We start from the raw sequence: 57,671 nt of genomic DNA, 5'->3' as shown, positions 1-57,671 counted from the left end.
AAGATAACCTGTGGACGATCTCGTTTTTTGGCGCGTTCTTTTCGGCGCTATTTGTCGCCCCGTTCGCCATAGAGCATTGGCGTGGACTGCAAGTCCCACACCTTGCCCAGTTTGGGGCTGCGGCGGCATTCTCCAGCATGGGCATAGGTTTAAGCGCCATTGCCTACCGCATGACATCACCTGCCCTCCTTGCCCCCTTCGGTTATTCGGGGCTGATCTGGTCGATTACGGTCACCTGGCTGTTCTGGGGCATTCATCCCAGTCTCAATGCCATTCTCGGCACGTTCATTATTCTAGGCAGCGTCACATTGACCATCAAAACCAGCCGCATCGATCCACAACCCAATCCGCAGAACTGTATCAAGGGATCCACAAATGACGACCCCAATCCTCGTCGATATGAATAGAGCAACCGGCATCAGCACCGTCACATTCAACCGCCCTGAAAAATACAACGCTATCGATGAGGCGATGGCAGCGGCCTTTCATGAGGCCGTGCAAGCCATAGCATCGGACAAGGGCATACGTTGCGTCGTTCTCAAAGGCGCGGGCAAAGCGTTTATGGCAGGTGGAGATGTCGCGGCTTTTGCAGCCGACCCTGATCGGGCTGATCTTGTCTTGCAGCGCATATTGCGCCACATGCACCCAGCTTTGTTAATCCTGCAGCAATTGCCAGTGCCTGTCATCGCGGCAATACACGGACCGGCAGCTGGCGCCGGATTGAGCATGGTTCTATCGGCAGACTATGCCATCTGCAGTCAATCAGCAGAGTTCATTCTTGCTTATGATCGACTGGCGACGGTGCCCGATTGTGGCGGCAGCTGGTATCTTCGGCAAAAGCTGGGGCCGCGTGCTGCTTTTGCCCTTATGCTCAAGGGTGGCAAACTCAATGCCAGTCAGGCCAAAGCAGTTGGGATCGTCAACGACGTGGTTGAGGATAGCAGTTACCAGGAACAGCTTTCTGCCCTGATACAAAAAATTGCCTCTGGCCCAACACGAGCCTTTGGACTGTTCAAGCAATTGCTGGCCGCGGATCTTTCGTTGGCGGCTCAACTTGAGGCAGAAAAGGCAGCCTTCATGGAAGCCACTTATACGCATGATTTCCGGGCTGCCATCCACAACTTCCCGAACAAGCAACCGGTTCAATTTCTCGGATACTGAAACGAGATCGTGTCCGACGGGAACCGTTGTATTCAACGTCACCCTGCAAAACCTAACAATTACCAGAGAGGGAAATATCGTGCTCCAATCCGACCAGAACACCAATTACATCGTAAAGACTGACATTTATATCGATGGCGCTTGGGTCGAACCTTTCGGAACCGACACCATTGCCGTCGTCAACCCCGCCAATGAGCAGCCTTATGCAACCATTTCGGCAGGCTCAACTCAGGATGTTGATCGAGCGGTCACAGCTGCCCGTAGGGCATTCTCTTCCTGGAGCGAAACCCCGGTTGAGGAGCGCGCCCGCTTCTTGCGCAAGATCGCAGAAATATATGAGGCGCGTCTCGAAGATATGGCCAAAACCATTTCGCTTGAAATGGGTGCGCCTATCACCATGGCCCGCGATCAACAGGCCGCTGCAGGCTTGTATCACCTCAACGCTTTCATCCAGGCGCTGGAAAACTTCGAGTTTGAAGAAAAACGAACAGATAATTCCGGCGAGATCATTGTGCGTGAACCAATCGGCGTCTGCGGTCTGATTACCCCATGGAATTGGCCGATGAACCAGATCGCTTTGAAAGTTATTCCAGCGATCGCGGTCGGATGCACGGTAGTTTTGAAACCCTCCGAAATAGCGCCCATGTCTGCAATGCTCTTTGCCGAATTTCTCCATGAAGCAGGGCTTCCAAAAGGCGTATTCAACCTGGTCAATGGCGAAGGTTTGGTCGTGGGCGAAGCCATGTCACGCCACGCGGACATCGACATGATGTCATTCACCGGCTCGACCCGTGCGGGCACTGCTGTCGCGCGCGGCGCGGCAGATACAGTCAAACGTGTCTCACTTGAGCTCGGAGGCAAATCCCCCAATTTGATTTTCGCGGACAGCGACATTGAAAGCGCGGTAGAGCGCGCCATTGCGGAGTGCTTCAACAATACCGGTCAATCCTGCAATGCCCCCACCCGGTTGCTGGTCGAGAACTCGGTTTACGATCAGGTCGTGCGGCTCGCCGCTCGTGCCGCTGATCAGATGCTGGTCGGTGATCCAGCTCTTGAAGGAGATCATATCGGCCCGCTATCATCGAAAGTGCATTTTGACAAAGTTCAAGGTCTGATCCAAACAGGCATTGATGAGGGTGCACGTCTGGTTGCAGGTGGCCTCGGTCATCCGAAGGGATTTAACGCCGGCAACTTCGTCCGCCCGACCATATTTGCGGATGTACGGAACGATATGACGATTGCGCGTGAAGAGATATTTGGTCCCGTGTTGGTCATCATTCCGTTTGACGATGAACAGGAGGCCATCGCTATCGCGAATGATACACCATACGGTTTATCCGCTTATGTCCAAACCGGATCTGTTGAGCGCGCCAAACGCCTTGGGCGGAAGCTCCGCGCAGGCATGGTGCAGATCAACGGCTCATCGCTTGGTTCCGGCAGCCCGTTCGGCGGATACAAGCAATCCGGCAATGGCCGTGAAGGTGGAAAATGGGGGCTGGAAGACTTTACGGAAGTTAAGGTAATCTCCGGCTAAAGGCACGCGAAAAACGCCAAGCGCGGCGAGTTCAATCTATGTTGGAAATTAATCCACTCGACTGACATCATGAAGCCAACTGATTGATGATAGTGCGTTCTCGCCGCGCTCCAAATTTTTGAACAAAAGCTGAACTGTTTATTTTACCGTCATAAGTGTTGAGCAGCCCTGCCCACTTGACGATGTTTCGCGGCAATGATCGCGCGAATTTTTACGTCCGCCCACAGCGGCCCGTGATCAGGGTATCCAATTTTTTGCACCGCGCATCTGCAGTTGCTTCCAGAAAGGGTGGCAGTATCGCTTTGCGCTTTTCATTCCGCTCCCTGTGAAAAGATTTTGAGAAATTATCGGCATTAAAGACTCATTATTGCATTACAAAAATTATCCGCTATCATATTTCAATCGAAGTAATCGCATAACAATTAAATGGGAAAATGACAGTGCCAGTGATTGCGGAACTGATCGAGCTAATCGGTACTGAGGCGGTAATCGTCGACGCTGCCGAAATGGTGCATGCCACCGAAGACTGGCGCGGTCGATATAGTGGCAAGGCGCTTTGCGTTGCGCGTCCGGCGAATACGGAACAGGTTGCGGCCATCGTCGCCTGCTGTAATCGCCACGACGTTCCCGTATTGCCGCAGGGCGGCAATACGGGTCTGGTCGGCGGGTCCGTACCGGCAAAGGATGGCCCGGCACCGGTAATCATCAGCCTGGAACGCATGCGCCGCATCCGCAATGTCGACCCCGTCAATAATACGATGGAAGTCGATGCAGGCTGCGTGCTCGCCAATATCCATACCGCCGCAACCGACGCCGGACGCTACTATCCGGTCAGCCTTGGAGCGGAAGGCTCGTGCCAGATCGGCGGCACCATCGCCACCAATGCGGGTGGCACGTCGGTTCTGCGTTATGGCAATACCCGCGAAAACATTCTCGGGCTGGAGGCCGTCTTGCCAGATGGTTCGGTCTGGTCCGATCTCAAGGCCCTGCGCAAGAACAATTCGGGCTACGATCTGAAGCATCTCTTCATCGGTTCCGAAGGCACGCTCGGAATCATCACCGCCGCCGTATTGAAATTGCATCCGCAACCCATCCGCCATGTGGTGGCATGGGCCGGGCTGCCAAGCGCCCATTCCGCCGTCAAGCTTCTGACCACCGTGCAGGAACGCTACGGCGCCAAGCTTTCCGGCTATGAACTGATGAACCGCCTCCAGCTCGATCTGGTGGTGGCAAACGTTCCGCAGCGCCGTTCGCCGGTCGATACGGAACATGATTGGCATTTGCTGATCGAACTGTCCGACAGTGGCGGCGAAGACGATCTCGACGCTGCGCTGGAAAACCTGCTGGGACAGGCTTTCGAGGATGGCCTTATCGAAAATGCCGTGATCGCCAGCAGCGAGTCCCAGCGCGCCGCGATGTGGGAAGTGCGCCATAGCGTTTCGGAAGCCAATAAGAAGGCGGGCGTCGGCCTGACTACCGACTGCGCCGTACCGGTGGCCGCGACCGCCGAATTCATCGACCGCGCCAGCGCCGCCGTGCTTGATCTCGCAGCCGATGCGTCACTCGTCATTGTGGGGCATCTCGGCGACGGCAATGTCCATTTCATTCCGTTCTTTACCTTCGACGACTGGAAGGCGCTGGAAGACCGCGACGCGCTCGCAGCCAATATCCGCCATGCCGTCAACGACGCATCCTTTGCGCTGGGCGGCACATTCAGCGCCGAACATGGCGTCGGACAGGTCTCGCTCAAGGAAATGGACCGTTACAAGACAACCACCGATCTGGCGCTGATGCGGGCTGTGAAGTCCGCCATCGATCCAAAAGGATTGTTCAACCCTGGCCGTCTCATACCGGCAGCACGGGCGGAGCATTGAAATCGAAAGCATTTCCAGCAGAAGCGTGAAGCGGCTTTGCGTCGGATAATGCGAAAAAACAATGAGTTAGAGCCGACCGTTGGTTGGTTCAGCATTTTTGAAAGGGAACGAACATGATAATCAAGAATACCACCTGGTCACGCCGCCAGTTTCTGAAAACCACCGCAGCAGGTGCAGTCGCTCTGGCCGCCCCTGCGATCTGGACGCCGTCGCAGGCCCAGAACAAGCGCATCGTCGTGCGCGATGACGGTGGCATCTACACCAAGGCTTACGGTGCCGTTTTCTACCGTCCGTTCCAGGAAGCAACCGGCATCGAAGTCGTGGGTGTTCAGGCCAATGCGGAGCCAACCGCGCAGATCCGTTCAATGGTCGATGCCGGGTCCTACACCTGGGACATGGCGAAGATCAGCGAACCGGCCATCCTCATGCTCACTGCGGGAGACAAGAAGTATCTCGAAAAGCATGGTCTCGAAAGCGAAGCCGTCATCGCCAGCCTGCCGAAGCAGTATCTGTCGGAATACGGCGTAGGCAACAATGTTTACACCACCGTTCTTGCCTATCGTACTGATGCTTTCGAAGGACGCGAAGCGCCCAAATCCTGGGCCGACTTCTTCAATCTGGAAAAGATTGAAGGCCGTCGCGCGCTGCGCAAGCACCCGTTCGACACCATCGAACAGGCCCTGATGGCTGACGGCGTGGCCAATGCGGATGTCTATCCTTGCGATCTCGACCGCGCCTTCAAGTCGCTCGACCGCATCAAGAAGGACGTTTCGGTATTCTGGACCAGCGGAGCGCAGGTCGAGCAGATGCTGATCTCCGGCGAAGTGGACATGATCCCGACTTGGGTTTCGCGTGCGCAGTCGGCGCAGTCGGGCGGCGCTCCGGTCGAAATCGTCTGGGACCAGAACATCTGGGGCCTCGACAACTGGGCTATCCTCGCCGGAACGCCGAATGCCGACGCCTGCCGCGAATTCATCAAATTCGCTTCCGACCCGAAGCGTCAGGCGCAGCTGGTTGAATATTTCGCCGCTGGCGTTACCCAGCCGGAAGCCTTCGACATCATCGATCCGAAAGTCGCGCAAAACTGCCCGACCTTCCCGGATCACATCAAGAACGGCGTCAAGATCAATGCCCAGTATTGGTATGACAATCAGGACAAGGCCATCGAACGCTATAATAGCTGGCTCCTGAGCTAACCGGAGCAGCAGGCCCGGCATCAGCCGGGCCTGTCACTTCGAGCAGATACGATGTTCGTTCAAACAAAAATTTAGAGCGCCGATCCGGTTCAAGCCGATCGAAACGCGCTCTGGCCCAGCGGAATTGCCATGTCTTCATCCAGCCTAACCATCCAGAAACTCGCCAAGCGCTATGGCGACTTCATCGCACTTGCCGAAACGGACCTTCTCGTCCCGGAAGGCGAGTTCCTGACCCTGCTCGGCCCATCGGGATCAGGCAAGACAACCCTTCTCAGCCTCATCGCGGGTCTTGCACGACCGGATAACGGCGCTGTTCTGATCGGCAACGAGGACGTGACCTACAGCGCACCGCATCTGCGCGACATCGGCGTGGTTTTCCAAAACTACGCCCTGTTTCCGCATATGACTATTCTGGAGAACATCGCCTTTCCGCTGAAGATGCGCAAAGTGGCTGCAGAAGAGGCCCGCAAGCGCGCCACCGAAGCGCTGGAAATGATCCGCCTGCCGCATATTGCGCAGCGTTATCCGAAGGAATTGTCCGGCGGCCAGCAGCAGCGCGTGGCTCTTGCCCGCTGCATGGTCTACCGCCCGTCGATCATTCTCATGGACGAACCGCTCGGCGCGCTCGACAAGAAGCTGCGCGAACATATGCAGCTTGAAATCAAGCGCATTCACCGCGAACTCGGCGCGACCATCGTTTATGTCACGCATGATCAGGAAGAAGCGATGACCATGTCGGATCGCATCTGCCTGATGAATTCCGGCAAGATCGAACAGCTCGGCACCCCTGCCGATCTCTATTTCCGCCCCCGGACACTGTTCGTCGCCGACTTCCTCGGTGAATCGAACCTGCTGCCCGCCAAGGTCGAGAAGATCGACGGTGATGAAGCTATCGTCCGCATCGGCACCAAGGCCGTCGAGGCGCGCGCGCTCAGCAACGGGTCGATTGCGCCATCCGATTCCCTCCACATCATGATCCGACCGCAGAACCTTTCCGTGGCGCTTGCCGACGAAACCAACGCTTCGGCGCTGCGTGCCACCGTGACCGATGTGATGGTGACGGGCAGCCTGACCAAGATCTATATGCGCGGCGAAGATGAAACCCTGCCGGAACTGGTTGCGGCTTTCCCGACCCGCATTTCCGGTCGCGCCTTCCAGATCGGCGACGTGCTTGCACTTTCGTGGCACGGCACCGATGCGGTCACCATTGCCGGTAACGGGAAGGCCTGACTATGAGCGCGCTTCCGACCCGTACCAGCAAACCGCCAAGGCCGCTGTGGATCAAGCATTCGCTGATGATCGCACCGCTGATCGTGCTCCTGCTGGCCTTTCTCGTCTATCCTGTCGGCAAACTGCTGTCGCTGAGCTTTGTCGGCCCGGATGGCTTCTCGCTCGCCGCCTACCAGCAGCTTTTCGCCTCCAGCCTCTATCTCAACGTCCTGTGGATCACGCTCAAGATTTCGCTGGCGACGACCGCACTTTCGGTCGTGCTCGGCTATCCCGTGGCCTATCTCATCTCCACCGCAGGTCCGAAAGCCAAGAGTTGGCTGATCTTCCTTGTGCTCCTGTCCTTCTGGACCAGCTTTCTGGTGCGTGCTTTCGCCTGGGTGGTGATTCTCGGTCGTAACGGCGCCATCAATCAGTTCCTGCTGGCGATTGGCGTCATCGACCGTCCGGCCAACCTGATCTACAGCCTCGGCGCAGTTCTGGTCGGCATGGTGCATGCCATGCTTCCGCTTGCCGTCATGACCATGCTGTCGGTCATGGAAAATATCGACCGCAACCTGCCGCGCGCCGCCTCCACGCTTGGAGCGCGTCCGGGTTCGGCCTTCTGGACGGTCTATTTTCCGCTATCCATGCCCGGTGTGGCGGCTGCCGCCATCATGGTATTCGTCACCTCCATCGGCTTCTTCATCGTGCCGGCGCTGCTGGGCGGGCGTTTTGAGACCATGATTACCCAGCTCATCATCGATCAGGTGCAGCAGACGCTGAACTGGGGTCTGGCCGGTGCGATTTCGGTGCTGCTTCTCGTGGTCGTGCTGGCGGTCTTCGTCATCTATGACCGGATTTTCGGCTTCGAAAGCCTGACCGGCGAAACCTCGGCAACCAATGTGAACCGCGACACCGCCGCGCGTCGCGCCGGTGCAAAGTTTCTCGCCGTCATTGGCGATATCAGCGACAGACTGATCGCGCTCTTTCCCAGCAGCCGCAAAAGCTCCGATGCGGAAACCTCGCCGAAGCTTTTGAGCGGCTTCGTCTGGGGTCTGCTCATCCTGATCAGCCTTCCAGCCATCATGATGATCCCGATCTCGTTCAGCGCCGCTGGACTGAACTGGCCGCCGTCCGGCTTCACCATGCAATGGTATGAGCAGATGTGGAACACGCCCGTCTGGTCACAAGCCCTGTGGCGTTCGCTGGTCGTGGCGTTGGGCGCAGGCATCCTGTCGATGCTGATCGGCATTCCCGCTGCCTTCCTGCTGGCCCGCGCCAATATTCGCGGCAAGGCGGCTATCCTCGCCTTCGTGCTGTCGCCCATCGTCGCGCCGCGTATCATCATCGCTGTCGGCCTGTTCTATGTCTTCGCAGAACTCGGGCTGGTCGGCACATCCCTCGGCCTCATCATCGGTCATACGGTGGTGTGTGTACCTTACGTGGTCATGACCATGGTGGCCGTGCTGCGCAACTACGATACGCGCCTTGATCTCGCTGCCCAGAGCCTCGGCGCCAGCCCGATGAAGAGCCTTGCCTATGTCACCTTCCCGATGCTGGCGGCAGGCATGTTCTCGGCCTTCCTCTTTGCCTTCGCGACCTCCTTCGACGAACTGACCATCGCGCTGTTCTCGTCGGGCGGCCTGAATTCCACCCTGCCCAAGCAGTTCTGGGACGAAGTGACCCTTCAGGTCTCGCCGGTCATCGCTGCGGTATCGACGTGCCTCCTCGTCTTTATCTCGGTGCTGATCTTCGTGGCCGACCGTCTGCGCCAGCGCAGCATGTCCCGCTGAACCAATTATTGAATTCGCATGAAAGGACTACCCATGATCAACTCTTCCAGTCTTCGCGGCATTTTGCCTGCGCTCGTCACCCCGGTTCAAAGCGACGACACGATCGACCTGAAGGCGACCGATGCGCTGTTCGCCTGGCTGAAGCAGCAGGGCGTGGACGGTGTCGTTCCGCTTGGCGGAACGGGTGAATATGGCGCTTTGGCTCGCCGCGAGCGCAACCGCTTTGTCGAGCTTTCGGCCAAGGCGATGGAAGGAAAGGGCCCTGTCGTCGCCGGTGTGCTCGATCCCGGCTATCACGACGCCATCGCTTCGGCAAAGGACTTTGCAGCGGCTGGCGCAGACGCTCTGCTGGTGATCACGCCTTACTACACCAACCCCACGCAGGCTGGCATCCGGGACTATTTCCTTCGTTATGCGGACGAATCTCCCGTGCCGATCCTGCTCTATGAAATCCCGTATCGCACGCGCATCGCTATCGATCCGGAAGTTATTCACGAGCTGTCGCGTCACGAGCGCATCATCGGCATGAAGGCATGCAACACCGACATGTACCACTATCTGCGCGTGGTAGCGGGCATCGATGCAGCATCTTTCGCCGTACTCAGCGGTGAAGACCACCTGTTCCCGCTGCATGTTGCAGCTGGTGCAACGGGCGGCATCGTCGTGACCGCAAACCTTCTGCCGCGCGTCTGGCGCAAGATGTTTGATCTCGCCGCAGAGGGCAAGACCGCCGATGCGCTGGCGCTGCATCGCGACATGATCCCGTTGATGAATCTGGCTTTTGCCGAAACCAATCCGGGGCCGATGAAGTCGGTGATGGATTTGATCGATATCAATGCGCCGACCATGCTTGCGCCGCTGCGCCAGCCGAAGCCGGAATTGAGCGAAGCGCTGAAGAAGGAATATGCACGACTTCTGGACAAGTACGAAAGATCGCCTGTCGATCTTGCTTCTTGAGCCTTTAGTTAGGCAAATACAAAGTTGAGGTCGGGTTTCACGATCCGACCTTTCAAGCGCAGGGCTTTGCGGTCCTGCGCTTTTGCAGCACATGGAAAACGAAAGAGCCGAAATGTCGATGCAGGCGGATACAGGGAAAAAGTCGGGGGAAACGGGCCGCGAGGAAGTCGATCCCAAGCGCTCGTCCCTGTTCGTCGGATCGACCGAAAAGACATTTCAGATTCTGCAGGTCTTCGACGGGCCGCAGCGGCAGTTGCCACTTTCGGAAATCGCAAAGCTGGCGGGACTGGATCGCAGCGCCGCGCAACGTCTGGTCCACACGTTGGAGACGCTTGGATTTCTGCGGCGCGTCCACAATACCCGCAACTACGCCCTAACCTCAAAGGTTCTACAGTTCGCCTATAACTATCTTTCCGCCCACGAAGTCCTCCACAAGGCAGCCCCCTATCTGTTGGAGATCAGCCGCACGGTTGGGGAAACAGCCAACCTTCAGGAACTGGACGGGACCGAAATTGTCTATGTCGGACGCTTTCCGGGTCAGCATCTCGTCAATGTCGATATCATGGTCGGCAGTCGCCTGCCGGCGCTTTTCACGGCATCGGGCACGGTCATTCTGTCCCACCGTTCGCCGGAAGAACAGGAAGACGTCTTCGAACGCTCTGTACTGAAGTCGCTGACGCCCTATACGGTAACGGACAAAGGCCGCTTGAAAGCCCGCATTCAGGAGGCGGCTGAGAAGGGTTATGCGATCGTCGCCAACGAAACGGTTCTCGGCGACATTTCGGTTGCCGCCGCCGTGACCGACGAACGTGGTCGCGCTGTAGCCGCTGTCAACATCGCCGCACCGACCACACGCTGGTCACTTGAACGCGTCGAAGCCGAATTGGCGCATCATGTTCAAGTCGCCGCCACGTCGATCTCCATGTCGAAGTTTATTCGTTAGGACAAGACGCGTCGGCTCAACCGCCTCACGCATTGGAGGCTCATCCTCCGTTATGGAATGTAACGTCTTTCCGTCTGACATGGATTGAATTTTGCCTATCGATTAACAATATTGCTCAAAATACCGGCAAAAAGAAATAGCTTGACGGAATTGCGCTAAATTCAGTAATTTCTCAGTCAAATTGTTACTTGGCATTTGGGCCCTTCTCGGAATCTGAAAATTCCGGAGGGGTTTTTTTGTTTGGCTTTCTGCATGTCTCAAAACAACAAAATTGACATCCCTGTCGGCGTCTTGTTTTCGCACTCCGGTCCTTATCAAAAGCTGGGTTACGAGGGCTATTGCGGAGCTATGGCGGCGATCAAGGCCGTCAATGATCGTGCGCTTCCGTTCAATCTCGTGCCGCGCATCGCCGACCCAAGTGGTAACCCTGACCGTTATGCGCCGCTGAGCGAAGAACTGATCTCGCAAAAGGGTGTTAAACACATCATCGGCTGCACCACATCCTGGAGCCGCAAGGAAGTCATTCCCGTTGTCGAAAAGCGCGATACACTGCTCTGGTATCCGTGCGTCTATGAGGGATTTGAGGCCAGCGACCGCGTCGTTTATGCGGCGGCCTGCGCCAATCAGCATCTTGTGCCGCTGATCGATTTCATCGTTCCCCGCTTCGGCAATCGCGCCATATTGCTCGGTTCGAACTATATCTGGGGTTGGGAAACCAATCGCCTCGCCCGCGAAATGCTGAATGCCGCGGGTGGCGAGGTTCTCGGAGAGCGCGCCATTGCAATCGGTGACACGGATATCAACCATCTCATCCGCGAAATCGAAAGCAAGAAGCCCGACTTCATCCTCAACAATCTCATTGGTGAATCGTCCTACACGTTCCTGCGCGCCTATGCAGAACTGGGCCGCAAAAACAGCGATTTCCGCACCGATGTCAGGCCGGTTCTGAGCTGCAATCTCTATGAAAGCGAGCTGGAGCATGTCGGCGATGCCGCCGCGGGCAATTATAGCGTAAGCTGCTATTTCCGCACGCTGCCGGGCGAAACCAATCGCGCCTTTCTGGAAGCCGTCAGAAGCAACGGCTTTGACGGTAGCCTATCGGCCATCTTCGCCCAGGCCTATTCCAGCGTCCTGATGATCGCCGCCGGTATTGAGCGGGCTGGCACCGACGATGTCGAAAAAGTGCTTGCCGCCGTCCAGACGCACCCCACCAGCACGCCGCTTGGCGATGTGCTGGTCGAGCCGCGAACAAACCATATCGCCCTGCCCGCGCATATCGGACGGGCCAGACAAGATTGCAGCTTTGAAATCGTGCATGAGGCCGAGGTCGCCATTCAACCGGACCCGTTCATGGCGCGAACGCATCTGCAAACATCCGCCAATCCCGGCCACCAGCCCGGCTTTCTGAGGCTCGTCAAATGACTATGACAGACCAGGCCTTCACCGTCGCCAGTTGGGGCGCATTCGAAAACTGGACCGCGCTGATCGTTCATCGCCGTCACACCAATGTCGATGCGATTGTGCAGCAGTTGCGCCGCATCGGCGTGGACGCTGTGGAATGCTGGCCGGACCTGCCTGAGCACGCCGACATCTCCCGGTTCAACGTCGTCTTTTTCGATGTCGATATGGGACATGACGAGCAATTTCCGTGGCCACCGCAGCAGGCGCCTGTGCCCACCGTCGCCCTGATCGGCTCGGAAGCGCCGGGCCGGATCGGCTGGGCGCTCAATCAGGGTGCCGATGCGCAGCTTCTGAAGCCGATCGGCAATGCGGGCGTCTATAGCGCTCTGGTCATCGCCATGCACAACTTTCAGCGTCGCCATGCGCTGGCAACCGAAATCGGCGAACTGCGCGAAAGCCTTGCCGGGCGCGAAGCCATTGCGCAGGCCACGGCAATCCTGATGTTAGCAGACAATATCTCCGCCAGACAGGCCTATCAGAAACTGCGCCTTGCCGCGATGGCGGAGCGCGTCAGTGTCGAGGCCTTTGCCCGGCGCTTTCTGAACGAAAAGCAGACAGGGAACGATCGTGAGCGCGCTTGACACTCTTCCGGTCGGCCAGAAAAAAGCCGAACGCGGCGTTCTTGGCCGCATCATCCGCCGACCGCTCGCCGCATTCGGCCTTGTCGTCATCGTCGTCACTGTCGCAGCCGCGCTCTTTGCGCCCTGGATCGTCCCCTTCGATCCGAACGAACAGTTCTTCGACGGGCTGACGCTGGAAGGCGCGCCGCTCGCGCCCAATCTGAAATTCTGGTTCGGCACCGACCTCGTCGGGCGCGATCTTTTCTCCCGCCTGATCTATGGTGCGCAGACATCGCTGATCATCGGCGTCGTGGCCAACGGCATTGCCGTGCTCATCGGCTCAACTGTCGGTATTTGCGCCGGATATTTCCGTGGCTGGGTGGAAACCGTGCTGATGCGCTTTACCGATCTGATGATGGCCTTCCCCGCTTTGCTGCTGGCCATTGTGCTTGCGGCAATCTTCAAGCCGAGCCTCTGGATCGTCGCGATGGTGATCGCCATGGTCAACTGGGTTCAGATTGCGCGCGTGCTCTACACGGAAACCCGGTCTCTCTCCGAACGCGATTTCATCGAGGCCGAGCGTGCCATGGGTGCGGGCGCGCCCCGCATCATCCTGAAGCATATCCTGCCGCATCTCTTTTCCACGATGATCGTCTGGGCAACGCTTGGTATCGCCACCACCGTTCTTCTGGAGGCGACGCTGTCCTTCCTCGGCATTGGCGTGCAGCCGCCAACAGCCTCCTGGGGCAATATCATCTTCGAAAATCAGACCTATTTTACCAGCGCACCCTGGCTCGTCTTCATTCCGGGCGCAGCAATCCTTTTGCTGGCGCTCGCCTTCAACCTCGTCGGTGATGCCTTGCGCGATGTGCTCGACCCAACCCAGCAGGGACATCACTGATGCTCGCCTACATCGCCCGCCGCCTCATCCAGACCGTGATGATCCTGATCGGCATCAGCTTCGTGACCTTCATCCTGCTTTATCTGGTGCCCGCCGATCCAGCGCGCCAGATTGCCGGGCGCAGCGCCACCGCACAAACGGTCGAAAATATTCGTGAGCAGCTTGGCCTCAACCTGCCTTTCTATGAGCAATATCTGCGCTATCTGAAGGGGCTCGTTCAGGGCGATCTCGGACGCTCCTATCTGCAGAAAACCGAAGTGGCGTCGCTGATCTGGTCGCGCCTGCCCGCAAGCCTGCTGCTGATGGCCGGAGCAATCTTCTCGGAACTCGCCATCGGTCTGACCATGGGCGTCATTGCCGCTACCCGGCGCGGCAGCCGCACCGACAATGCCCTGATGATCTTTTCCTTCGTCGGCGTTTCGGCACCGCAATTCGTTATCGGCATTCTGATGCTCTACGTGTTTGCGGTTAAGCTCGGTTGGTTCCCGATTGGCGGTTACGGCACGTTCCATCATCTCGTCCTGCCTTCGCTGACGCTCGGCCTTCTCGGTGCGGGCTGGTATTCGCGCATGATGCGCTCCTCCCTGCTCGACGTTCTTCGCCAGGATTATATCCGCACGGCCCGCGCCAAGGGGCTGGCACGCTGGAAAATCCTGCTGCGTCACGCCATGCCCAACGCCATCCTGTCGATCATCGCGATGATCGGCATTGACATCGGCCTGTTCATGTCGGGCATTGTCGTCGTTGAAAGCGTGTTCGGCTGGCCCGGCATCGGTCAGCTTGCCTGGCAGGCAATCCAGCGTGTCGATATTCCCATCATCATGGGCGTCACGATCGTATCCGCCTTCGCCATCGTTCTCGGCAATCTACTCGCCGACCTCATCACTCCACTGATCGACCCGCGCATCAAGCTGCGGTGAAACCAAAAAAACTCCAGAGAAAGGGACACTAATGAAAAAGACTTTTCTATCCGGCATATCGGCGCTGGCGCTCGGCCTCGCCATCTCGTTCGGTGCGCAGGCCGCCGACATCAAGCAGGGTGGCTCGATGATCGTCACCTATAAGGACGACGTTTCGACGCTCGACCCCGCCATCGGCTATGACTGGCAGAACTGGTCGATGATCAAGTCGCTGTTCGACGGCCTGATGGACTACGAGCCGGGCACTACCAATCTGCGCAAGGAAATCGCGGAAGATTACACGATATCTGAAGACGGCAAGACCTTCACCTTCAAGCTGCGCAAGGGCGTGAAGTTCCACAATGGTCGCGAGCTGACCGCCGATGACGTGAAATATTCCATTGAACGTGTCGTCAATCCGAAAACCCAGAGCCCCGGCGCTGGTTTCTTCGGCTCCATCGTCGGTTTTGAAGATGCGTCAGCAGGCAAAGCGGAGACGCTCTCCGGCATCACCGTTGTCGATCCTTACACGATCAAGTTCGAACTGAGTCGCCCGGACGCGACCTTCCTGCATGTGCTGGCGCTGAATTTCGCCCACGTCGTGCCCAAGGAAGAAGTCGAGAAATACGGTGCAGATTTCGGCAAGCATCCGGTTGGTTCCGGCGCGTTCAAGATGACCGAATGGACGCTCGGCCAGCGCATCGTCTTCGAACGTTTCAAGGATTATTACAATCCGTCGCTGCCGAAGCTCGACCAGATTACCTTTGAAGTCGGTCAGGAACCGGTCGTTGCCCTTCTGCGTTTGCAGAACGGCGAAGTCGACATTCCGGGTGATGGCATTCCGCCTGCAAAATTCATCGAAGTCACCAAGGACCCGAAGTTCAAGGACCTGATTATTCAGGGCGGCCAGCTGCACACCGGCTATGTGACCATGAACGTCAAGATCAAGCCCTTCGACAATGTGAAGGTGCGTCAGGCCGTCAACATGGCCATCAACAAGGATCGTATCGTCCGTATCATCAACGGTCGCGCCGTGCCTGCCAATCAGCCGCTGCCGCCGTCTATGCCGGGCTATGCCAAGGACTATAAGGGCTATCCTTACGATCCTGAAAAGGCAAAGGCGCTGCTTGCCGAAGCCGGTGTGGCCGATGGTTTCGAAACCGAGCTGTTCGTCGCCAATACCGATCCGCAGCCGCGCATTGCGCAGGCCATCCAGCAGGATCTGGCCGCCATCGGCATCAAGGCCTCGATCAAGTCTCTGGCGCAGGCCAATGTCATCGCGGCTGGCGGCGAGCCCGAAGGCGCACCGATGATCTGGTCCGGCGGCATGGGCTGGATTGCCGACTTCCCCGATCCGTCCAACTTCTACGGCCCGATCCTGGGTTGCAGCGGCGCGGTACAGGGTGGCTGGAACTGGTCATGGTACTGCAATGCAGAGCTGGACAAGAAGGCGCAGGAAGCTGACGCCATCGTTGACCCGGCCCGCAAGCAAGAACGCGAAGCCATGTGGCGCGATATCTATCTGAAGATCATGGACGACGCGCCGTGGGCGCCGATCTTCAACGAGGAGCGCTTCTCGGTTCGCTCCGAACGTCTGGGCGGCCCCGACGCGATCTTCGTCGACCCTGTCCACATTCCGGTCAATTACGACGAGGTTTATGCAAAAGATGTGCAATAATTGCCATTACACCATTCATGGTCGGCATCATCATTTCGGCTGGGACAACTCGTTCCAGCCGGCTGAAACGGTTGCGCCCGGCTCGACCCTGAAATTCGAATGTCTGGACAGCGGTGCAGGCCACTATCATCGCGGCAGCACGGTCGCCGATGTGTCGACGATGGACTTTTCCAAGGTCAATCCCGTTACCGGCCCCATCTTCGTCGATGGCGCCAAGCCGGGCGATATCCTGAAAATCACCATTCACCAGTTTGAGCCTTCGGGCTTCGGCTGGACGGCAAATATTCCAGGCTTCGGTCTTCTTGCTGATGACTTCAAGGAGCCGGCGCTAGCATTGTGGAACTACAATCCCACAACGCTGGAACCAGCACTTTTCGGAGAGCATGCGCGCGTTCCGCTGAAACCGTTCGCCGGAACCATCGGCGTTGCACCGGCGGAAAAGGGCCTGCATTCGGTTGTGCCGCCGCGTCGCGTCGGCGGCAATCTCGACATTCGCGATCTCGCAGCCGGAACCACGCTTTATCTGCCGATCGAAGTCGAAGGCGCTTTGTTCTCCATTGGTGACACCCATGCGGCACAAGGCGACGGCGAGGTTTGCGGCACCGCCATCGAAAGCGCGATGAATGTCGCCCTGACGCTGGATCTCATCAAGGATACGCCACTGAAGATGCCCCGGTTCACCACGCCGGGGCCAGTGACGCGGCACCTCGACACCAAGGGTTACGAAGTCACCACCGGTATCGGGTCCGATCTGTGGGAAGGCGCGAAAGCTGCCCTCTCCAACATGATCGACCTTCTTTGCCAGACGCAGAACCTCAACCCCGTGGATGCCTATATGCTCTGCTCGGCCTGCGGTGATCTGCGCATCAGCGAAATCGTCGATCAGCCGAACTGGGTCGTCTCGTTCTACTTCCCGCGTTCCGTTTTCGAATAAGGCACAAGGGGGCGGTCCCTGCCGCCCTCTTCCATTACTCAGCGAGCACAAATATGAACACGTCTTCTCCGCTTCTGCAGGTAAGAGATCTGGTGACGCAGGTTGCGACACCCGACGGTGCACGCACTGTCGTCGACCGGCTTTCCTTTGATCTGCAATCCGGGGAAACCTTGTGTATTGCCGGCGAAAGCGGTTCCGGCAAATCCATGACTGTGCTCTCGCTGATGCAGCTTTTGCCCAAGTCCCTGGCGCGCGTCACCGGTGGCACCGCCATGATGAACGGTCGCGACATTCTCAAGCTCAACGAAAACCAGATGCGCAGTGTGCGCGGGCGTCATATCGGGATGATCTTTCAGGAGCCCATGACCTCGCTGAACCCGGTTCTGACCGTCGGGCGACAACTGGCTGAAGCAGTCGCCAATGAAGCTGGCCCGAAAGGCAGCCTGTCCAGTGCCGCGCTGAAACAGCGTTGCAAGGACTTGCTCGATCAGGTGCATATTTCCGATTCCAGTCGTCGTTTGCTGCAGTATCCATATGAACTTTCCGGCGGCATGCGTCAGCGCGTCATGATCGCCATGGCGCTTGCCCAGAAGCCCGAAATTCTCATCGCCGATGAGCCGACAACGGCACTCGACGTGACGGTACAGTCGCAGATACTGGCACTCATTCGCAAGCTGCAGGCAGAGAACGGCATCTCGGTCATTCTTATCACCCATGATATGGGCGTCGTCGCAGAAATGGCAGACCATGTTCTTGTGATGAACAAGGGCAGGCAGGTAGAGCAAGGTCCGCTGCGCGAGGTCTTCCATCACCCTCGTGACGAATATACGCAGCGATTGCTCGCCGCCGTGCCACGGCTTGGTGAAATGACCGGCACAGACAAGCCAAAACGTGCGCCAGCCGAACCAAAAGCCGAGCCAGCGCCCAAACCTTCTCGTCCCGTTCTTGAAGTCGAAAATCTGGTTGTCCGCTTCGACATAAAGGGCGGCATATTACAGCGTCCTGTCCGGCGCGTACATGCCGTGGAGGGCGTCTCCTTCACCGTCAATCGCGGTGAAACGCTGTCCCTGGTCGGTGAATCGGGTTGTGGCAAGTCCACGACGGGCAAGGCCCTGCTCAATCTGGTGCCATGGAGCGGCGATATCCGCATTGACGGCAAGAGCACAAAGGGCCTGAGCCGCACGGCGATGCGGCCAGTGCTTCGCGACATTCAAATGATCTTTCAGGATCCCTATGCTTCTCTTGATCCGCGCATGCGGGTTGGCGACCTTGTGGGTGAGCCGCTGACGATCCATGGTCTGGCATCCGGCAGTGAGCTGAAAGACCGGGTCGAATATCTCTTCCGTCGCGTCGGCATGTCTGCCGACCAGATGAAGCGCTATCCGCACGAATTCTCCGGCGGCCAGCGGCAGCGCATCTGCATCGCGCGCGCTTTGTCGCTTTCACCGAAGCTGATCGTAGCGGACGAAAGCGTGGCCGCTCTCGACGTCTCCATTCAAGCGCAGGTTTTGGACCTTCTGCAGGACATCCAGAACGAAACCGGCGTGTCCTATCTTTTCATCAGCCACGACATGGCGGTTGTTGAGCAGATCAGCCACCGTGTGGCGGTGATGTATGCAGGTCGCTTTGTGGAAACCGGGACACGTTCGCAGGTGTTTGAGCATCCTGCCCATGACTATACGCGTCGTCTGATGTCGGCGGTTCCCGTAGCTGATCCAGATCGCGAACGTCGATTGTTTGTCGCCAATGAGGGCGAGCTTCCAAGTCCCGTCAAGTCGCTCGATTATGTAGCGCCACATCTTGATTGCGTGGAGCTGGGCGGCGAACACTTCGTTTGGCGGGAAGTTGTGGCCTGATGTTGGGAGCGGTCAGTCAACTCTGAAATGGACCCCAATCCGAGCTGCCCCATCGTATTGATCAATTCGGCACGCAGCAATTCAGCCATCTGATCCGGCCCCTTGGCAACACCAGCTGCGGCGACGGCGTAAAGAAAAGGACGGCCAATAAAAACGAAATCGGCTCCGCGATCGAGTGCAGAAATGATATCGGTCCCTGAGCGGATACCGCCATCCATTAGCACCGGGATCTGTCGTCCCACGGCTGCGCGAATTTCCGGCAACGCAGCTAATGGCGCCGGTGCCGCTTCGAACTGCCGTCCTCCATGGCTGGAAACAATCAGTGCATCCGCCCCTGTGTCGACAATTCTTCGGGCGTCGGACGGATTCAACACACCTTTGACGATGAATGTTCCTTTCCAGCGTCGCCGCAGGTCGCCCAGAATTGTCCAGTCGAGCCTGCCCGAAGTCTGGCGGGCCATCAATCGCGCCAGCGATGTGCCGGACTGCGACCCCGATGCATAGTTCGCAAAATTAGCAACTTTCGGTGACCCCGCACGCAACGTGGCAAGACACCAGGCTGGGTGGGTCGCAAAGCTGAAAATGCTTCCAAGACTGGGACGCAAGGGCAATGTAAAACCATTCGCCAAATCCCTCAGCCTTCTGCCGGGAGCCGGTATATCAACCGTGACGACAAGTTTTTTGATACCGGCAGATTCCGCACGATCAATCAGATTGTCCACGATAGACTGATCTTCGCCCACATAGAGCTGGAACCAGGCATCCGGGTTAACCTTGGTGATATCTTCAATGGTTGTCGATGCCGCCGTCGAAAGTACGTATGGAATGCCAAGCCGATAGGCAGTCGCTGCCAAGGCTATATCCGTTTTTGGCCACACAAGATCGGCAAGCCCTATCGGTGGAATACCAAAAGGCAAAGACTGTTCCGTACCAAAAAGGCGGCAGCTCGTGTCGAATTCAGTATGACCCCGTAGAACACTCGGCACGAGTTCCACGTCATTGAATGCAGCTTCGGCCCGACGCAACGCATTCTCGCGCCCGGCACCGCCATCGATAAAATCGAACGCTATGCGAGGCAGGCGCCGTTGAGCCGCCTGACGTGTGTGTGAAACGCCGATCAAACCCATGGCGCGTCCTCAAACTTCTTCTACGAGTGACGGTCGGCGGCGGCGCCACAAAGCGATGAGTGCAGGAATGGCAATCATCGCAATCCCGGCGGTCATAACACTCCCGACGAGCCAATTTGAAAAGAAGACTGAAAGTGACCCTTGGGAGATCATCAAGGACTGACGAAAGGCGTCCTCTGCTTTCTGACCGAGCACCATGGCGAGCACAAACGGAGCGATGGGGTAGTCCAGCTTCTTGAAGAGATAACCTACCACGCCGAATATCGCCAGCAACACCATATCGAATGATGCGCTCGCCACCGTATAGGCACCAATCAAACATACAAACATGATCAGCGGTGCCACGATGGCAAAACGGACCCGTAGAATGACAGCAAAGAAGGGAACCGTTGCCAGGGCGAAGATGACACCAATGACATTGCCGAGATACATTGAGGCAATCAAACCCCAGACGAAGTCCGTATTCTGGACAAACAGCATCGGACCGGGATTGAGCCCCCAGATCAACAGCCCCCCCATCATGACGGCAGCCGTCGCTGAACCTGGAATTCCAAGTGCCAGCATCGGCAATATTGCCGAGGAACCGGCGGCATGATCGGCGGTTTCCGGCGCGATGATACCTTCTGGAATACCGGTTCCGAATTTCTTTTTGCCGGAGCGTTGCGCGACACCATAGCTCATGAAGGAAGCCGCCGTTGGCCCTCCCGGTGTTATTCCCATCCAACAGCCAATGGCGAGGGAACGCAGATATGTTGCCCAATATCGCGGCAGCGTTGCAATCGTTTTGAAAACGCGACGGATTTCAAGCTTTGATTTCACGGAATCGAATTTCAGGTCTTCCTCCATCGTCAGCAACAGCTCTCCGATGCCGAAGAGGCCTATCACGGCAACGAGGAAGCTGATCCCGCGCAGCAGTTCAGAAAAGCCATAGGTCAACCGCACTTCACCTGAAACGGTATCCATTCCGACCGATGTGAGTGCAAAACCAAGCGCAATTACTGCAGCGCTCTTCAGCATCGACCCGGAACCGAACCCGATAAAGCAGGAAAAAGCGAGAAAATAGACGGCGAAATATTCCGCCGGTGAAAAGCTGAGCGCGAAGGAAGCAATCCAGCTCGATAAAACCGTGATCAGCGCCACCCCGCACAACGCACCGATACCTGCGGAGGAAAATGCATAGGTCAATGCTTCGGTAGTCTCACCGCGCTTGGCCATGGGATGACCATCGAATGTGGTTGCCACCGAAGATGGTTCGCCGGGGATGTTGAACAAGATCGATGTGGTCGACCCACCAAACAGCGCGCCCCAGTACATACTGGTTAGCAGGATGATAGCCGAGACGGGTTCCATCGAGAATGTCAAAGGCAACAAAAGCGTCACGCCATTGGGCGCACCCAACCCCGGCAAAACGCCGACGAGAAGCCCCATCATGACGCCTGCAATCATGAGGAATATATGATAGCCGCTGATGGCGATCGAAAAGCCGTGCAGAAGATTTTCGAGGTTTTCCATCATTTCCACCTCACAATCCGAGAAGAGGTTCGATCGGCCCCGTCAATAGCGGGATACGGAACCAGAACTCAAACATCACATAGAAAAGACCAACCGCGAGAAGAGCGATCAAAAGCGCATTCAAAGTCGAAGCCTTGGCTTGAAACCGGATAGTCAAAAACAGATAGATCAGGCCCGCGCAGTAGATGCCCAGAAGATAACTGGCAACGACCAGTCCTATGATGGGCAGGAAGAACGACAGGACATCGCGTGCGCCATCGAGTGTCAGAAAAACTCTGGCTCTATAACGCTCACGCTCGAGATAGCTCGAAATCGCGATCCCCATACCGGCGAGCCCTATTCCCCATCCAAGATAGAATGGTACGTAGCCTGAGTCCGGGCCGCTGGATGTCCAGCCATAACCCAGACCGGCGGCACCGTAAGCAACGAGTACGCCTATAGCGACGAGCAGTGCTGCCACAAACATTTCGGCAGCAAAGCGCGTTAGCAATACCTTCCTGGTATCGTCCATATCGGTCTCTCCCATTTCCAGTAGACAGCGCGGCCTGAAGGCGACCGCACAAAGCTTGCCCTATTTGACAAGCCAACCTTCACGCTCAAACACCGCTCTGGCTCTCGCACTATCTTGATCGATATAAGTCTGAAGTTCAGACCCCTGTAAAAACAGATCGCCCTGCATGGTTTTCTGGAGATAGGCTTGCCATTCCGGCTTCTCGCGCACTTTCGACAGAAGATCGCGAAAATAGGCCTGTTGCTCGTTGGTTAATTTCGCTGCGGAAAAGATCGTTCGCGGAATCTCGTAGGATTGTATTTTGCTGCCCTGACTTGCACAGGTTGGAATATCTCCAAAGCCCTGCCCGTCATACACTTTGTTCGTGTCCTCAAGCTTGGCGTCTGCAAAAACGCAGATTGGCCTCACCGCACCACCAGCCCACTGTCCCACATTTTCCGACGGGTTATTGGTATTGATGTCGATATGCCCGCCGGCCAGCTGTACAGCGGCTTCACTTCCACTCTTGAAAGGAATGTAAATGAAATTGCCGCCTGCCTCTGCCGCAATCATGCGCACGAGAATCTCATCACCGTCTTTGGACTGGGTGCCACCAGACTTCAAAGGTACGGACTTATCTTTAGCGGCGTTCGCCACATCCTGATAGGTCTTGTAGGCGCTATCTTTGTTGGCCCAGAGCAGGAAAACATCTCTGGCCATGCTGGCGACTGGTGTCAGATCGTCCATCGAATAGCCGACCCTTGCCTTCATTGGCAGCAGCCACGCATTATTGTTTCCGAACAATAGCTTATAAGGATCCTTGCCACCGGTGACACCATACATGAAGGCTTCGCTTCCAGCACCGGCTGGCTTGTTCGTCACGACGACATCCACATCCGCCAAATCATACTTCTGAATTATGGACTGGATTGTGCGCGCAAACAGATCGGTTCCACCGCCCGGCCCCGCACCTGCCACGAATTCAAGATCCTGTGTCGGTTTCCATTCCGCCTGTGCGATGTTCGAAAACGACATAGCCGCGATTAATGCTAAAAATGCAGTCGAATAACGCATTCCATCCTCCCAGTGGTTTGCTTTCCATCAGTATTCCTGCTCATCCCAACAGATGAAGCAGAGGTACAATCATCCTTTTCCACGTCCCATCGACGTCGGCATTTTCAACAGTTCCGCTTTGCGTTCAGGCGACATCGAAAAGCCCAGACCCGGTGTTTCCGGCAGAGCAATCTCGCCTTGTCCCAAAGTTGTCAGTCCTTCAAAGACCCCTTTGCACAGTTCAACCGAGACGAGGTGCCATTCAACCAGACCGCCATTGGCCATGGCTGCGTGCAAATGCATATTGTGAAAAGGAAATGCTCCACCATTATCGATTGTGGTGTTAAAGGCCTGCGCCATGCCAGCAATCTTGGCCCCCATCGTATAGCCGCCACCGATACAGACATTGGGTTGCAACACGTCAACAGCCTGATGCATGAGAAGATCACGATACCGGAACAGCTGTCCCTCGTTCTGGCCAGCAGCTACCGGAATTCTAATCTTGCGGCGAAAGTCCGCCAGACTTCCAACATCGTTTCCACGCAGGGGCTCCTCGAAGAACCGAATATCGCAATCGGCAATCCGTTCTGCCAAAAGCTGCGCGTGAAATTTGTCCAGACTGCAATTGGCATCAATGAAGAGGTCGACATCGTCACCAACCGCCAGGCGCACTGCGCGAATCCGGGCTTCATCTTCGCGAATGACCGCATCAAGCGAACGACCACTATCACGACGCGCCAGCGCATGATGGCCAACGACCATTTTCAACCGTTTCTGCCCCTGCCGGGAGAGGTGAGCTGCCGCTTCCGCGAGTTCCTCCCGATCAAGCGCGGCGAAACCAAACGTTACATAGGTTTCGACCTTGCTGCGCGCACCACCCAACAGACGCCAAACCGGCATCTGCAGTTTCTTTCCCGCTATATCCCACAGTGCAATGTCGATTGCGGAGGCGACGTGACTTGCATAACCGGTTTGCCCACGAGGGCTGAGCAACCAATAAAGGCGTTCTGCCACGGCCTCACGCGACATTACAGGCATGCCGACAAGATTGGGTGCAACAAGGCTGTTGACGGCAGCGCTCACCACCTCTTCATCGGTAATCGCCGTAAAACCGTGTCCAATGGCACCGTCGGCGGTTTCAATCTCAACCACCACGGCAGACAATTCAGTCGAGCGATGAATTGCACCGATTTTCAACTCGCACGGCAGAAAGACCGGGATAGCCTCTACCCGCGCAATTGTATCGCCTGCTAAATCGCTTTTAACCAGCATATTCATGGCTTCCTCCCAAGTGCCGAGCAGTCATAATGCTCGACAACCATTCACGGCTTGACGTTGACCTCAACCAATGCCAGCCCCTTGTTCGCTGACACATGGGTGACAGCAGCCTCCAAAGCCGCCGGCAAATCTTCCGCTCGTTTAACGTGCTGTGCAAAAGCGCGACTGGCTTGTGCGACCATCGCAAAATCGGGTGTCGGTCCCAGCGAGGTCAGCGGCATGATATTGGCCTGCGCTGCATAGCCTTCCGGGTAAAGATCGGCGACCGACTGGCGCACCGCACCCCATTCGGAATTGTTTACCACCACAACCACGATCGAAAGGCCGAGGGCTTCCGCTATCTGATGACAGACCACAGGGTTGGCAAACATGTAAGAGCCATCGCCCATGGTCGCGACGACCAGTCGGTCAGCTTTTGCCAGTTTCATCCCCAGAGCGGCTGGAAACGACCAGCCCAAACCACCAGAATGCGGTTCCTGAAACCAGCTTCCATGCCTGTTCAATGTCAGCGGCTCCAACGGGCAACCGAGCTCCGACAGAACCGACGCTTCGTGGTTTTGTACGGCTCGCGAAAGGCAGAGGCTGACATAATCCTTGGTTATACCGGAGTCCTGCCCGGTCTCAGCCTTTGAAAGAACCTTTTCGCGTCGCGTGCGACAACGGCCCTGTGCGTCTTCGCGGCGGGTTTGGATATAATAGCCGCTTTCGACGCCCAACTCCTCCAAGGCCTTTTCCAATGCGACAAGAAATGGACCAACCTCACTGGTAATGGTCCGATCCGACGGAAAATTCCGATATGGGAACCTTTCGTAGAGCGGATCCGCGCCGACCTGAAAAATCCGACAATCTGCTTTCGGTTCATGGATTGCAGGAGACCACGGCGCCAGACAATCCAAGACGACGATGAGATCAGCATCGTTGATCCATGGCGCGATTTCCGCCCCGGTCGAAAAAGGATGATCAGTCGCAAGTGCAAGCTGCACCGCCCAATACTGGCTGACGGGGATAGCCCAGTTTCGGGCTATGCGATCAAGGGCAGCAAAACCCTGTTCTGTCCCAGCACCTTTCTGCGCCACGAATAGCGGTCGGCGCGCATCCCGGATGGCTTGCGCCAGCTCGGCCACGCCATCAAAATCGAGTGCAGAAACAGACGACGCCACTCGACTGGGCGCGGTCAGGCCTTCATAGTCAACAACCTCGCACAACACTTCGCGCGGAACACTGACATAAACAGGACCTCTTGGTGTGGAATTTGCAATGGCAAAGGCCCGATCAACGACATCTGGTATCTGCTCCGGAAAGCGGAGTTCATAGTCCCATTTGGAAGCCTCACGGACCAGCGCATGCTGATCGCGCATCTCCTGCCCCCAACCGATGGGCACCGTCCGTACACCGAAACGACCCTTTTCAAGCGTTGGCGTTCGCCCCGACAGCAGCAGCATGGGGATTTGTTCCGCCGCGGCGTTGATGGCGCCCATGGCGCAATTTGCAAGGCCAACATTGGTGTGCGCCATCACCGCTTGAGGGCGGCCTGATGCGAGATAGTACCCATGCGCCATTGCGACAGCGGCTGACTCGTGGGGAATAACAAGCGCCTCCGGCAAAGCGATCCCATTCGCCTTGGCTTCAGCCAGCCCCTCAATGATCGGAGGAAAGTCAGTACCGGAATTGGCAAAAATATAATCCACGCCAACAGCTTTCAAACGCGCAAGGAGCGCACCTCCCGCGGTCATGGAATGGCTAGTCTGGGAACGAACATCCACGCGTTTTCCTCCTCCCGAGAATTTGCGTCTTGTTTTGCTTCTCGCAGATATTTCTATATGTGAAATTTATATTGCAATTAATGATAGGTGTGTTACGCTTCGTTTGTCAACACGCTTTAGAATTTTGCGGATATCGCGTTCTGTGGGGAGAAAAATGCGTCATGAGCCAGGCCAATGGATCGGTTATTAAGGCCTTCCAGATATTGGACTTATTCGACGATCAGCTGCTCCAGATTGGATCAAGCGATGTCGTATCGCGCCTGGGGTTGAATACGATAACAGCGCACCGTTTTCTGAAAACCCTCGAAGCTGCAGGCGCACTCGTGGCGGTTTCGCGTGGACATTATCGACTGGGCTACAAACTGGCCGAACTGGGAAAACGCGCCGCCGGAGCAGACAATTTGCGCAGCGCCTTGCAGCCTGTGCTCGACCAACTGACGAAGGACGTTGGCGAAGCAACACTTGCGTCCAGTTTTGACGGTGAAAGCGCGATTTGTATCGCCCGTGCCTTGCCGGATCGGCCGATGTTCGTATCGATACAGCTTGGCAGTCATCTTGAAGCCTATGCCAGCGCGCATGGCAAATTGTGGCTCGCCCATTTAAGTGAAACCGCGCTTGATGCCTATCTTGAGCGCGTTGAGCTCAAGGCGATCAATGAGGGCTTTGTGCCAAACCGGTCGGGGCTCATCGCCGAACTGCAGGATATTCGAGAGTCCGGCCTTGCGTTTAATCGGGGTGAACGGGAGCCCGATGTCTATGCGCTGGCTGTGCCAGTCCTTAACCCCTCCGGCAAAATGATCTGCGGCCTTTCAGTCTTCAGTTCAAAAAGCCGGATGGAACCGCTGATCGCCAATGATCTCGCAGCCAAACTCCGGGCTGCCGCAAAGAAAGTGCAGATCGCCTTCTACGGAACGGCAACCCACGCCAGTTGAACACACCTCAATTCCAAAAATGGGAGGATTAGATGAATATTGGACTGCTGATAGATGGCCAGGATGTTCCGGCACTGGGCAGCGCGACCTTTACCCGTATTGACCCCGTCACCGGAGAAGAGGCCACTGTAGCGCCCGCCGCCCGGCAGCCTGATATCGACAGGGCCGTCAAGTCATCGGCAACAGCCTTCGCAGAATGGTCCGAAGTCGGCCCGAGCGAGCGCCGCACCATCCTGCTCAAGGCGGCAGATCTTCTCGAAGCCCGGATCGGCGAATTCACCGCCTGCGGCATCGCTGAAACCGGGGCGACTGCCCCGTGGATCGGATTCAACGTCGGGTTGGCTGCCAAAATCCTGCGCGAAGTCGCCGCCGCAACAACCCAGATCAAGGGCGAGATCGTTCCATCCGATAAGCCTGGAACCCTTTCCATGGCCGTACGCGAACCTGTTGGCGTCATGGTTGGAATGGCGCCATGGAATGCCCCTGTCATTTTGGCGGTACGCGCCTTTGCGATGCCCATTGCCTGTGGCAATACGGTTGTTCTCAAATCGTCCGAGATGTGCCCGCGACTGCATCGCATGCTGGGCGACGTAATGATTGAAGCGGGTCTGCCAAAAGGTGTTCTCAATATTGTCAGCCACAGCGCTGATGACGCACCGGAAGTTGTCAACGCGCTTGTATCGCATCCTCTCGTCAAGCGGATCAACTTCACCGGTTCCACGCGGGTGGGGAAAATCATCGCACTTGAAGCTGCCAAACACCTCAAGCCTGTGCTTCTGGAACTGGGAGGCAAGGCGCCATTGGTTGTACTGGATGATGCCGATCTTGATGGTGCCGTCAACGCGGCGATTTTCGGTGCCTTCATGAATCAGGGGCAAATCTGCATGTCCACCGAACGCATCATTGTCGATGAAAAAATCGCCGATGAATTCGTGGCCAGGTTTACGGCACGGGCTTCAGCATTGCCAAGCGGCAATCCACGCGAGAAAGTCGCTCTGGGCGCTGTCGTCGCGCAAGGCACAGTTGATCGGGTGCTCGAACTGGTTGCCGATGCCAAAGAATCCGGTGCCACAATCACAACTGGGGGCACGGCAAAGGGAACAATCATGCCAGCCACGATTGTCGACGGGGTTACACCCGCAATGCGTCTGTTTCGCGAGGAGTCATTCGGACCGGTCGTCTGCGTGGTGCGCGCCCGCGATGACAATCATGCCGTCGAACTTGCAAATGACACGGAGTATGGTCTGTCCTCTGCCGTATTCAGCCAGAATATTGACCGCGCGCTCAAGGTTGCGCGTAAAATTGATGCAGGCATTTGCCATATCAATGGACCGACGGTGGGAGATGAACCACAAATGCCTTTCGGCGGCGTCAAAGACAGCGGCTATGGCAGATTTGGCGGTTCCGCTGGCATAGACAGTTTTACCAATCTGCGATGGATCACAATCGAAGACCCAAAGCAGCATTATCCATTCTAGCATCAGCTCCATCAAACCGGAGCCATATCAGACCCGGTATGGCTCCGGCCAGCATCTCAAGAGGTCCCTACATCACAGCCAGCAACATTGTTCGCCAAAGGCGTCCTACCTCTCAATCTAACCCAGGAGTGGTATCACGATGACCAAATTGACCCGACGCAATGTGAATACTCTTATCGGTACACTTATAGCCGGTGGCATAGCTCCGAACAGCGCCTACGCACGCAATTACGGTAGTGGCGGCACAAGACTGGCGATGACCAATATACGCATGCTGATTGGCCAGGAGATGTCTGGCCCCGGCGCGATCCTGATTGAGAATGGAACTATTTCAGCGGTCCTGAGCGAAACGGACAATACGGCAGCCGCTTTGCAGAATGCGCAGATTGTCGATTATCAAGGACGATATCTGATCCCCGCATTCACCAGCAACCACGCCCATGTCGGGCTTATCAAGGGCACGACGGGCGGACGACATAATTTCACACCGGAAAACGCTTATGCAGCGTTACGCCAGTTTCAGGCTTACGGTATCGGCACGGTGGTTTCGCTCGGCATGACCCCCACGCCCGAGCCCAAAACCCGCGAAAACATGCGCAATAACCCGCAATACGGTGCGTCCTTCATGACAGCAGGTGCGGGAATATTTGCCCCTGACGGTCTGTCACCACGTCCGCAGATACCGGAAGAAGCGCGTCAGGTCGTTCGCCAAATGGCGCAGCAACCGATCGATATCATCAAGCTATGGATCGACACATTCGGGCCTATCCAACCGATGAGCGAGGATTGTTTTCGCGCAGCAATCGACGAAGCACACCAACTGGGTTTCGCTGTCGCCGCCCATGTCTACACACTCGACCACGCCAAAAAGCTGGTCGCTGCGGGTGCTGATATTCTAGCCCACGGTGTTCGCGACGTTGAGATCGATCAGGAGTTTATCGATGCTCTTCGCGAGAAGGGTACATGGTATATTCCAACGGTGCACATGGACGAAGCTACTTATATTTTCGCCGACCAGCCATCGCTGCTGGAAAACCCCTTCCTGCAATCGGCTTTAAGCCCTGAACTGAAAGACCAGTTTTCCAGCGCAGACTGGCGCGAAAAGACAGCTACCAGCGAACGGGCACAAAAAGCGCGACGAGATGTGGAAATGAACCTCCGCAATTTGTCAAAATTGATAGAGGCTGGCGGTGTAAAATTCGGCTTTGGTGCGGATGCAGGTGCTTTTCCAGAACGTATACCCGGCTTCGCCGAACATCGCGAGCTGGAACATCTGGTCAATGCAGGATTTGCGCCCGTTCAGGCAATCGGCGTAGCAACCGAGCAGGCCGCAGCGCTGCTGAAATTGACGGACAGGGGCCGGATTGCCGAAGGACAGCGGGCCGATCTGATCGTCCTTGATGCCAACCCGCTGGATGACATCACCAATACGCGAAAAATTCATGCCGTCTGGCAACAGGGCGAGCTGGTTTCTCTCGGCACTCCATAGTCGGCCAACTGTGCCGCATTCAACCGCCGCCAGATCGGTCTCATAGCCTCGTCTATATCGTTAAAAAGGGCATAGCGCCGGGCATAATGCCCTTCCAGCGACGCGTCCGGAAGGTAATGCCGCTCGGCCTTGACCATGGCGGCTGCACCTTCGCTGAAATCGGCAAAAAGCCCGACACCGGTTCCGGCGGCAATCGCCGCTCCAAGCGCGCCCGTTTCACGCGAACGGCTGACGGATACAGGAAGGCCGAGTATGTCCGCGAATATCTGAGGCCATATCAGGCTGCGAGCCCCACCGCCTGAAAGCACGGCTTCGTTGAACACGGCGCCTGCTTTGCGAATCCTCTCGACATGCTGGCGATGACCGAAAGCGACACCTTCGAGAAGCGCCCGAACAAGATGTCCTTTGGTGTGCCAACCCGCGATACCGTAGAAACCAGCGCGAGCGTGACCGTCTTGCTGGGCACCATAGAGGTAGGGATGATAAAGCGGATCGTCCGCTGCTGGCGTGATCGCTCCGGCCAAGGCACAGCACGCATCGAAGGGTGAACCACCGTCCGCATTCTCACCTTCGAAGAACTCCTTGACCAGCCATTCCAGATTGGCGGCCGAGGTCGCGCTGTTCTCCATCGCCATGTAGCGGGTACGATCAAATGTCGAGGACATGAATACCGGTTCATTGAGGTCCGGTCCGTCGATAATGACCTGATTGATGCTCCAGGTGCCTGCAATGATTGAGGCGCTACCGGTGCGCGAGACGCCTGAGCCGAGCGCCGAAGCGACAACGTCGAATAGACCACCAACCACCGGCGTCCCCGCGGCGAGCCCCGTCTGCGCCGCAACTTCTCGCGTGACAGTACCCGCGATATCAGCGCTTTCGATCAGCGGAGGAAGGAGATCGATACAATCCTCAAGGCCATAAGCTGCCATCAAGGTCTTGTCATAGCGGCGCGTCGCCAGATTGAGCAGACCCGCGCCGGACATGTCCGAAACCTCGCTGACGCGTTGGCCAGTCAGGCGATTGACGACGAAATCCTTCGAGAAGAACACCGTGCCGATGTTGCTGAACAACTCCGGCCGGTTTCGTTTCAACCATGCAAGCAAGGTCGGCGTCTGCGATGGCCAGGGGCGCTGGCGCGCGATCGGCTGGGTGCGCTCGCCCACACCCCGAGCGGCCCATTGCTCGACCAGCCCGGTCGCACGCGTATCGATCGACTGGATGCCGATGAGCGGCGCGCCATCCCGGTCCAGCGCATAAAGTCCGTTGCCATGGCCTGCGCAACCGATTGCGATAATTTCAGCCGGCGATATCCCTGCACGCTCGATACAGCTACGGATCACGTGCCGTGCGTTCGTCCATAGCTCATCCAGACCACGCTCTACATGGCCTGGGCATGGCATGCGGCTGCGTCCCTCCTCGGAAGCAGCCGCAATTTCATTACCTGTTCGGTCGAAGATCACCGCCTTGATAACGGTGTTTCCAGCGTCGAGCCCTAAAAGATATTCTCCCATACAGAACCCCTCCCAAGGTCCAAAATCTCTGCTTTAGCCCTTCAGATAAAGTTCGAATGCCTCTTCCCCGCTCGCATTCCCATGGATAATGGCCATCAACCCTCGCACGACCGCATTGGGATTGGCATGCTGATAAATGTTGCGCCCATAGACCATGCCCAACGCACCTTGCCGCATCAAGTTCGCAGATTTGTCGAACACCGCACGAAGATCTTCCTTGCCGCCACCGCGCACCAGAACCGGGCACCGTGCGGCTTCGACCACGCGGTGGAAATCTTCCACATTATTCGTCGGGTCCGCCTTGATGATATCCGCGCCCATTTCGCGCGCAAGCCGAGTCAGTGTCACAATTTTTTCGGCATCACCGTCGACCATATAGCCGCCCTTTTCGGTGACCGGCTGCATGACCAGTGGCTCGATCATAAGCGGCATTCCGTATTTGTCGCAATCGGCTCGCACGCGGGAAATGTTCTGCACACATTGACGGAACAACTCAGGCTCGTCCGGCAGCATGAAGAGGTTGACGACGACGCAAGCCGCATCCATCTCGATTGCACCGATCAACGGCTCTGCTTCGTTCTGCAACACCGCCCACATGTCACGGTGGCGGATGCGATTATAGGGGTTGCCCATATCGATACGCATGACCAAAGCCGGTTTGTCCTTCCCCGGAATGTCCTGCAGAAGGTCTGACTGGCCGTAATTCATCTGGATCGCATCCGGTGCCGCCTCGACCAACGCCTTGACGACAGACTGAATATCTTCCAGCCCATCCAGAAAGGATGGCTCGTTGCAGACGCCGTGATCGATAGCTACGTCAAGGCAGCGCCCGCCGCCAAACAGCCTGTTCATCCGGACTTTGCTATTGTGTCGCATTCTGTACTCCTTTGTTCGTTCCTTGCGGAAAGCATGATTTCGCTGACGCCGTGGCGCTCGCTGAGAAGGTTGAGAAAACGGGCGCGCTCAATGGCACGCTGTGTGGTGGTCCAGCGCTTTTCTTGAGAAAGCAGGTCGAGAACGGCATCCATCATGTCGAGCGAAAGCTCACCCGAAACGGCCAGCGTCGTTCGTCGCAAAAGCAGATCATCGAGATGTTCGACTGCCTCGTCCCGGATCAGGAACAGGATTTCACGCTCGGAATAACCGGGGTGTTGCAGTGGCCTTTCCGGTCCTGCGGTGATGAAGTCGGTGACTGTCTCGGCATGCGTACCATAACGCTCGAACAATTGAGCCATGCGCACCTCGGACATACGCCTCGCTGTCGCCAGGCCAGCCAGCCAAACCAGCGCGTTGGCGGGAAATGCGCGACCGCCGCCGATTGCGCGATCAGTTGTCGAAACAAGCCGTTGCCGACCAAGCTTTTCCAGAACGATATCTGCTGCCATTTCACCAAACGAGCGGAATGTCGTCCATTTCCCACCGATCATGCACAACACCGACGGGCCGTCGTCACCCTGTTCGATGACCGTACAGAAATGGTCCCGTGGAATGCGTCCGGTAAAGCTGTCAGTGCTGGTGGGCAATGGCCTTACGCCGGAAAACTGGAAGACGATCTCGTCAGGCCTGACGCTGATGTCTGGCAGAACGAAGGCGAGTGATTGCAGGATATAGTCCCGCTCCTCCGCCTCGCAACGCACCGCTTCGGGATTGTTCACCCGGATATCCGTGGAGCCGACCAGAACCTTGCCGAGATAGGGAAAGAGGATGCAAATTCGCCCATCCTCGTTCTCGTAATAAATCATGTGATCGGCAAGTGCGTCACGCAATTCCGCATTGTCGATGATCAGATGCGAGCCCTTGGTGCCGCCCATCAATGGCGCCGGGCGCGCCTGCGGTGAAAAAAGTGCTTCATTGGCAATGTCGATCCAGCCGCCGGTGGCGTTGATGATCAACGCCGGATCGATGGTAACAGAGGTGCCGCCGAGATGGTCTTCAACGCGATAGCGCCCATCCTCTGCGCGGCGCAGTTCCGCGTAATTCAACGCCCAAACATCACCGCCCGCCTCCAAACCATCCCTCAGCAGTTCGATCCCCAATCTCTCTGGATGGCTCACCCAGGCGTCGAAATAGGTTGCGGAGCTTTTGATATTGCGGTTGAGCGCGGGCCATTTTTTGAGTGTCGTGCGACGACCGCGAAACTGGTGACGCGGCATGAGTGCCCGCTTCCGCGTCAGGAAATCATAGATGCTGAGGCCAGCTTTGATTGCGAGGGCACCGCGGCGGCTGGGCCGGCGGCTTAACCCCAGGAACCGGACGATGCCATTGCCAAGACCGGAGAAGATATCGAACACAGGTACTGTCGTCGGCAGCGGCGCAACATAATGCGGCGCATTGCGTAGCAGACGGTCACGCTCGGCCAGCGACTCCTTCACAAGCTTGAACTCGCCATTTTCCAGATAGCGAAGCCCTCCATGGACCATGCGTGAGAGGGCCGAACTGGCGCCCGAGCAATAATCGTGCTTCTCCACCAGCAATACATTTAGCCCTTGCAACGCGAGTTCCCGGAAGACGCTGACGCCATTGATGCCGCCGCCAATCACGCACACGTCCACCTTCGGGATCTGGCGGATCCCGTCCAATATCTCTTCACGCTTCATGATGGCGATCCGTTACCTGTCCATGTCAGTCAGTTTCACCGCTATGGCCGTATCGATGGCGGCAAGATCGGCAGCGTCCAGCCGGATTGTTCCAGCCCGCGCATTGTCCATTGCCTGTGCCGGGTTACGCGCTCCGCAGAGCGCAAAGGTCACACCGGGCTGCGCAAGCGTCCAGGCGATCACCGTTTGAGCGATACTGGCACTGTGCTTTTCAGCAACCGGTCGGATGGTGTTGGCAAATGCCGTCGCCTTCTGCCGATTGCCGACGGAGAAGCGCGGATTGTCCTTGCGCTGATCGTCGCCAGAAAACACCCGGTCTGCGCCTATTGCGCCGGATAAGAGCCCTAACGCCAGCGACGAATAGCTCAATGTCGCGATGCCCTTGTCCCGGGTGAGCGGCAAAAGGTCTGCCTCGATTTCACGATCAATCATGCTGTATCGCTCTTGAATGGCGTCGAGACCCCCAATCGCAATATAGGCTTCAAGATCATGGCGGCTGACATTGCTCGCTCCAATCGCCCGGATCTTGCCGGAGGTTCGAAGATCCTCCAGCGCCCGCATCGTCTCCTCAACCGATGTCGTGGGGTCCTGCCAATGGGTGATGTAAAGGTCGATATAGTCGGTTCCAAGCCTTCTCAGGCTTTCTTCAACCTCGTGCTGGATCGCATCGCGACCGAGGTATCGGTGGACCGGCTTGTCGTCCTGATCGAAAAAGTGCCGCCCCTTTCGCGTATGCCAGACAAGGCCGCATTTGGTGGCAATAACCGCCTTCTCGCGGCGTCCGGCCAATGCCTTTCCGACGATCTCTTCGGAGCGGCCAAGCCCATAGGCTGGCGCAGTGTCAATCATCGTGACACCGGCATCGAGCGAAGCCTGTATCGCAGCGATAGATTCTTTTTCGTCGGTGCCGCCCCACATCCAGCCGCCGATCGCCCAGGTTCCCAGCCCGACTGCCGAAGCGGAGACGCCGGACTTGCCGATCTCTCTTATCAACTGTTGCCCGCTCATATCCATTTCCCCTCGCCATTCGCCAGTTCCAATACCCGAGCGCCCGTTGCCTCGTCAGTCACCAGCGTATCCAGATGATTGCCGCGCAGAACGCTAAGGATCGGCGCTGCCTTGTTCGGCCCGCTCGCCACACCGATCTTGGTCGGGATCGAAGCGAATTCGGGCAGCGTCAATGACACCAGCGAACGGTTGAGGCTGTAGTCGCAGACCTGCCCCCGATCATCGAGCAGATGTGCAAGAAGTTCGCATGCCGCGCCAGAACGCTCGATTGCAGCGCGATCCGTGCTGGAAGATGGGTGCAGGTCGTAATAGCTTGAATCATCCGTCAGGATCGAACCGATGCCGACGACTGCGATCTTGGCTTCGCGGGCTCGTTCGAACACGTCGGCGACGGAGCGCATATTCATCAGCATGTCACGCTCAGCCGCACTATCGGCAAACAGCGGCGCATGGATTTGGTAGGAGTGACCGCCCAGCCGATCCGCCATCAACGTTGAGACGTGATTGACGTCGGTATAATGCTTTCCCTGCACACAACCGGTCGCCGGGATCACCTCCACAGCGAAGGGCCGCTGCGCCTGAAGCCTGGCCACTACAGCACTGACGCCCTTGCCGCCGGTGATGCAGATCGTATCTCCGTCGGTAATCTCCTCAAGCAGCAACCGGGCTGCAGCTTCGCCAACCGCCTGAAGTGCCGTTTGCGGATTGTCAGATACGGTCGGCACGATCACGGCACGACCGATGCCGCCGAGCGCCAGAAGCTGTTCCTCCATGTCGACCAGCGGTTCGACGGGCGACTTGATCTTGATTTCGACGAGGCCGAGCTGGCGACCACGCTTGATGAGGCGGTTTACCGTCGCATGCGAGATGCCAAGCTGGTCGGCAATTTGCGCCTGTGTCAATCCTTCGAGAAAATGCAGGACCAGGGCCTGATGCATCTGCCTTGCGATGACAATTTCCTCGCGCGGCGCGTTAGCGGGTTTCCGTTTGGCAATCGGCATGTCAGGCAGCCTTCCGCTTATGAAGGAAATGGTCAATCGATACGGCGGCAAGCAGAATGCAACCCTTGATCATGTCTTGCCAATAAACCGAGACGTTTAGCAAGATCAGCGAACTTGTGACCACCGAAAGCAGGGCAATACCGAGAATTGCCCCCAGGATCGTGCCTGATCCCCCACTCAACGACGCACCCCCGATCACGGCAGCGGCAATGATGTTGAGTTCCATGCCAACACCGAAGGTGGGCGTAGCAGCACCGAAGCGGGACATGTAGATAACGCCTGCCACACCCGACAGCGTGGCGCAAAGTACTGTTACCCAGAATTTCACCTGATTGGTCTTGATGCCGGAATAGAGCGCTGCCTTCTCGTTGCTGCCGGTGTAGAAAACCTTGCGGAAGGCCGTTGCACGACGCAGCAGGAAATCGAAAAATACGACCACGGCGACGAAGATCAGAATGACAATCGGGACGCCCTGAAACGTGCCCTGCCCGATCGCCTTGAACGATGGCGGCAAGGTGAAGAGCGACAGCGGGGTGCCTTTGGTTATGATCAGGCAGACGCCGCGTACGATCACCATCGCTGCCAGCGATGTGATGAAGTGGTTCAAGCCCACGACCGTAACGAAGAAACCCATGACACAGCCGATCAATCCGCTGGCGATAATGCCGATCAGCGATGCGCTCCAGGGGTCGAGCCCCATCAGAAACAATGTCCCCGAAAGAACCATCGAGAAGCAGACGACCGAACCCACCGACAGGTCGATGCCGCCGACGATCAACAAGATCGTCATACCAACAACGACAATGCCTTCTACCGAAAACGACATCAGCATGGCCCGAAAATTGCCAAATGTCAGGAAGTGCGGCGATGCGAAGCTCATGGCAATGCAAAGCGCCAGAATGATCGCGATCAGTCCCGCTTCGCGCATCGTGCCCAGCCGTTTCCAGCCCGAGGCGCCTTTTCCATAGGTTGTTGTCACTGTTGCGCTCGTCATGACCGTCTTCCCAGCCCCTGTTTCCTGTTCATGCGACATGCTGTGATGCCTTCGAATTCTTGGGGTCATCAATGCCCGACGCAAGCCGCATGATCGCTTCTTCCGTCATCGCTTCGCCCTCGACTTCACCCATAACCCTACCCTCCCGGATGACCAGCACCCTGTCGCAAAGGCCGAGAAGTTCCGGCAGCTCCGATGAAATCACAATGATGCCAATTCCGGAGCGCGCGAGATCACGCAGCAGCCGGTGGATTTCCGATTTCGCACCAACATCGATGCCTCGCGTCGGTTCGTCCATCAGGATGACCTTCGGATTGACCGCCAGCTGCTTGGCTATCGCCACCTTCTGTTGATTGCCGCCCGAAAGCGACGAGACAGGCATGCCGATCCCGCCCATTCGCACGCCGAGCCGACGGGTGAGTTCTTGTGCGCGTTCGGCTTCAGCCTTGGAGTTCAACAGACCGAGCGGTCCGGTCAGCGATTTCAGGTCCAGGACAGCAATGTTTTGGGCAATAGAAAGATCGAGGAAAACACCGGAACCCTTCCGGTCTTCCGAGAGATAGACAACCCCCGCCTGAACGGCGTCGGCGTAAGACTTCGCCCGAAGCTTCTGCCCATAAAGAAAGACCTCGCCCTCCTGAACAGGGCGCAATCCGCAGATGCCTTCGGCGATTTCGGTACGTCCCGATCCAATCAGCCCACCAACACCCAGAATTTCGCCTTGTCGCAAGTCGAAACTGACGTCTTTGAAACGGCTGTTGTCCCCAAGACCACAGACACTCAGAATGGTTTCTTCCGTACGCTCTTCCAAAGCCTGTTTTTCAGGATAGAGCTGCGTAATCTCGCGACCGACCATACGACGCACGATATCATCCGGCGTCAGGTCCGCGACGTTCTCTGTCGAAACATAGCGCCCATCGCGCAGCACGGTGACCCGATCACACAGGCTGAAAATTTCGGCCATGCGGTGGCTGATATAGATGATCGATATTCCCTGGGATTTCAGGTTTCGGATAATACCGAACAAAACCTTTGTCTCGGCTTCCGTTAGCGCCGCCGTTGGTTCATCGAAGATCAGAACCTTGCAATCGAGCGTCAATGCTTTTGCAATTTCGACCAGTTGCTGGTTGGAGATCGACAGTTCCGAGACCTTGCGGCGCACATCAATCGGTGCCAGCCGGTCCATCACTGCCTGCGCGTTCCGCTGTAACTCGGCGTAGTTCATGAAGGGCGAACGGCGGCGATCTGTTGCCGCCATGAACATGTTCTCGGCCACGGTCACATCGGGGCAGAGCGCAATTTCCTGATGGACAAGACCAAGCCCAAGAGCCTGCGCAATGGTGGGCGACGTTACCCGGACCGGCGAACCCTCTACGCGGATTTCGCCTTCTGTCGGCTGCACCACACCGGCAATGATGTTCATGAGCGTCGACTTCCCCGCGCCATTTTCGCCGCAGATCGCATGAACTTCGCCCTTCGCGAGGCTGAAGTTCACGTCCGTTAACGCTTTCACCGCACCGAAATGCTTGCTCACGTTGCGGATTTCCAAAACGGGCACAGACACCATGACATGCTCCTCGCCAAGCTTGCGGTGGCCATACGGAACTTAACCATCCCGGATGGCCGACACAAAAGGTTACTCGTCGATCCCTTTGGTGCCCCGCCGCTTCAGGTACTTGTCCCAATAAAAGTCGTCCGCATTCTCTGCCGTCACAATCGACAGCCCATTGTCGACGAATGGAATGCTCATCGGATTGAAGCCGGAACGCTTGGAGTCGTTCATCGGGTCAATGAGTTCGGGATGCTTGGCGAGCCACAGCATCATGAAGCCCATATAGCCTTGCATGCCCTGATTAGGGTTAATCGAGCCGAACACTTGTCCAGCCTTGATCATATCGAGGATGTTGGCATTGACGTCGGCACACATGACGAGGATCTTGCCGCCGCTTTCCTGATTGGCTTGGGAGGCCCCGATCGCCGAGTTGGCTTCCGGCATGAAAACCGCGCCCAGGTTTGGGTGTGCCTGAACCAGACTCATAAGCCCCTGATAGGCCTTGTTAGGGTCCTGGTTGGAGGCTGCGCGACCAACGAGCTTCATGTCTGGATATTTTTCCTCCATCCGGGCGATGAAAGCCGCTATGCGCTTGTCATGGTTGTCCTGACCCGGATTTTCAAGAACGGCATATTCGCCCTTGCCGCCCATCTTCTTTGCAATCGCGTCAGCGGCATAGGTGCCTTCGCGGGTATTGTCCGAAGTGATGAACGAAATACGTTTCGAGAGTGGTGAGTCCGCAGCGAAAGTGACGACGGCAGTGCCCTGATCAATCGCCCGGTTGATCGGCTCAACGAAGGGGTCCGAGTTCATCGGATGGACAAGAATGCCCGCCGGATTTTGAGCCAGCGCCTGATCGAAGGTTGCGATTTGCTTGTTGACGTCATATTCCGGCGTGCCGGTATAGGCTGTCTCGCAACCGAACTGCTGACCGGCTTGTTTGAACATCTCGTAAACCGGGAACCAATATTCGACGCCCGAAACCATGACGTTCATGACATATTTTTCGCCCGGCTTGCAGCGAAACGGGTTTTCCGTTTCCGCGCTTGCCACGCCGGTGAATAGCGTCGTTGCTAGGATCGCCGCTGCGGATGTGCTTAGAAAATTGCGCAAGTTCCCTCCTTGAGGCCGAAGCCCCTCCCAATATCCTTTGTCGCCCTACCGAGCGGCCGATGAACCCTGAAGACCGAACCTCCTCCTCGAAATTCGGTAAAGCCAGATAATCGGAAGAAATTTGCTATGTCAATATAATTCACATAATGAAATATATTTCACACCACCCCGAGAAGCGTCGAGTACAAGTTGCTAACCCTGCGCGGGAAAAATCTTTGATGTTGTTATAAGCGCTGATGAGAAGGGCAGGTATGCGTGACGCGGATATGTGGCAGAACCATCAAGCAAAGTAGAATGATGGTGAAACGCCTATTGAATAGATGCGGTGCAAGCGGCACTAGAACATTTCCAGCAAAAGTGCGTAGCGCCTACGCGGGGAAATCAGTCCACTGGACTGATTTCTGATCCCGCTTTGATACGTAGGATAATGCGTAAAAACCAATAGATAGAGCGGTTCCTCGATTCCGTTTTAACCGGAACCGCTCTAGAACACCCGCTTCCACCGTCAGCTGTCATCAATGTGTGATTATAGCTTGCGCCTGCTATAGTCCCAAAGGGATTTATTGCTTGACGAAACGGCAATGGCGCCCTCTTTCATTGCCTTTGCTACATCGGTCTCATCACAGATAAAGCCGGAAGCTACGATAGGCGGGAGACGGCGTTTGTCCTCTGCAGAGAGATAGCCGAGCATGGGCGATGGCATGATCTGCACCAGATTGGGCCCGCTTTGCGAAACCGCCTTCAGGCTGCGCGGCCAGGTGGACCGGTCGGTCACAAAGACTTTCTGCATGGTCAGAAGGCCGCATTGCGCGGCCTTCTGGATTGTTGGAACACGGGTCGACAGCAGAACCGAAATGCCAATCTCGGCAAGGAATTCGATAGCTCCCTTGTCCTGCGACAGGCCTTCGCAACTGTCGATGTTCAGAACGATCAGCTTGTTGCTTTTCTTAAGCGCGTTGAGCACTTCGGCCACATGGCGCAAGGCAATGTTGGCGACAATGCCCACTTCCGCCTTGCTGTCCAGAAATGCCTGAAGATTATCCACGCCGTAGAGCGTCGCCATGACTGGCGCCCGCAAAAGCCGCTCACCGATCGTTCTGTCCAAAGTCATTCCATCATTTTCCGTCTCTTGGCATGTCGAGCGAAAGTCCGAGCTTGCCGGGGTTAAGCAGATTGTCCGGGTCGAGCGCCTTCTTCACCGTTTCAAGGAGAGGAAACGCAGAACCCAGAGCGTCCTTCATGTAAGGCGCGCGGAGCAGTCCGACGCCGTGGTGATGGCTCAAGGCTGCACCATACTTGATTAGAACGGCATTGGCAGCATCCCAGGCAGCACGATACCATTCGGCGCGCTTTTCCACTTCCACGTCGCCACGCAGCGAGAAATAGAGGCAGGCGCCGTCGACATAGGCATGCGACTGATGCGCCGAACCGGCCAGCGTCCCCGGCACTGCATTGATGGCAGCGACGACCTCGTCGTAGATCGCAGGCAGATCGCGCCAGCATCCCGTCATTTCCAGCGTATCGGCAACAAAGCCCGGGCTGCGCTTGAAGCCTTCGGCGCTCTTGCCAGTCAGATAGCGCGTGTCGAGCCACTTTTCGAAGATCGTGTCACCATCGAGCTTGTCGCCGAGTTCGGCGCAAACCTTCTCGCTGATCGCCATCACGGCGTCGACCATTTCCTGAGCGCCTTCATCGGCGATCAACAGCACGTTGCTTTCCGGCAGGCCGAACTGCACACCGCTTTCCAGCTCGTCGTAAAGACGCAGTGCTGCGGGATTGGCGCCGCCCTGCATGATGCGGCGGCAGGCTTCCAGACCGATGCCGAAGCTCTTGAAGCCATAAGCGATCGCGCGGGCATAATCCGGCAGACGATGCAGTTTAAAGCGCGCCTTCACGATAATGCCGAGCGTGCCTTCCGAACCAATGAATAGCTGCTGGAGATCGGGTCCGATGGCTGCACGGGCATAGTTTCCAACCGTCACCAGCGAACCGTCCGCCAGCACGACTTCCATGCCGTACACCATGTCCTCGATCTTGCCATAGCGTGTCGAAAGCTGACCTGCGCCGCGGCAAGCGATCCAGCCGCCCACGGTGCTGATACCGAATGAGGACGGCCAATGGCCCATGGTCATGCCAAAGTCGCGCTGGATCATCTCCTCGAAAATGTCGCCGAACATGCCAGCTTCAACTTCAACGATCTGGCTGTCCGCATCGAAGCTGACGAAACGGTTGAGATTGCAGACATCGAGCACGATACCGCCGCGTAACGGGAGTGCCGCGCCGGTAACGTTGGAGCGCCCGGCAGAAACCGTAACCGGAACTTTTGCTTCATGCGCAAGGCGCATGACGGACTGAACCTGTTCGACCGTCGAAACGCGAACGAATACGCCGTCAACCGTTGCAGGCTTTCCACCCGTTTCCGCGACCATGGTGCGCGCCCACCAGTCGCGGGTGTTCACGACGACATCTTCGCGCGCTGTCAGAACTTCGTCTGCAACGCCCCGCAGCTTTTCAACGAGAGCAGCGTCTACGGCAACGGCGTTCTGAGCCAGATCGGCCTCGGTGCCGATTTCCTTGATGCTGCCGGCATAATGCGGCTGGGTCGGTGCGCCAACGACATAATTTCCACGATTATAACCGCGTTTGATGGCTTCCTTGCTGATCATATTCAGTTCGCTCCTATGAGAATGGATTTTTCTTTTTCGGTCGCAGCCACATAAGCGGCGACCTGACGGTCGATTTCGGTTTGGGGGAGACCAAGCTCCTCACCCAGCAAAGCGCCCACCTTGGCGGCGGCACGGGCGGAAGCATCGCGCGCCATCAGGCGGGCACGCATACGACGCGACAGCACGTCGTCGACGGTCCGGGCAAGTTCATGCCGGGCGGCGTAGATGACTTCGCCGCCGGTATAGGGCAACCCTTCCACAATCGGTTGGCCAAGTTCAGGACGAGCGGCCATCAGATCACTGACGAAGCGCGATTCCGTACCGTAACGTTCGCCCAGATGCGCCTCCATGCCACCCGAAGCGACGATTGCCTGCGCGTCATAACCGGCGGCACCGAGCAAAAAGGCTTTCTTGGTGGTGCAACGGCGGCGATCACCCAGAACTTTCGCGGCGGCATCCACCGTCTGTTCGGCCATATGGCGCGACGTCGTCAGCTTACCGCCCACAATCGTGACAAGGCCATCAGGCGCAACATGCACGGAATGGTCGCGTTTGACGTCCATGGTGCTGCCGCCCGATGAAGCGGCGACCAGCGGACGACATCCGGCAATGCTGCCGACGACATCATCTGGCGTCAGATCGATATTGAGCGCGCTGCAAGCGCCCTCGATCAGAAAATCGAGTTCTCGGCGGGTGCAATGCACATCATCGAGATCGCCCTGATAATCCTCATCGGTCGTGCCGAGATAGGAGACATTGCCCCAGCGCGTGATGGTCGCCCGGCGGCTACGGCCCGGCACGGGCACCGTCACCGTGCAGTCGTTGCGGATTTTCAGCCAGGGGATCGCCACGTGAACACCCTTTGCGGGGCGCACATGCAACGGCTTTTCGCCGTCCTTGCCAAGGCCCATCCAGTCGCGCAGCCATACGCCCGTCGCCATGATGACGGCCTTGGCGCGCACCCGAATTTCCTTGCCCTCGACGGTATGAACGATTGCGCCATCAACCCGGCCCGAACTGCGGGTGATCTCGGCAACTTTCGAGTGGTTGAGGACCGTCGCCCCATGAAAACCGGCCGAGCGGGCAAGCGCCAGCGTCAGGCGCGCATCGTCGACGCGGGCATCAAAATACATCAGGCCACCGCGCAGATACTCGTCCTTGAAGGTCGGGCAATGCGCCAGCACTTCCGCCGCAGTCAGCTTCTGATGCAGGATGCCTTCGCGCCATCCGCCTGCCAGATCATAGGTCCAGAGCAAGCCTTCAAACGCCTTGGCAAAGCGCGAGTCGAACACACCATCCCTTTCAAGAATGGGGAACAGGAAAGGCAGGCGCTGCACCAGATGGCTTGCGTTGCGGCGCAGGCGTTGGCGCTCCAGCAGGGAATGACGAACCAGCCCAAGATTGCCCTGTTCGATATAGCGCAAGCCGCCATGCACCATCTTGGAGGATTTCGATGATGTACCGGATGCAAAATCATCCTTCTCGACCAGCGCAACACGAAAGCCGCGCAGACTTGCGTCGAAGGCGCAGTAAGCCCCGGTCACGCCGCCGCCGACGATGAGAATATCGTAGGTTTCGGTGGCAAGACGGTCTTCCTGTTCCGAACGGTTCAGCCGCAGCGGTTCGGTGCGGATCATCCGGGCGCGATCCTTGTCCGCGCGCCGGGAGCGCAGATTCAGCATTTCAACTCCTGTTTAATGATAGTGACCGGATCGAACGCGTGCGACTTCCTCTTCCGTGAGGGAATGCCACCGCGCTCTGCGGTCCTGTCTTTCCGCTTCGCTGATCTTGGGGATAAAAAGATTGCCTTCGGGCAGCGTGCCGCGAGCTTCAGCAAGGTCGCTCCAGAGCAAGCCATCGCTGCCTGCCAGAAATGCGGTTCCCCGCAGGCTCGCGCGATCCTGATCCGCCATGCGCCGCACCGGCACACCGCTGAGATCGGCCTGCAGCTGAAGCAGCGTATCGCTGGAGGAAAGCCCTCCGCCTGCCACCACTTCCCGAACCGGAACGCCCGCCACTTTAGAGCTCGCCTCCGCACAGGAAACGACCGAATGCGCAATACCTTCCAGAATGGCATGAGCAAGATGCGCCCGGCTATGTGCCATCGAGAGCCCGGTCAGTGATGCCCGGCCATCGGGAACGATGTTCGGCTGGCGCAATCCCGTCAGGGTCGGCATGAAGAACAGGCCATCGGAAGACGGTACAGTTGCAGCCAGTTCGCTGATTTCCTTGGCATTCTCGAACCAGCGCATTTCATTACAGAGCCAGTTGAGCGCCGATCCGGTTGTGGCGGCATAGGTCTCGACCGCAAAATGCGAGAGGTTCTCGCTCCGCCACGCCGTCATGGTGAAAGTTGCCTCGTAGAGGCCGGGATTCTTTGGCGTCTGTTTTCCGATCACAAGATCGACGAAACTGCCCGTACCGTGTACGCACATGGCTTGCCCTGCATCGTGACAGCCAAGACCGACAAGACCACCGAGCTGATCGCCGCAAGACGCCTTGATCGGCACGCGGATCCCGAGAATATCCTGCCGCGTATAACCGAAATCGTCAGCGTCCTGTTTCAGCTCCGGCAACAGCTCCGGCGGAAAATCCTGCGCCTCCACCCATTCGGTGAAGTAGCGGTTCTCAGCGAGAATATAGGCACCGGCAGAAGTCGCGTTCGTCGGTGTGGTGACGGCCTTGCGTTCTTCGGACAGATTCCACAGCAACCACGTGTCGACCGTGCCGAAAGCAAGCCTTTTCGCCTTCCATGCCTCGCGCACGACGGGCGTCTCCTGCATGTGGCGCGCCGCCCATAAATAGATCGCGCGTCCGCCCACAGGACGTCCGGCAAGCGACACGAGTTTCGCGTCCCAGATGGCTCCGAGTGGTTTCAGTTCTTCGGCATAGCGCGAATCCTGCCAGACCATGGCGGGAACCAGCGCCCGGCCCGTTTGCGTATCCCACAGAACACCGGTGGCGCGTTGCGTGGCGATTGCCATTGCAGCAATCTCCACGCCCGCATCGCGTGCGGCTGCAATGGTCTTGCCGCACACTTCGATGGTCTTTTGCAAAAGAACATCGGCGTCCTGCTCCACCACGTTGTGACGTGGTGAAGAGACGGCAAGCGTCGTGTAATTGACGGCGGAGACCGAACCGTCGGCCGCGACGAGCGCGGCCCTGGTTCCGGACGTTCCTTCATCAATGGCCAGAATGGCCTGTCTGCGTCCGTTCACATTATCCTCCGTTGTTACCGGTCGCCTTCGAACTGCGGCGCATTTGGCTCGTCATCTGGGCTGACCTTGGTGCGGGTCGGATCCCACTGAATGATTGAGCAGATGATGCAAGCGATCAGTGGAACCACCGACAGGATCAGGAATGTCGGGCCGAGGCCGTAGCTCTCACGAAAGAGCGGAAAGACCAGCAGGCCAAGGGCCGCTCCCATGGCGCCGAGTGCACCGATGATGCCGTTGGCGCCCGCACGCAGTTCGCTTCGGAACGAGAGCGACGACAGGCTCTTGCCGTTTGCGCCCGGACCACCAGAATGGAACAGGATGAACAGAGAAGGCACGATCACTGCAAGCCAGGTCGGCATGGTGTCATGGAATAGGCCCATGATGACAAGCATGACGAAGACTGCACCAAAACCGATGGCGGAAGCCTTGCGCAGGCCAAGCACGCGCCCGATGACAGGCGAAGAAAAGCCGCCGATGATACCGAATACGTTGAACACCAGCGTGCCCAACATGGCATAGATGAAATCCTTGCCGAACAGCGCCGCACTGATGAGGGGTAGATACCAGCCCACAGCAAAATACTGGATGGATTGCCCGATCTGGACAGTGGCCGCTAGAATAGTGCGGGGCAGATAGATGCCACGGAAAATCAGGGCGACATTGGCAATGCCGCGGCGGGCCTGATTGAGAACCGGTAGACGGTCTTCCGGAAGAGCGGCAACGAAATCGCGATGATAGATGCGGGTCATCGCACGGGCAGCCTCTTCCAGCCTTTCCTTGCGGGCAAGCCAGATCGGGCTTTCGACCATGAACATTGCCTGAAGCACCATGATGGCAAAGGCAAAGATACCAGTGGCCGCGACGGAATAGCGCCAGATCGCATCACCCACATCCCAGCTGTAGAACAGCATGGCCAGAAGCACATTGGTACAAACGGCTGTGTACCAGATGCCCTGCCATGTATTGAGACGGCTGCGCAGGCGCGCAGGGGTGAACTCGGCAAGGACGGCCATGGCGATGGCAAAGTCGATACCGTAGGCGGCGCCAACGAAGAAGCGTCCCAACAGAATGACTTCATAGGAATGCGCGGTCATCACCAGCACTGCGCCGATGAGCGCGATGAGCTTTGCGAATATCAGCGGGCGCATACGCCCCCAACGGTCGGCAATCCAGCCACCAATCGGATTGAACGCGATCGACACCCACGCGGCGAATGAGGTCATCAATGCGACCTGCGCCGCGTCCAGTCCCAGATCGCGTGTCATTGGCCCAAGGCCTGCGCTCAATGCCGAATTGGCGAAGGCATCAAGAAACAGGCCACCAAGGGCGAGCCACCAGATGACACCGGCGCGGCCTCGAATGCCGTCATTCGCATCTATGTAGGAAATGATATCCGGTACGCCCCTAAGGGCTATTTTGCTTCCGTGCATTACGGCGTCCTCCCAACGTCGCTATGACATCTGCAAGAGGACTTATCCGGATTCCAGACGCAATAAGACCACCCTTGCAGATGGTCTTAAGTCTTCAGTCTGCACTTGTAGTTATAGCCACTTTTTATGAGGAGTCAATGCACCACTTTTATCGCAGAAGCGATGCTGGATAACGCCGCGCTGAAGGAGGACGCACGGGCGGGCCAGCGCCGGGTATGCTGCGACATAGTCGGATGCGTAAGAGCTTGGCCGCAATCAAGACTTCAGCGCGCCAAGCAACTCTAGCAGCCCGGCTTTCAATGCCGCGACATCATCCTCTTCGGCGCGCAACGCAATCTCGTTCATCGCGCCGTTGAGCAGTATGGCAAGCATAGTCGGGCCAGCTGAGAAGCGGATGGCGCCGGCATCGATCGCCTCTTCTACGCCGATGCGGAGGAGATCAAAGGAAAGTTCGCGATCAAGCGCTTCCCATCTTTCGCGCCCGAGTACACCTGGCGCATCGATAACAAGTATGCGACGGCTGTCCGGTCGGACCATAAAGTCAATCCACGAGAGAGAACCCTGCTCCAGCGCCTCGACAGGATTGGTCAAATCCTCGGTTGCGATTCGGATCGCCTCAGCCGCATCAACGGCGAGATCGCGACACACCGCCTCGAACAAATCCGACTTGTCCCGATAGTGATGGTAGAGCGCGCCCCGTGTCACACCGGCTGCGGCTATGATCGCCTCCGTGCTGGTTTGCGCATAGCCTTCCCGGGCAAACAGTGTTCGCGCCGCAGCAACCAACCGCCCCTTGGTCTGGCTCGTGCGAAGTTCATTCTTGGTCATTTCCGCTTCCTTCGGAATTTCATTGACAGACAGTCTGTTTGTTTTTAAGTCTGCCATGGAAACAGATAGTCTGTTTGTTTATAATAGGCAAGGAGGCCAGTATGCGATTTACCGACCGCTACCCCATCATCGTCACCCCAAACAAAAACGCGGCACGCGACTTTTGGGCAAAATATCTTGAGTTTGAGGTGGCTTTCGATAGTTCATGGTTTTGCCTGCTCGTCGCAGAGGGCGGAACGGCCTCAATCGCCTTCATGACACCCGATCATCCTTCGTCGCCCCCCGGCCCCGAAATCTACACCGGAAGCGGACTCTGCTTCGAAATGGAAGTTGCGGACGCAAAGGCCGCCCATGAGGAACTGGCAGGCAGGGGGCTGCCAATTACTTATCCGCTCACTGAAGAGCCTTTCGGCCAGCGCCGCTTTGGCTTCGCAGATCCAACTGGCTTGTGGGTGGATGTGGTCGAGCAAATCGCGCCGCAAAGCGGCTTCTGGGACAAATATATGGTGTGATCCACACAATTCATCATCGCTCTCTAAACCGTGAGATGGTTCCGCGCCCTTTGTGTGTCGAGAACCTCCGCTGGACCGTCCAGAACGATCTCACCACGGTCCATGATATAAACATGGTCGGCGAGTTCGCGACAGAAATCGAGATATTGTTCGACCAGAAGAATGGCCATGCCGGTGGAATCACGCAGATAGCGGATGGCGCGACCAATATCCTTTATGATGGAAGGCTGGATGCCTTCCGTCGGCTCGTCGAGCACCAGAATACGCGGTTTCAGCACCATGGCGCGACCGATTGCCAATTGCTGCTGCTGGCCGCCGGACAGATCGCCGCCGCGACGCGGCAGCATATCCTTCAGCACCGGAAAGAGATTGAATATCTCGTCGGGAATGAAGCGTTCCGAGCGTTTGAGCAAGGCATAGCCGGTTTCGAGATTTTCCTTCACCGTTAACAGCGGAAAGATCTCGCGCCCCTGCGGAACATAGCCCATGCCGCGGCTGGCGCGCGCATAGGGCGGCAGGCCCTTCATGTCTTCATTGTCGAACACGACATGCCCACCGCTCAGCGCCTGCTGTCCGGTGATGGCGCGCAGCAGGCTGGACTTGCCAACACCGTTGCGACCCAGAACACAGGTAATGCGCCCCGCCTCCGCCTTCAGCGATACCCCGCGCAGGGCCTGCGCCGCGCCATAGTGAAGGCTCACATTTTCAACGCTCAACATCTGTAGCCTTTCTAGCGCCCAAGGTAATTTTCGATCACCTTCGGATCGGAACTGACAAAATCGATAGACCCTTCGGCAAGCACGCTGCCTTCTGCGAGACAGGTCACCTTGACCCCCAGCTCGCGGATGAAGCCCATATCGTGCTCCACCACCACAACCGAACGCGTTTTCGCAATCTCTTTCAGCAGGATGGCCGTCTCGGCGGTTTCGGCATCCGTCATGCCCGCCACTGGCTCGTCGACCAGCAGAAGCTTGGGCTCCTGCGCCAGTAGCATGCCGATTTCGAGCCATTGTTTCTGCCCGTGCGAAAGATTGGCGGCGAGTTCGTCGCGCCGCGCCCATAGCCGCACCGTCTTCAATATTTCTTCGATGCGCTCGCGATCCGCCTTGTCCTGCCGGTAGAGCAATGTCGCCCACACACCGCGCTTGCGGTCCAGCGCAAGCGCGATATTGTCCCAGACACTGTGGCTCTCGAACACGGTCGGCTTCTGGAATTTGCGGCCAATGCCGATCTGGGCGATATCGGCCTCGTCCTTCCTGGTCAGATCGATATTGCCCTCGAAGAAAACCTCGCCCTCATCCGGTTTCGTCTTGCCGGTAATGATATCCATCATCGTCGTCTTGCCCGCGCCATTCGGGCCGATAATGGCGCGCAGCTCGCCCGGTTCGATGACGAAGGACAGCGAATTCAGCGCCTTGAAACCGTCGAAGGAGACGGACACGCCGTTGAGATAGAGCAGGCTGTTGGTGCTTTCGGTCATGATGTCTCTCACTCCGCAGCCGATGCTTGCAGTTTGGCCTCATCGCCGGATGGGGCTGTTGCCGGTTTGCGCGACGCCATGAAGGCGCGAAACGTGCCGACAATCCCTTTCGGCAGGAACAGGGTAACGGCAACGAAGAGCGCGCCCAGCACGAACAGCCACATTTCCGGGAAAGCCGTTGTGAAGACGCTCTTGCCGAAATTGACCAGCACGGCCCCGATCACCGGCCCGACCAGTGTTGCCCGTCCGCCCACGGCCGTCCAGATCACAACCTCAATAGAATTCGCTGGCGTGAATTCGCCCGGATTGATGATGCCGACCTGCGGAACATAAAGCGCGCCCGCCACAGCCGCCATTATCGCCGAAACCGTGAAGATGAAGAGCTTGTAGTTTTCCGGACGGTAGCCCAGAAAACGCGTGCGGCTTTCCGCGTCGCGCACGCTGACCAGCACCTTGCCGAATTTCGATTTGACGACTGCCGAACTGAAGATCAGCGCGACGGCCAGCACGAGTGCGGAAGCAGCGAAGAGTGCGGCGCGCGTACTGTCTGCCTGAATGTTGAAACCCAGAATATCCTTGAAATCGGTCAGGCCGTTATTGCCGCCGAAACCCATCTCGTTGCGGAAAAAGGCCAGCATCAGGGCATAGGTCATCGCCTGCGTGATGATCGACAGGTATACACCGGTGACGCGGGAGCGGAAGGCGAACCAGCCGAAGACGAAAGCCAGAAGCCCCGGCACCAGCAGCACCATCAGCAAAGCAAACCAGAAATGATCGAAGCCGAACCAGTACCACGGCAGTTCCTTCCAATTGAGGAACACCATGAAATCCGGCAGGCCGGGATTGCCATAGACGCCGCGCGCGCCGATCTGCCGCACCAGATACATGCCCATGGCATAGCCGCCGAGTGCGAAGAAGGCGGCATGGCCGAGCGAGAGAATGCCGCAAAAACCCCAGACCAGATCAAGCGCCAGCGCCAGCATGGCATAGGTCAGATATTTGCCGATGAGCGACACCATATAGGTCGGCACATGCAGCGGATGATCCGGCGCCGTCAGCAGATTGAGAGCCGGAACGACCAGCGCAGCCGCGATCAGGATTGCAGCGGCGATAAAGACACCGCGGTCGAGTTTTTTGAACAGAAATGCCGTGATCATGCTTCCACCGCCCTGCCCTTGAGAGCGAACAAACCGCGCGGGCGCTTCTGGATAAAGAGAATGATGAGGACCAGCACCAGAATCTTGCCGAGCACCGCGCCGGCATAAGGTTCGAGGAACTTGTTCAATATACCGAGCGAGAAGGCGCCGACGAGTGTACCCCACAAATTGCCGACACCGCCGAACACCACCACCATGAAGCTGTCGATGATATAACCCTGCCCGAGATTGGGCGACACATTATCGATCTGCGACAGGGCCACGCCCGCCATGCCGGCAATACCGGAACCGAGCGCAAAGGTGAAAGCATCGACATAAGGCGTGCGAATGCCCATTGACGACGCCATGCGGCGGTTCTGCGTGACGGCGCGCATTTGCAGGCCGAAGTTCGACCGCTTCAAGACGGCCAGCAGCGTGAAAAACACGGCCAGCGAAAACACGATAATCCACAGGCGGTTCCAGGTCACGGTCATGCCGCCGAGTTCGAAAGCACCCGACATCCAGGAGGGATTGCCGACTTCACGGTTGGTCGGCCCGAACACCGAGCGCACAGCCTGTTGCAGGATGAGCGAAATGCCCCATGTCGCCAGCAATGTTTCCAGCGGACGACCATAGAGAAAGCGGATGACGCCGCGCTCGATCACCAGACCGACCAGCGCGGTAAACAGGAACGCCAAAGGCAGGGCGATGGCCAGCGACCAGTCGAACAGGCCGGGATAGCTGGTGCGGATGACCTCCTGCACCATGAAAGTGACATAGGCGCCCAGCATGACCATTTCGCCATGCGCCATGTTGATGATGCCCATGACGCCGAAGGTAATGGCAAGGCCGATGGCCGCAAGCAGCAGGACGGAGCCGAGCGACAGCCCGTACCAGACATTCTGCCCGGCGTCCCAGAAAGCCTGCCTTTGTTCGATATGAACGATGGCTGTATCGAGCGCGGCGGCAAGCTCTGGCTGCGCATTGGCGCGGGCGGCATTCAAAACCGACAAAGTGGAACGATCGCCATTGTTCTGAAGAAACTGCGTCGCCTTGAGCTTGTTGGCAACCGGACGGTCCGATGCCAGCAGCGCCGCAGCCTGCGCCTTTTCCAGAAGGGCGCGGATCGCGTCGTCCTGTTCCTTGGCCAGTGCCGCCTCGATCGGCTCAAGCGCATCCGCATCGGCGCTTGCGGCAACGATCTCCGCAGCCTTCAGCCGTTCGGCCCGGTTGGGGCTCATCAGCGTGAGACCGCCCAAGGCCGTGCGAACCGCGCGGCGGACGGAATTGTTGACCTTGACCTTGTCCATCGCGGCTTTGGGCGCTTCACCCGTCGCCTCTCCGCTGACAGGATCGGTAAGCTGGAAATTAGCGCCGGATGCTTTCGTGATGAAGACGCGACCATCCGACTTGCGTGCATAAAGATCGCCATCGCCAAGCGCGTTCAGCACAGGCACGACGCGCGTGTCGCCGGTACCCGCAAGCGCGGAAATTCGTTCCTGCATCTGGGCAAAATTCGCCTTGCCCAACGCATCGACAAGCCCCTGAAATTCATCCGCCCGGGCTGTCGTCGCCAGCACGGCAAACAGGACGGACAGGACGAGCAAGACGGCCCGTATCCGGCGCTCCATGGCTGATTTCCTTCACTATAACTGCAGTTTCGATTTTCGCTCCATTGGGGCCTAAGTGTCTGAATCAAAAAGAGTCAGGCCGTGGCGAAAATGGTGATTTCGAGAACCGGAGCGCAGCGTACATTTGGGTACGTGAGCACCGGAAGCGCAGAAATTGCCATTTGCAGACCGGCATGGCGTTTTTTGGATCGGACACTTGATTGCAAGGGGCGGGCCCGTTCTGCCCGCCCTCTGCATCCCCCGTTATCAGGAGCCGCCCTGACCGCCGCACTTGCCCGTTTCGACGTTAAAGTTGCCGCAGGACATCGGCTTGCGCCAATCGGAGATCAGGTTCTTGGAATCCGGCAGATAATCGGACCATTCGTCACCGACGATCAGGCCCGGCGTCTGGCTGACGATTTCAAACTGACCGTTGGACTGGATTTCGCCGATCAGCACCGGCTTGGTGATGTGATGGTTCGGCATCATGGTCGAATAGCCACCCGAAAGATTAGGTACGGAAACGCCGACCAGCGCGTCGATCACCGCATCCTGATCCGTGGTTCCGGCCTTTTCGACGGCCTTCAGCCACATGTTGAAACCGATGAACGATGCTTCCATCGGATCGTTGGTGACGCGCTTGTCGTCCTTGGTATAAGCGCGCCAGGTTTCAATGAACTTGGCGTTGGTCGGATTATCGACGGATTGGAAATAGTTCCAGGCTGCGAGATGGCCGACCAGCGGCGCGGTGTCGATACCGGCCAGTTCTTCCTCACCGACCGAGAAGGCCACGACCGGGATATCTTCCGCCTTCACGCCCTGATTGGCGAGTTCCTTATAGAACGGCACATTGGCATCGCCATTGACGGTCGAAACCACGGCGGTCTTCTTGCCTGCACCGCCAAAACCCTTGATCGCCGCCACTTCCGTCTGCCAGTCGGAGAAACCGAACGGCGTGTAGTTGACGCGGATGTCCTCCGGCTTCACGCCCTTGGACAGCAGATAGGCTTCCAGAATCTTGTTGGTCGTGCGCGGATAGACATAGTCGGTGCCTTCCAGAACCCAGCGTTCGACGCCTTCGTTTTCCATCAGGTAATCGACAGCGGGTATGGCCTGCTGGTTGGGCGCCGCACCGGTATAGAACACGTTGCGCTCGGATTCCTCGCCTTCATATTGCACCGGATAGAACAGGATATTGTTCAGTTCCTTGAAGACCGGCAGGACCGATTTGCGCGACACCGAGGTCCAGCAGCCGAACACGGCCGCGACCTTGTCCTGGGAAATGAGCTGGCGGGCCTTTTCCGCGAAAAGCGGCCAGTCCGAAGCCGGATCGACGACGACAGCCTCGAGCTTCTTGCCCAGAAGGCCGCCCTTCTTGTTCTGCTCTTCTATGAGCATCAGCATGGCGTCCTTGAGCGTCGTTTCCGAGATCGCCATCGTGCCCGACAGCGAATGGAGAATACCGACCTTGATCGTGTCTTCTTCGGCGAGTGCGCCAGAAAGGCTAGGGATGGTGAGCGCGCTTGCAAAAAGTGCGGCAAGCATCTGCGACCGGAATGTCATTGCGTGTCCCTCTCTGTTGGTTGGTCCCGATTTTTCGGGTTACTGCCAACTATTGGGGAGAGGGAGCCGTTTCCTTATACGTTAAATGACGTAGTTACCGGGGTGAAACATGCATTAGCACGATGCATGAGAGAATTTACCTGCTATCTCTCTTTGAAACGGCACAGCAAGGAGCCGGAGGGGAAATGGAGCAGCATGGCAGCGCGGCAACGCATCATCCCGGTCCGACGGGAATATAACCGCTGGGTCGCGGATGAAACGCTGGAAGATTACGCGCTGCGCTTCACCGCGAAAAGCGCGCGCCGCTTTTCGTCCAATCGCATTGCCCATACCGCCATCGGCGCGATTTCCTTCCTCGCGCTCGAAGCCATCGGCGGCGCGATCACGCTATCCTACGGCACCAGCAACGCCATAGCCGCCATCATTGTCGCAAGCCTCGTCATGCTGGCGGTCGGCCTGCCGATCAGCCGCTATGCCATACGCCACGGCGTCGACATCGACCTTCTGACACGCGGCGCGAGTTTTGGCTATATCGGATCGACCGTCACCTCGCTCATCTACGCGACCTTCACCTTCCTGCTCTTCGCCATCGAAGCTTCCATCATGTCGGGCGCTCTGGAACTGGCCTTCGGCATCCCGATGTGGATCGGCTATGTCATCAGCGCCGTCGTGGTGATACCGCTCGTCACCTATGGCGTGCGTATGATCAGCCGCTTTCAGATTGCAACCCAGCCCTTCTGGATCGCGCTCAATATTCTGCCCTTCATCTTCATCGCACTGGCAGACTGGGGAAAGTTCGACCTCTGGCTGACCTTCTCCGGCGTTCAGGCTGGATTTACCGGCGGCGACAGCGCGCCCTTCGTGCTGGCGCAGTTCGGCGCCGCTTCGGCAGTCATTCTGGCACTGATGGCGCAGATCGGCGAACAGGTCGATTTCCTGCGCTTTCTTCCCCCTGAAGGCCAACGCAAATGGCGGCACAAGATCGCGGTCTTTCTCGCCGGTCCCGGCTGGGTCGTGCTCGGCGCGCCCAAACTGCTGGCCGGATCGTTTCTGGTCGTACTGACACTGAGCGCCGGTGTTCCCGCCGATGTCGCAGCTGATCCGGCGCATATGTATCTGACGGCTTTCGGCTATATGATCCCGTCCCATACGGCGGCCTTGCTGTTGACCGTCGCCTTCGTCGTGGTCTCGCAACTAAAGATCAACGTCATGAACGCCTATGCCGGATCGCTGGCGTGGTCTAACTTCTTTTCCCGCCTGACGCACAGTCATCCCGGGCGCGTCGTCTGGCTAGTGTTCAATGTGTGTATCGGCCTTCTTCTGATGCAGCTTGGCATTTACAAGGTGCTGGAACAGACGCTCGGCGTCTTCTCCATCGTTGCCATGGCCTGGCTTTCCACGATTTCCGCCGATCTCTTCATCAACAAACGTCTTGGCCTGTCGCCGCCCGGTATCGAATTCAAACGCGCTCATCTCTATGACATCAACCCGGTTGGCACCGGCACCATGGCCATTGCATCATTCGCGGCATTGGCCGCCCATTTCGGGGCGTTTGGCACCATGGCCGCAGCGCTTGCGCCTTTCATCGCGCTTCTGGTGGCCTTCATCGTTTCACCGCTGATCGCGTGGAAAACAGGCGGCAAATATTACCTCGCCCGCAAGCCCCGCCAAAGCTGGCAAAGCAAGCTCGCTATCACCTGTTCGGTCTGCGAGCATGATTTCGAGCCGGAGGACATGGCCTGGTGTCCGGCCTATGCGGCCCCGATCTGCTCGCTGTGCTGTTCGCTCGACAGCCGCTGCCACGATCTTTGCAAACCGAAAGCGCATCTGCGCGCCCAAAGCGCCAAAGTAGCCAATGCGCTGCTGCCCGCCGCCGTCATCGAAAAGCTTTCGACGCGGCTCGGGCGCTATGCCGTGACGGTTGCGGTTTCCATGGCATTTCTCGCTACCATCCTTGCGCTCGTCGCCTATCATGCGGGCGCGGCATCGCCGGAAACTGCGCAGGTCGTCAATCGCACGATCCTGATCGTTTTTTTTGTTCTGGCGCTGATCGCCGTCATAGTCTGCTGGTTCTATGTGTTGGCGCATGACAGCCGCATCGTTGCGGAAGAGGAATCCTCGCGACAGACCGCACTTCTTTTAAAGGAAATCTCCGCACACAAAAGAACCGACGCGGCGCTGCAACAGGCCAAGGACAATGCGGAAGCCGCCAATCGCGCCAAAAGCCGCTATGTCGTTGGCCTCAGCCACGAATTGCGGACACCGCTCAACGCGGTGCTGGGTTACGCGCAGATATTGGAGCGCGATGAAACGATTCCCCCAGCCCGGCAGCCTTCGATCAAGCTGATCCGCCGCAGCGCCGATCACCTTTCGGGCCTTATCGACGGGCTTCTCGATATATCCAAAATCGAAACCGGCCATTTGCAGGTCTATTCCAACGAAATCAATCTGCATGATTTTCTCGACCAGATCATCGACATGTTGAAGCCGCAGGCCGAAGCCAAGGGCATAAATTTCCACTACCGCAAGGCCGAAGCGCTGCCGCAATATGTGCGCACTGACGAAAAGCGCCTGCGTCAGATTCTAGTCAATCTGCTCACCAATGCGATCAAGTTCACCGAGAAAGGGGAAGTCGCGTTGGAGATTGCCTATCGCAATCAGGTCGCCACCTTCAGGATCATGGATACCGGACGCGGCATTGCGGACAAGGACCTTGAGCGCGTTTTCGAACCCTTCCAGCGCGGCGAGGCCGAACATACCCGCCATCTGCCGGGCCTCGGTCTCGGCCTGACCATCACCAAACTCCTGACCAATACGCTTGGCGGTGAGCTTTCCGTCACCAGCGCCTATGGCAAGGGGTCCACATTTCAGGTTCGATTGATGCTGGGCGCCATCGACCGCCCGATCAATCTGGCCGCACCGACGCGAAAAATCCAGAACTATACCGGCCCGCGGCGCACCCTCATTGTGGTGGACGACAATGACGATCATTGCGCGCTGATGCGTGAAATCCTGACGCCGCTTGATTTCATCGTACTGACTGCCAAAAGCGGAACGGAATGCCTGACACTGATCGAAGGTATTCGTCCCGACCTCTATTTTATCGACATCCGAATGCCGCAGATGAATGGCTGGGAACTGGTGACCCGCCTGCGCGAGAAAGGCGAGAGTGCGCCGATCATCATGCTCTCGGCCAATATCGGCGACGGCACCCGGCCCGACAGCCTGCCGGACAATGCGCATAACGACACGCTGACGAAACCATTCGATATCCGGCAGATTCACGCCAAACTGGCGGTGCATCTGGGTATCGACTGGGTTTACGAAGAGAACCAGGAAAAAAAACCGCAGTCGCGCGCTACAAGCATCAACAG

Annotated in this window: 46 protein-coding genes (2 of these 46 cut by a window edge); 21 read left to right on the top strand and 25 right to left on the bottom strand. The window is 57.4% G+C overall.

Going from position 1 to position 57,671, the window contains the following annotated elements; genetic code table 11:
* From FIC94_RS18340 to FIC94_RS18260, 16 genes are all read left to right on the top strand, one after another.
* Positions 1–407, top strand: the final stretch of a protein-coding gene (locus FIC94_RS18340; protein WP_235892063.1) for a DMT family transporter. Its footprint begins 517 nt before the window's first position; only the last 407 of its 924 coding nucleotides appear in the window; the start codon falls outside the window, past its left edge; the stop codon is at positions 405–407.
* Complete coding sequence (locus FIC94_RS18330) at positions 376–1,161, top strand: enoyl-CoA hydratase/isomerase family protein (RefSeq protein ID WP_121537506.1); 786 nt, start codon at positions 376–378, stop codon at positions 1,159–1,161. The genes FIC94_RS18340 and FIC94_RS18330 overlap by 32 nt, the downstream gene beginning before the upstream one ends.
* Positions 1,162–1,240: 79 nt before the next feature.
* A complete protein-coding gene (locus tag FIC94_RS18325; protein ID WP_140025934.1) occupies positions 1,241–2,695 on the top strand; it encodes an aldehyde dehydrogenase family protein in 1,455 nt (484 codons plus the stop codon).
* 440 nt (positions 2,696–3,135) lie between these two features.
* A complete protein-coding gene (locus tag FIC94_RS18320; protein ID WP_140025933.1) occupies positions 3,136–4,569 on the top strand; it encodes an FAD-binding oxidoreductase in 1,434 nt (477 codons plus the stop codon).
* A 113-nt stretch (positions 4,570–4,682) separates the two neighbouring features.
* Positions 4,683–5,765 (top strand): ABC transporter substrate-binding protein, encoded by a 1,083-nt coding sequence (locus FIC94_RS18315; protein ID WP_109366248.1) that lies wholly within the window; start codon positions 4,683–4,685, stop codon positions 5,763–5,765.
* Positions 5,766–5,894: 129 nt separating this feature from the next.
* The gene (locus tag FIC94_RS18310) at positions 5,895–6,995 is read left to right on the top strand and encodes an ABC transporter ATP-binding protein (protein WP_140025932.1); all 1,101 of its coding nucleotides are present in this window, start codon (positions 5,895–5,897) and stop codon (positions 6,993–6,995) included.
* A 2-nt stretch (positions 6,996–6,997) separates the two neighbouring features.
* Entirely contained in the window at positions 6,998–8,767 is a 1,770-nt protein-coding gene (locus FIC94_RS18305; RefSeq protein WP_140025931.1) for an ABC transporter permease subunit, read from the top strand.
* A 33-nt stretch (positions 8,768–8,800) separates the two neighbouring features.
* Positions 8,801–9,724 (top strand): 4-hydroxy-tetrahydrodipicolinate synthase, encoded by a 924-nt coding sequence (gene dapA / locus FIC94_RS18300; protein WP_140025930.1) that lies wholly within the window; start codon positions 8,801–8,803, stop codon positions 9,722–9,724.
* 91 nt (positions 9,725–9,815) lie between these two features.
* Positions 9,816–10,667, top strand: coding sequence for an IclR family transcriptional regulator (locus FIC94_RS18295; protein WP_235892062.1), 852 nt, complete (start codon positions 9,816–9,818; stop codon positions 10,665–10,667).
* Positions 10,668–10,919: 252 nt separating this feature from the next.
* Positions 10,920–12,089: a transporter substrate-binding domain-containing protein gene (locus tag FIC94_RS18290; RefSeq protein ID WP_124916340.1), complete on the top strand. Its 1,170-nt coding sequence runs from the start codon at positions 10,920–10,922 to the stop codon at positions 12,087–12,089.
* A 2-nt stretch (positions 12,090–12,091) separates the two neighbouring features.
* Positions 12,092–12,709 (top strand): ANTAR domain-containing response regulator, encoded by a 618-nt coding sequence (locus FIC94_RS18285; RefSeq protein WP_140025953.1) that lies wholly within the window; start codon positions 12,092–12,094, stop codon positions 12,707–12,709.
* Between the two features lie 49 nt (positions 12,710–12,758).
* Positions 12,759–13,589 carry an ABC transporter permease gene (locus tag FIC94_RS18280; RefSeq protein ID WP_371830809.1) on the top strand — a complete coding sequence of 277 codons (831 nt, stop codon included), beginning with the start codon at positions 12,759–12,761 and terminating at the stop codon, positions 13,587–13,589.
* On the top strand, positions 13,589–14,509 hold the full coding sequence (locus FIC94_RS18275) for an ABC transporter permease (RefSeq protein ID WP_140025929.1): 921 nt from the start codon (positions 13,589–13,591) through the stop codon (positions 14,507–14,509). The genes FIC94_RS18280 and FIC94_RS18275 overlap by 1 nt, the downstream gene beginning before the upstream one ends.
* Before the next feature lie 31 nt (positions 14,510–14,540).
* Entirely contained in the window at positions 14,541–16,166 is a 1,626-nt protein-coding gene (locus FIC94_RS18270) for an ABC transporter substrate-binding protein (protein WP_140025928.1), read from the top strand.
* Complete coding sequence (locus FIC94_RS18265) at positions 16,156–17,100, top strand: acetamidase/formamidase family protein (RefSeq protein ID WP_140025952.1); 945 nt, start codon at positions 16,156–16,158, stop codon at positions 17,098–17,100. Before FIC94_RS18270 ends, FIC94_RS18265 begins: the two co-directional genes overlap by 11 nt.
* A gap of 53 nt (positions 17,101–17,153) precedes the next feature.
* Positions 17,154–18,956, top strand: a complete 1,803-nt coding sequence (locus FIC94_RS18260; RefSeq protein ID WP_140025927.1) for an ABC transporter ATP-binding protein — start codon at positions 17,154–17,156, stop codon at positions 18,954–18,956.
* Here FIC94_RS18260 and FIC94_RS18255 read toward each other — a convergent pair.
* The 6 genes from FIC94_RS18255 to FIC94_RS18230 all read right to left on the bottom strand — a co-directional run bounded on the left by FIC94_RS18255 (position 18,884) and on the right by FIC94_RS18230 (position 26,179).
* Positions 18,884–20,083 (bottom strand): alpha-hydroxy acid oxidase, encoded by a 1,200-nt coding sequence (locus FIC94_RS18255; RefSeq protein ID WP_140025926.1) that lies wholly within the window; start codon positions 20,081–20,083, stop codon positions 18,884–18,886. The genes FIC94_RS18260 and FIC94_RS18255 overlap by 73 nt on opposite strands.
* A 9-nt stretch (positions 20,084–20,092) precedes the next feature.
* Positions 20,093–21,595, bottom strand: coding sequence for a tripartite tricarboxylate transporter permease (locus tag FIC94_RS18250; protein WP_140025951.1), 1,503 nt, complete (start codon positions 21,593–21,595; stop codon positions 20,093–20,095).
* A 10-nt stretch (positions 21,596–21,605) separates the two neighbouring features.
* Positions 21,606–22,106 carry a tripartite tricarboxylate transporter TctB family protein gene (locus tag FIC94_RS18245; RefSeq protein ID WP_180918049.1) on the bottom strand — a complete coding sequence of 167 codons (501 nt, stop codon included), beginning with the start codon at positions 22,104–22,106 and terminating at the stop codon, positions 21,606–21,608.
* Between the two features lie 60 nt (positions 22,107–22,166).
* Positions 22,167–23,159: a tripartite tricarboxylate transporter substrate binding protein gene (locus tag FIC94_RS18240; RefSeq protein WP_140025924.1), complete on the bottom strand. Its 993-nt coding sequence runs from the start codon at positions 23,157–23,159 to the stop codon at positions 22,167–22,169.
* 69 nt (positions 23,160–23,228) lie between these two features.
* Positions 23,229–24,416 (bottom strand): mandelate racemase/muconate lactonizing enzyme family protein, encoded by a 1,188-nt coding sequence (locus tag FIC94_RS18235; RefSeq protein WP_235892060.1) that lies wholly within the window; start codon positions 24,414–24,416, stop codon positions 23,229–23,231.
* A 44-nt stretch (positions 24,417–24,460) separates the two neighbouring features.
* Complete coding sequence (locus tag FIC94_RS18230) at positions 24,461–26,179, bottom strand: thiamine pyrophosphate-requiring protein (protein WP_268967497.1); 1,719 nt, start codon at positions 26,177–26,179, stop codon at positions 24,461–24,463.
* Positions 26,180–26,238: 59 nt separating this feature from the next.
* On the opposite strand from FIC94_RS18230, the gene FIC94_RS18225 reads away from it, so the two are divergent.
* The 3 genes from FIC94_RS18225 to FIC94_RS18215 all read left to right on the top strand — a co-directional run bounded on the left by FIC94_RS18225 (position 26,239) and on the right by FIC94_RS18215 (position 30,078).
* On the top strand, positions 26,239–27,111 hold the full coding sequence (locus tag FIC94_RS18225; protein WP_140025923.1) for an IclR family transcriptional regulator: 873 nt from the start codon (positions 26,239–26,241) through the stop codon (positions 27,109–27,111).
* Positions 27,112–27,143: 32 nt separating this feature from the next.
* Positions 27,144–28,589: an aldehyde dehydrogenase gene (locus tag FIC94_RS18220; protein WP_140025922.1), complete on the top strand. Its 1,446-nt coding sequence runs from the start codon at positions 27,144–27,146 to the stop codon at positions 28,587–28,589.
* A gap of 139 nt (positions 28,590–28,728) precedes the next feature.
* Positions 28,729–30,078: an amidohydrolase family protein gene (locus tag FIC94_RS18215; RefSeq protein ID WP_140025921.1), complete on the top strand. Its 1,350-nt coding sequence runs from the start codon at positions 28,729–28,731 to the stop codon at positions 30,076–30,078.
* Here the strand turns inward: FIC94_RS18215 and FIC94_RS18210 are convergent.
* From FIC94_RS18210 to FIC94_RS18145, 14 genes are all read right to left on the bottom strand, one after another.
* Positions 30,030–31,589, bottom strand: a complete 1,560-nt coding sequence (locus FIC94_RS18210) for an FGGY-family carbohydrate kinase (protein ID WP_140025920.1) — start codon at positions 31,587–31,589, stop codon at positions 30,030–30,032. The two genes, FIC94_RS18215 and FIC94_RS18210, sit on opposite strands and share 49 nt — an antisense overlap.
* 33 nt (positions 31,590–31,622) lie before the next feature.
* Positions 31,623–32,465 carry a class I fructose-bisphosphate aldolase gene (locus FIC94_RS18205; protein WP_109366265.1) on the bottom strand — a complete coding sequence of 281 codons (843 nt, stop codon included), beginning with the start codon at positions 32,463–32,465 and terminating at the stop codon, positions 31,623–31,625.
* Positions 32,438–34,186, bottom strand: coding sequence for a glycerol-3-phosphate dehydrogenase/oxidase (locus FIC94_RS18200; RefSeq protein WP_140025919.1), 1,749 nt, complete (start codon positions 34,184–34,186; stop codon positions 32,438–32,440). The genes FIC94_RS18205 and FIC94_RS18200 overlap by 28 nt, the downstream gene beginning before the upstream one ends.
* Positions 34,187–34,198: 12 nt before the next feature.
* Positions 34,199–35,194: an aldo/keto reductase gene (locus tag FIC94_RS18195; RefSeq protein ID WP_140025918.1), complete on the bottom strand. Its 996-nt coding sequence runs from the start codon at positions 35,192–35,194 to the stop codon at positions 34,199–34,201.
* Positions 35,191–36,195, bottom strand: a complete 1,005-nt coding sequence (locus FIC94_RS18190; protein ID WP_140025917.1) for a sugar-binding transcriptional regulator — start codon at positions 36,193–36,195, stop codon at positions 35,191–35,193. Before FIC94_RS18190 ends, FIC94_RS18195 begins: the two co-directional genes overlap by 4 nt.
* Position 36,196: 1 nt before the next feature.
* Entirely contained in the window at positions 36,197–37,189 is a 993-nt protein-coding gene (locus FIC94_RS18185; protein ID WP_109366269.1) for an ABC transporter permease, read from the bottom strand.
* 28 nt (positions 37,190–37,217) lie between these two features.
* Complete coding sequence (locus FIC94_RS18180; RefSeq protein ID WP_140025916.1) at positions 37,218–38,756, bottom strand: sugar ABC transporter ATP-binding protein; 1,539 nt, start codon at positions 38,754–38,756, stop codon at positions 37,218–37,220.
* A gap of 69 nt (positions 38,757–38,825) precedes the next feature.
* Positions 38,826–39,854 (bottom strand): substrate-binding domain-containing protein, encoded by a 1,029-nt coding sequence (locus FIC94_RS18175; protein WP_140025915.1) that lies wholly within the window; start codon positions 39,852–39,854, stop codon positions 38,826–38,828.
* 526 nt (positions 39,855–40,380) lie between these two features.
* Positions 40,381–40,965: a glycerol-3-phosphate responsive antiterminator gene (locus FIC94_RS18170; RefSeq protein ID WP_140025914.1), complete on the bottom strand. Its 585-nt coding sequence runs from the start codon at positions 40,963–40,965 to the stop codon at positions 40,381–40,383.
* A gap of 4 nt (positions 40,966–40,969) precedes the next feature.
* A complete protein-coding gene (locus FIC94_RS18165; protein ID WP_140025913.1) occupies positions 40,970–42,520 on the bottom strand; it encodes an FAD-binding oxidoreductase in 1,551 nt (516 codons plus the stop codon).
* A 2-nt stretch (positions 42,521–42,522) separates the two neighbouring features.
* A complete protein-coding gene (locus tag FIC94_RS18160) occupies positions 42,523–44,202 on the bottom strand; it encodes a glycerol-3-phosphate dehydrogenase/oxidase (RefSeq protein ID WP_140025912.1) in 1,680 nt (559 codons plus the stop codon).
* 12 nt (positions 44,203–44,214) lie between these two features.
* On the bottom strand, positions 44,215–45,738 hold the full coding sequence (locus FIC94_RS18155) for an FGGY-family carbohydrate kinase (RefSeq protein ID WP_140025911.1): 1,524 nt from the start codon (positions 45,736–45,738) through the stop codon (positions 44,215–44,217).
* Positions 45,739–45,752: 14 nt separating this feature from the next.
* Positions 45,753–47,168 (bottom strand): MFS transporter, encoded by a 1,416-nt coding sequence (locus FIC94_RS18150; protein ID WP_140025910.1) that lies wholly within the window; start codon positions 47,166–47,168, stop codon positions 45,753–45,755.
* 255 nt (positions 47,169–47,423) lie between these two features.
* Entirely contained in the window at positions 47,424–47,996 is a 573-nt protein-coding gene (locus tag FIC94_RS18145) for a TetR/AcrR family transcriptional regulator (protein WP_180918048.1), read from the bottom strand.
* Positions 47,997–48,097: 101 nt separating this feature from the next.
* Here FIC94_RS18145 and FIC94_RS18140 point away from each other — a divergent pair, with 101 nt between their 5' ends.
* Positions 48,098–48,508 (top strand): VOC family protein, encoded by a 411-nt coding sequence (locus FIC94_RS18140; RefSeq protein ID WP_140025908.1) that lies wholly within the window; start codon positions 48,098–48,100, stop codon positions 48,506–48,508.
* Positions 48,509–48,531: 23 nt separating this feature from the next.
* Here FIC94_RS18140 and urtE read toward each other — a convergent pair whose 3' ends face one another.
* The 5 genes from urtE to urtA form a co-directional block, all read right to left on the bottom strand.
* Positions 48,532–49,227, bottom strand: a complete 696-nt coding sequence (gene urtE, locus FIC94_RS18135; protein WP_109366279.1) for an urea ABC transporter ATP-binding subunit UrtE — start codon at positions 49,225–49,227, stop codon at positions 48,532–48,534.
* 11 nt (positions 49,228–49,238) lie between these two features.
* On the bottom strand, positions 49,239–49,988 hold the full coding sequence (urtD, locus tag FIC94_RS18130; protein ID WP_140025907.1) for an urea ABC transporter ATP-binding protein UrtD: 750 nt from the start codon (positions 49,986–49,988) through the stop codon (positions 49,239–49,241).
* An 8-nt stretch (positions 49,989–49,996) separates the two neighbouring features.
* A complete protein-coding gene (gene urtC / locus FIC94_RS18125; RefSeq protein WP_140025906.1) occupies positions 49,997–51,145 on the bottom strand; it encodes an urea ABC transporter permease subunit UrtC in 1,149 nt (382 codons plus the stop codon).
* Positions 51,142–52,755, bottom strand: a complete 1,614-nt coding sequence (urtB, locus tag FIC94_RS18120) for an urea ABC transporter permease subunit UrtB (protein WP_140025905.1) — start codon at positions 52,753–52,755, stop codon at positions 51,142–51,144. The genes urtC and urtB overlap by 4 nt, the downstream gene beginning before the upstream one ends.
* A 246-nt stretch (positions 52,756–53,001) precedes the next feature.
* A complete protein-coding gene (gene urtA / locus FIC94_RS18115) occupies positions 53,002–54,279 on the bottom strand; it encodes an urea ABC transporter substrate-binding protein (protein ID WP_371830842.1) in 1,278 nt (425 codons plus the stop codon).
* 213 nt (positions 54,280–54,492) lie between these two features.
* Here urtA and FIC94_RS18110 point away from each other — a divergent pair, with 213 nt between their 5' ends.
* Positions 54,493–57,671: the 5' portion of a hybrid sensor histidine kinase/response regulator gene (locus FIC94_RS18110; protein ID WP_140025904.1), read on the top strand. Its footprint extends 208 nt past the window's final position; 3,179 of the gene's 3,387 nt are visible here — the first part of the coding sequence; the start codon lies at positions 54,493–54,495; its stop codon lies beyond the right edge, outside the window.

The sequence above is a fragment of the Ochrobactrum teleogrylli genome (assembly GCF_006376685.1).
Classification (GTDB): domain Bacteria; phylum Pseudomonadota; class Alphaproteobacteria; order Rhizobiales; family Rhizobiaceae; genus Brucella; species Brucella teleogrylli.
The sequence above is the reverse complement of the archived record's forward strand: the minus strand, read 5'-3'. Positions and strand labels throughout refer to the sequence as shown.

What these genes read in the sequence shown, in the direction of transcription:
- FIC94_RS18265 (WP_140025952.1), top strand. Translation starts at nt 16,156, where the DNA reads ATGTGCAATAATTGCCATTACACCATTCATGGTCGGCATCATCATTTC.
- FIC94_RS18220 (WP_140025922.1), top strand. Translation starts at nt 27,144, where the DNA reads ATGAATATTGGACTGCTGATAGATGGCCAGGATGTTCCGGCACTGGGC.
- urtC (WP_140025906.1), bottom strand. Translation starts at nt 51,145, where the DNA reads ATGATCACGGCATTTCTGTTCAAAAAACTCGACCGCGGTGTCTTTATC.
- dapA (WP_140025930.1), top strand. Translation starts at nt 8,801, where the DNA reads ATGATCAACTCTTCCAGTCTTCGCGGCATTTTGCCTGCGCTCGTCACC.
- FIC94_RS18160 (WP_140025912.1), bottom strand. Translation starts at nt 44,202, where the DNA reads ATGCTGAATCTGCGCTCCCGGCGCGCGGACAAGGATCGCGCCCGGATG.
- FIC94_RS18140 (WP_140025908.1), top strand. Translation starts at nt 48,098, where the DNA reads ATGCGATTTACCGACCGCTACCCCATCATCGTCACCCCAAACAAAAAC.
- FIC94_RS18145 (WP_180918048.1), bottom strand. Translation starts at nt 47,996, where the DNA reads ATGACCAAGAATGAACTTCGCACGAGCCAGACCAAGGGGCGGTTGGTT.
- FIC94_RS18170 (WP_140025914.1), bottom strand. Translation starts at nt 40,965, where the DNA reads ATGACTTTGGACAGAACGATCGGTGAGCGGCTTTTGCGGGCGCCAGTC.
- FIC94_RS18285 (WP_140025953.1), top strand. Translation starts at nt 12,092, where the DNA reads ATGACAGACCAGGCCTTCACCGTCGCCAGTTGGGGCGCATTCGAAAAC.
- FIC94_RS18270 (WP_140025928.1), top strand. Translation starts at nt 14,541, where the DNA reads ATGAAAAAGACTTTTCTATCCGGCATATCGGCGCTGGCGCTCGGCCTC.
- FIC94_RS18210 (WP_140025920.1), bottom strand. Translation starts at nt 31,589, where the DNA reads ATGGGAGAATATCTTTTAGGGCTCGACGCTGGAAACACCGTTATCAAG.
- FIC94_RS18150 (WP_140025910.1), bottom strand. Translation starts at nt 47,168, where the DNA reads ATGCACGGAAGCAAAATAGCCCTTAGGGGCGTACCGGATATCATTTCC.
- FIC94_RS18190 (WP_140025917.1), bottom strand. Translation starts at nt 36,195, where the DNA reads ATGCCGATTGCCAAACGGAAACCCGCTAACGCGCCGCGCGAGGAAATT.
- FIC94_RS18290 (WP_124916340.1), top strand. Translation starts at nt 10,920, where the DNA reads ATGTCTCAAAACAACAAAATTGACATCCCTGTCGGCGTCTTGTTTTCG.
- FIC94_RS18330 (WP_121537506.1), top strand. Translation starts at nt 376, where the DNA reads ATGACGACCCCAATCCTCGTCGATATGAATAGAGCAACCGGCATCAGC.
- FIC94_RS18200 (WP_140025919.1), bottom strand. Translation starts at nt 34,186, where the DNA reads ATGAAGCGTGAAGAGATATTGGACGGGATCCGCCAGATCCCGAAGGTG.
- FIC94_RS18195 (WP_140025918.1), bottom strand. Translation starts at nt 35,194, where the DNA reads ATGAGCGGGCAACAGTTGATAAGAGAGATCGGCAAGTCCGGCGTCTCC.
- urtB (WP_140025905.1), bottom strand. Translation starts at nt 52,755, where the DNA reads ATGGAGCGCCGGATACGGGCCGTCTTGCTCGTCCTGTCCGTCCTGTTT.
- FIC94_RS18305 (WP_140025931.1), top strand. Translation starts at nt 6,998, where the DNA reads ATGAGCGCGCTTCCGACCCGTACCAGCAAACCGCCAAGGCCGCTGTGG.
- urtA (WP_371830842.1), bottom strand. Translation starts at nt 54,279, where the DNA reads ATGCTTGCCGCACTTTTTGCAAGCGCGCTCACCATCCCTAGCCTTTCT.
- FIC94_RS18180 (WP_140025916.1), bottom strand. Translation starts at nt 38,756, where the DNA reads ATGGTGTCTGTGCCCGTTTTGGAAATCCGCAACGTGAGCAAGCATTTC.
- FIC94_RS18205 (WP_109366265.1), bottom strand. Translation starts at nt 32,465, where the DNA reads ATGCGACACAATAGCAAAGTCCGGATGAACAGGCTGTTTGGCGGCGGG.
- FIC94_RS18235 (WP_235892060.1), bottom strand. Translation starts at nt 24,416, where the DNA reads ATGAATATGCTGGTTAAAAGCGATTTAGCAGGCGATACAATTGCGCGG.
- urtE (WP_109366279.1), bottom strand. Translation starts at nt 49,227, where the DNA reads ATGTTGAGCGTTGAAAATGTGAGCCTTCACTATGGCGCGGCGCAGGCC.
- FIC94_RS18185 (WP_109366269.1), bottom strand. Translation starts at nt 37,189, where the DNA reads ATGACGAGCGCAACAGTGACAACAACCTATGGAAAAGGCGCCTCGGGC.
- FIC94_RS18310 (WP_140025932.1), top strand. Translation starts at nt 5,895, where the DNA reads ATGTCTTCATCCAGCCTAACCATCCAGAAACTCGCCAAGCGCTATGGC.
- FIC94_RS18260 (WP_140025927.1), top strand. Translation starts at nt 17,154, where the DNA reads ATGAACACGTCTTCTCCGCTTCTGCAGGTAAGAGATCTGGTGACGCAG.
- FIC94_RS18255 (WP_140025926.1), bottom strand. Translation starts at nt 20,083, where the DNA reads ATGGGTTTGATCGGCGTTTCACACACACGTCAGGCGGCTCAACGGCGC.
- FIC94_RS18245 (WP_180918049.1), bottom strand. Translation starts at nt 22,106, where the DNA reads ATGGACGATACCAGGAAGGTATTGCTAACGCGCTTTGCTGCCGAAATG.
- FIC94_RS18295 (WP_235892062.1), top strand. Translation starts at nt 9,816, where the DNA reads ATGGAAAACGAAAGAGCCGAAATGTCGATGCAGGCGGATACAGGGAAA.
- FIC94_RS18315 (WP_109366248.1), top strand. Translation starts at nt 4,683, where the DNA reads ATGATAATCAAGAATACCACCTGGTCACGCCGCCAGTTTCTGAAAACC.
- FIC94_RS18215 (WP_140025921.1), top strand. Translation starts at nt 28,729, where the DNA reads ATGACCAAATTGACCCGACGCAATGTGAATACTCTTATCGGTACACTT.
- FIC94_RS18165 (WP_140025913.1), bottom strand. Translation starts at nt 42,520, where the DNA reads ATGATCAGCAAGGAAGCCATCAAACGCGGTTATAATCGTGGAAATTAT.
- FIC94_RS18240 (WP_140025924.1), bottom strand. Translation starts at nt 23,159, where the DNA reads ATGCGTTATTCGACTGCATTTTTAGCATTAATCGCGGCTATGTCGTTT.
- FIC94_RS18275 (WP_140025929.1), top strand. Translation starts at nt 13,589, where the DNA reads ATGCTCGCCTACATCGCCCGCCGCCTCATCCAGACCGTGATGATCCTG.
- urtD (WP_140025907.1), bottom strand. Translation starts at nt 49,988, where the DNA reads ATGACCGAAAGCACCAACAGCCTGCTCTATCTCAACGGCGTGTCCGTC.
- FIC94_RS18250 (WP_140025951.1), bottom strand. Translation starts at nt 21,595, where the DNA reads ATGGAAAACCTCGAAAATCTTCTGCACGGCTTTTCGATCGCCATCAGC.